Source organism: Caballeronia zhejiangensis (assembly GCF_022879815.1).
Lineage (GTDB): Bacteria > Pseudomonadota > Gammaproteobacteria > Burkholderiales > Burkholderiaceae > Caballeronia > Caballeronia zhejiangensis.
The window spans coordinates 1693085-1750755 of the sequence record NZ_CP084283.1 but is presented as its reverse complement, the minus strand read 5'-3'; the positions used below and the strand labels follow the sequence as shown (position 1 = coordinate 1750755).

Here is a 57671-nt window from a genome sequence, read left to right as displayed (position 1 = left end):
CACCGTGCAGGCGCAAGTGCATCCGGACCGTTTCGCCGCGGCCGGCGATGCGCAGAAGCGTCTCGCGATGCAGTGGGCCACGCACGCGAACGAGGCGTATCAGACGCTGCGCGATCCGCTGAAGCGCGCGCGCTATATGCTCGCGCAGCGCGGCATCGACGTCGGCGCGGAGAACAACACCGCGATGGAGCCGGCGTTCCTGATGCAGCAGATGGAATGGCGCGAAAATATCGAGGATGCGGCGAACGCGAAGAACATCGGTGCGCTCGAAGCGCTGCTCGACGAACTGCGCGACGAAGAGCGCATGCGCTTCACCAAGCTCGAGGCGCTGATCGACAGCAAGTCGGATCAGGCGGCGGGCGAGGCCGTGCGTCAGTTGATGTTCATCGAACGCGTGGCGCATGAAATCGGCGCGCAGATCGAACGGCTCGAACACTAAAGGCAAACGCGCCGCATACAACCCCATAAGACCAACGATGGCTTTACTGCAAATCTCAGAACCCGGCATGGCGCCGGCGCCGCATCAAAGGCGCGTGGCGGTCGGCATCGATCTCGGCACGACGAACTCGCTCGTCGCGGCCGTGCGCAGCAGCGTGCCCGAAGCGCTGCCCGACGAGGACGGCCACGTGCTGCTGCCGTCGGTCGTGCGCTATCTGGAGAAGGGCGGACGGCGCATCGGCCGCGCCGCGAAGGAAGAAGCGGTCATCGATCCGCGCAATACGATCGTCTCGGTCAAGCGTTTCATGGGCCGCGGCAAGAGCGAGGTCGAGGGCGCGGAGAACGCGCCGTACGATTTCATCGACGCGCCGGGCATGGTGCAGATTCGCACCGTCGACGGCGTGAAAAGCCCGGTCGAAGTATCGGCGGAAATTCTCGCGACGCTGCGTTATCGCGCGGAAGACACGCTCGGCGAGGATCTCGTCGGCGCGGTGATCACGGTGCCCGCCTATTTCGACGAAGCCCAGCGTCAGGCGACGAAGGACGCGGCGAAGCTCGCCGGCCTGAACGTGCTGCGCCTGCTCAACGAGCCGACCGCAGCCGCGATCGCTTACGGTCTCGATAACGGCGCGGAAGGCCTCTACGCCGTCTACGACCTCGGCGGCGGCACATTCGATCTGTCGATTCTCAAGCTCACGAAAGGCGTCTTCGAAGTGCTCGCGGCGGGCGGCGATTCCGCGCTCGGCGGCGACGATTTCGATCACGCGCTGTATCGGCACGTCTTGACGGCGGCGGGCGTGTCGGTCGATGCGCCGGAAGACGTGCGCCTGCTGCTCGATCTCGTTCGCAACGCGAAGGAAGCGCTGTCGTCGACGAACGAAACGCGCGTCCAGGCGACGCTCTCGACCGGCCAGCAGATCGATGTCGCCGTGACCGAAGCGGAGTTCGCCGCGCTGACCGAGGCGCTCGTCGCGCGCACGCTCACGCCGACGAAAAAGGCGCTGCGCGATGCGAAGGTCGCCGCGAAGGACATCAAGGGCGTCGTACTGGTTGGCGGCGCCACGCGCATGCCGGTGATCCGCCGCGCGGTCGAAACGTTCTTCGGCCAGCCGCCGCTCATCAATCTCGATCCAGATCAGGTCGTCGCGCTGGGCGCTGCGATTCAGGCCGATCTGCTCGCGGGCAACCGTCGCGGCGAAGGCGACGACTGGCTGCTGCTCGACGTGATTCCGCTGTCGCTCGGCGTCGAAACGATGGGCGGCCTCACCGAGAAAATCATCCCACGCAATTCGACGATCCCGACCGCGCGCGCACAGGATTTCACGACCTTCAAGGACGGCCAGACCGCGATGGCGATCCACGTCGTTCAGGGCGAGCGCGAACTCGTGTCCGATTGCCGGTCGCTCGCGCGCTTCGAGTTGCGCGGCATTCCGCCGATGGCGGCGGGCGCGGCGCGCATTCGTGTGACCTATCAGGTCGACGCGGACGGTCTCTTGTCCGTGTTCGCGCGCGAGCAGATGTCGGGCGTGGAGGCGTCGGTGGTCGTGAAGCCGTCGTACGGACTCGCCGACGACGAAGTCGCCCGCATGCTCGAAGAGAGCTTCAAGACCGCCGAGACGGACATGCGCGCGCGTGCGTTGCGCGAGGCGCAGGTGGAAGCGGAGCGTCTCATCGAAGCGACGCACGTTGCGCTCGAAACCGACGGCGAACTGCTCGACGACGATGAACGCGCGCAAATCGTCGCGCTCGTGACCGAACTGGCGGCGCTCGCGAACGGCGATTCGGTCGAGAAGATCGAAGATGCGACGAAGACGCTCGCCACCGGCACCGATGAATTCGCCGCGCGCCGCATGAACAAGAGCATCCGCCGCGCGCTCGCGGGCCGCAAGCTCGACGACGTCTAAATCATCCTATTCGAGAAATTACGAAACATGCCTCAAATCGTTGTGCTGCCTCACGTGGAGCTTTGCCCGGACGGCGCGGTGATCGACGCCGACATCGGCAAGAGCATCTGCGACAATCTGCTGGATCACGGCATCGAGATCGAGCACGCCTGCGAGAAATCGTGCGCGTGCACGACGTGCCACGTCATCATTCGCGAGGGCTTCAACGCGCTCGAGCCGTCCGAGGAAGACGAGGACGATCTGCTCGATAAAGCGTGGGGTCTCGAACCGACATCGCGGTTATCATGTCAGGCAATGGTGCCTGCCGACGAGGATCTGGTGGTCGAGATCCCGCGGTACTCCATCAATCACGCCAAAGAAAATCACTGACAGGAGGCTCGCCCATGAAGTGGACAGATACCCAGGAGATCGCGATGGCACTCACCGACGCGCATCAGGATGTCGATCCCCAATATGTGCGTTTCACTGACCTGCATCGCTGGATCACCGAACTCGACGGTTTCGACGACGATCCCGAAAAGTCCAACGAGAAGATTCTCGAGGCAATCCAGGCGGCCTGGATCGAGGACGCGGACTACTGACCGGTTCTAATTCGCCATGACGGCGGCTTCGTGAGAAGCCGCCGTTTTGTTTTGCGGGCATTCTTTTGCGCCGATGCTTCGCATTGCAGAAGTTCAGACCTTCGCGCCGCGCTCCGCGAGCTGTCGCTGCAACGTCGGCCACATCTTGGCGACGGCTTCCTCGCCCGCGAGAATCGATGCATTGCGCTGGCTGAAATCGCTGCTGCTCATCGCGTTGAGGTTGGGGCGAACGACCGCGTTCGCGTATTTGTCGAGCTCGTAGGCCTTGATGGTCTGGCCCATGATCGTGAAGGTCTGCATCAGCACGTCGAACGAGCTCGATGTCAGCCCGCTTTCCGGCCGCGCCGAAATATCGACGGCGATCACGAAATCCGCGCCCATCTTGTGCGCGAACGCCGCTGGCACCGGACTCACGAGCCCGCCGTCGACATACTCGCGATCGCCGATCTTCACCGGCTCGAAAATCGACGGCACGCTGCACGACGCCCGCACAGCGACGCCCGTGTTGCCGCGCTGAAAGAGAATCGGCTGGCCGCTCTTCAGATCCGTGGCGACGATGCCGAGCGGCTTCGCCATCTTTTCGATCGGACGGTTGTCGAGCGTCCTGTTCAGGTAGTTCTGCAGCGCGACGCCTTGCAGGATGCCGCGCGCGCGAAAGGGCATCGCCCAGTCGCTGATCGAGGCTTCGTCCATCGTGAGGGCGAGCTTGTTGATCGCGATGCCGCTCATCCCCGATGCGTACAGCGCCGCGATGACCGAGCCGGCGCTCGTGCCCGCGACGAGATCCACGCGCACGTTGCGCGCCTCGAGCGCCTTGATCACGCCGATATGCGCGAAGCCGCGCGCGGCGCCGCCGCCGAGCGCGAGCCCGATACGCATCGGTTGTTGCGGTTCTGCCTTCGGCGGCGCCGGCGGCGTGACGATCGCCGTTTCGCCTGAATTGCCGCCGCTCGTGGTAGTGCAGGCGGCGAGAACGGACGACGCGGCCGCGAGCGAAAACGCGCGGCGCGAAAGACGGGGTGACGATGAACTCAAAGTGTGCTCCAGCGGTGCGGCGGGTTCCGGCAGGCCCGTCGATGCGGGCGTTCGGGGAGATCTTGAAAAGCGCGCACATCATAAAACAAAAGGCGCGCGGACCGGCGCGAAGCGGGCGGCGAGTATAATTTCGTCTCATTTTGCGCGGCATTTCAGCGCCTGGCGCACTGCCATTCATCGAGTAAACAGCAATGACCACCCAAGTCCGCACACGCTTCGCTCCGAGTCCGACCGGCTTCATCCATCTCGGCAACATCCGCTCCGCGCTCTATCCGTGGGCGTTCGCGCGCAAGATGAAGGGCACTTTCGTGCTGCGCATCGAGGACACCGATCTCGAGCGCTCCACCGATGCGTCGGTCGATGCGATTCTCGAAGGCATGGCGTGGCTCGGGCTCGATTTCGACGAAGGCCCGTTCTATCAGATGCAGCGCATGGACCGTTATCGCGAGGTCATCGCGCAGATGATGGAAAAGGGGCTCGCGTATCACTGCTACATGTCGACGGAAGAGCTCGACGCGCTGCGCGAGCGTCAGCGCGCCGCGGGCGAGAAGCCGCGCTACGACGGTACGTGGCGCCCCGAGCCGGGCAAGGTGCTGCCGCCGGTTCCGGAAGGCGTGAAGCCTGTCGTGCGCTTTCGCAATCCGCTCTCGGGCACGGTCGCATGGGACGACGCGGTGAAAGGCCACATCGAAATTTCGAACGAGGAACTCGACGACCTCGTGATCGCGCGCCCCGACGGCACGCCGACGTATAACTTCTGCGTGGTCGTCGACGATCTCGACATGAAGATCACGCATGTGATTCGCGGCGACGATCACGTCAACAACACGCCGCGCCAGATCAACATTCTGCGCGCGCTCGGCGGCGAGGTGCCGGTGTACGCGCATCTGCCGACCGTGCTGAACGAGCAGGGCGAGAAGATGAGCAAGCGCCACGGCGCGATGAGCGTGACGGGCTATCGCGACAACGGCTATCTGCCGGAAGCGGTGGTCAACTATCTGGCGCGCCTAGGCTGGTCGCATGGCGATGCGGAGATTTTCTCGCGCGAGCAGTTCGTCGAATGGTTCGATCTCGAGCATCTCGGTAAGTCGCCCGCGCAGTACGACCACGACAAGCTGAACTGGCTCAACGCGCACTACATCAAGGAAGCGGACAACGCGCGTCTCGCCGAGCTGACGAAGCCGTTCCTGCTGCAGGCCGGTATCGATGCCGCGGCGATCGACGGCGGCGCGCCGCTCGATCAGGTGATCGGGCTCTTGAAGGACCGCGCATCGACGGTGAAGGAAATCGCCGATAACGCCGCCATGTTCTATCGTGAGCCGGTGATCGATGCGGACGCCTTCGCGCAGCACGTCACCGATGCGGTGCGTCCGGCTATCGCGGACCTGCGTGCGGCGCTCGCGAACGTCGAGTGGACCAAGGAAGCGATCGCGGCCGCGCTCAAGGCGACGCTCGCCGCGCACAAGCTGAAAATGCCGCAACTCGCGATGCCGGTGCGCCTGCTGGTCGCGGGCACGACCCACACGCCGTCGATCGATGCCGTCCTGATGCTCTTCGGACGCGATGTCGTGTTGGCGCGTCTGGAAAAGGCGGCGGGTTGAGATCCACGCAATGGATCGCGGGGCGTGATCCATTGCGCGCATCGGCGTCTGTCGAGGCAAAAAGTTTCAATGAAGTCGTCAGAGGGTATTTACAACTTCGAAAACGCCCTATACAATCTCGTTTCTGTTCTGCAAGGGGGTATAGCTCAGCTGGGAGAGCGCTTGCATGGCATGCAAGAGGTCAGCGGTTCGATCCCGCTTACCTCCACCAAGAACAGCAGAAAGCAGTTGAAGTAGTGCGAAGCTTGTTCTCCGGAAACGGAAGTCGCAAAAAATACTTCACAAGTAACACGAAGTTGTATAGAATTTCGGTCTTCGCTGATCGGCGGCAAGTAGATCAGCGGAGCAGTAGTAAAGACAGAATCACAAGTTTCTGTCCCCTTCGTCTAGAGGCCTAGGACATCACCCTTTCACGGTGAGTACAGGGGTTCGAATCCCCTAGGGGACGCCAGAACATCGGCGGCTGCTAGTAGAAAGCGCTGCAAGTTCGCAGGTGACACTGTGAACGGATGAAAAGAAGTGGAGCGGTAGTTCAGTTGGTTAGAATACCGGCCTGTCACGCCGGGGGTCGCGGGTTCGAGCCCCGTCCGCTCCGCCAACACTTGCGAGCAGAAACACTCCGGCTAATGAGAGCCGGTTTTTTTTCGCCGCAGGGTGTGCAGAAGTTGAAGTCCCCTTCGTCTAGAGGCCTAGGACATCACCCTTTCACGGTGAGTACAGGGGTTCGAATCCCCTAGGGGACGCCAGAACATCGGCGGCTGCTAGTCAAAAGCGCTGCAAGTTCACAAGTGACACTGTGAACGATGAAAAGAAGTGGAGCGGTAGTTCAGTTGGTTAGAATACCGGCCTGTCACGCCGGGGGTCGCGGGTTCGAGCCCCGTCCGCTCCGCCAAGCTGTTTTAAGGAAATCCAGCCTTCGGGCTGGATTTTTTTTGCCCGCTTTCCGCCGCTCGCCATATCCGATTCCCTTTCGTACGCGTTCCCTGCGCATTCGACCGTGATAATGGCCATTGCCAGCCCGCGCACACTGTCTTAGTGTTTAGGCACCTGTTTCTCGTGCCCGTGCGATGCTCGACCCGACCGAAGACCTCTCGCTCTATCAACTGCGCCAGGCGAACATGGCGGACTTCGCCTTCGCCGAAGCGCTCACGCACGACAACATGGTGGGCTACTATCGGCGTCACAATCTCGTGTGGCGCGGCGATCTTTTCCTTTCCAGCTGGCGCGAGTCCGAAAATTTCATCCTGCAGGCGGATGGCGTTCCCATTGGCGTCATGCGTGTCACCGAGGAAGACAATTCGCTGCATATTCGCGACGTGCAGATCGCGAAGGGCTATCGTGGACACGGCGCCGGGACCTTTCTGCTTAACACGGCGCATCGATGGGCGAGGGCGCGCGGGCTCGCCGAATGTCAGTTGCGCGTGTTCGTCGATAACCCCGCGGCGCGTCTTTACATTCGGCTCGGATACCGGCCGGCCGGACCGCGGCTCGCGCAGCTCGGCGCAATCCGGCACATGGTGCGGCGCGTCTGAAGAAAGCGCGCACACGCGCTAAGAGCCGTCGATGTCGCGCTCGTCGCGGCCATCGCGGGCGAAAAATGCGCGCGGGCTTTCGCCGAACGCACGGCGAAACATCGCGGAGAATGCGCTCTGGCTCTGATAGCCCAGTTCACGCGCAACTTGCGCGAGCGGACGGCCCTGGCTGAGCAGCGGAATGGCGCGCGCAAGAACGGCCTGCTGACGCCACTGGGAAAAACTCACGCCGAGTTCGCGTCTGAAAAGCCGCGCGATGGTGCGCGAACTCGCGCCGGCCTCCGATGACCACCGCTCCAGATCGGAATGCGACGGATCGGCGAGCACGGCGTTGCACAGGGCGCGCAGGCGCTTCTCGTTCGGCATCGGCACGGAGAGCGGCAGCGGCTGCGAGCGGATGATTTCATCGAGCGCGAGCGTGCCCAGCAGTCGCTCGCGCTGACGCGAAATCGGTTCTTCATCGAGCGCCGCGATGACTTCGCGCAAAAGCGGCGACACCTCGACGACCCGACACGCGCCGAGACCCGCCGGCACGACGCTCGCGTCGACGTAAAGCGTCCGCAGATAAGCGTCCTCGACGATCACGACCTCGTGCGTGACATTGGGCGGCACCCAGATCGCGCGCGAAGGCGGCACCATCCAAGTCGAATCCGCTGTCGCGACACGCAAGACCCCGCGCGACGTATAGGCGACCTGCGCCCACGGATGCGTATGCAGCGCGATCCGCACGCCGTAAGGAACGGGCCGCGAGCGCACGCGAATCGGATGATCGAGCGTCGGCGAATGCTCGACGGGAATGTCGAGATGCTCGACTTCTTCGCCCGACGAGTTCGATTCGACAAACGTGGCCATGTTCGCTCGAGTTGATGGTGGCAGGCGGCCGGATTCATCGACCGCCACGCGCCGATGGTAGCCGAAAGCGCTCGCCCCGGCGCACCGCGAATATTGCCCGGCGCATAATGCCCGTCGTCACCTTTTGCGACAACAGGAGCGTTTTTCCCAATGCAATACGTTTTTGTCTACGGCACGCTGCGCGCGGGCGAGGCCAACGATATCAACCACGCAGCCGCGCGAAACGGCATCGCTACGCCCGAATGGATCGGTGCCGCCCACGTTCGGGGTCAGCTTTTCGACTTCGGCAACTATCCTGGTCTCGTGATCGATGAGAAGGGCGCGCCGATTCGCGGCGATGTCTACCGGATCGAGGACGCGCTCGTGCCCGTGCTCGACGAGATCGAACATGTGTATCCGGGCGTGGAAGGCTTATTCCGCTCGCATCGCCTGCATGTGGAGGTGGAAATCGAGGGGAGAAAGGATCGGGTCGATTGCCTGATCTATCCCGTCGGGGCTGCGTCCGCTGCCGGGCTGCCGTGCATCGAAGGCGGCGACTGGGTGACGCATCGCGCCGAACGCGCCTGAATGCGCGAAGCAGGGAAACTGATTTTGCTCGCGCCGCGGTGAGCCGATGCGTCGACTCACCGCGGCGTGAATGGCCCCGCGCCTTGCAGCGGGAACCGGCTTACTGGCTCGGGGCCGCCGGCTTGCTGTGCGATTTCTTGTGATGCATCGACTTGTGCGAAGAAGGCGTCTGCTCGGTCATCTTTTGGCTTTCCTGACGCGACTGCAGAGCCTGCGCGCGCGACTCGACATCAGCGATTTTGGCGGGATCGGTGCTCATGGTCACGCCTTGATCGCTCTGGGCATACGCGGCCGATGCGACCGCGCTGAGGGACAACAGAACAGCCAGGGACACTTTCTTCATTGTTACCTCCGAGTGGCAGTTGGAACCTGGGAATCGTCTGTCCGATCCGTTGGAACGACACTTGTGTCTGAGCAAAAATCGCTCCCGCTGTGCGGGAAGTCAGCCGCTAACCTCGCGCGTCTGACGATCAGACAACCTGAATCATAAGCCTTGAATCGGGCAAGGGTGTGTCGTGCGTCTGTCCGAAAAGCGGACGCGCATGATCGAGCACAAGCGTCGAATTATTTTCCAGTGCTTATCAATGCGCTTCGCTCCCGAATCACGAGGCGCTAATAGAGATGCAGCCAGCGATACACGTCGAAGCGCGCGAGCCCGACGAGTTCGTGCATCGCGAGCTCGCTGTTCGTGAAGCCCCGCACACGGGGAAAGAACGTCGGGCGAGTGGGCCATACATCCGACACATACGGCACCGGCGCATAGCCGAAAGCCTCGAAAGCACGCAACGCGCGGCGCATGTGATACGCGGATGTGACGACGATCAAACGGTTGTCATGTGCGTGGCCGAGAATACCGGCCACGTTTCGCGCGTTCTGGTAAGTATTGAGGCTTTGATTCTCGCGCACGAGGTCGTCCGCAGCGACGCCTTGCGCAAGCACGTATGGCGCGTAATTGTCGGCTTCGGCCTGCCCGTGATGTTCCGGATCGCCGCCGCTCAGAATCACCTTGCACGACGCGCCGGTTTCGCGGCATTCGCGATACAGCGTTGCCACGGCGTCGATGCGCCGCACCGCGTTGGACTTCGGAACGAGCCCCGCTTCGCTGCGATGCGTGCCGCCGCCCATCAGCACGATCGTCGTCTTCGGTGCGAACGAAGGCACGTCCGTGTGACGATAGCCGTGCTGGGCGAGATCGAGCAAAGGCGTTGCGAACCATCCCGCGCCGATCGCCCATGCGAGCGCCGCCACGATGATCGCAATCTGGATGCGGCGGCGTCGCCATAGTGCGAATAACGCAAAAAAAAGCAGCAATAAAGTGAATAGAACCAATTTGATTGGGGTAACGTATTGGTTTAAGGGCAATTCGTTCCGTCATCGCGTGCTTCGGAACGCATCGGCGGATGTCGCAGCAGAGCGCGTGATTAGCGCGCTGTCAACGGGGGCTTGAATAGAAAGCAGCACCTAACGCAAGCGGTGGCCAAACATTCGGCTGCGAGTCGTTCGTCGCAATCGGAATTCGGCGCGCCGCGTCTAGTCGACGTCGCGGACCGTCTTGCGACCGTCACGAGCGTCGTCATGGCTGCACAGGAAGAAACAACGAGATGACCACGTATTCCAACGAAGTTGTACTCGAAGCACTTCGCCGAGCGCAGTATCGTCAGGTTCCTTGGGCGAAACGCCCCAACGTTTTCGATCTCTTGCGCGCGCTCGGTTTGCTCGAACTCGCCCGGCAGCGCACCGTGGCGCCCGCGCCCGGATTTCACGCACCGGTCGATATCGCGGTCGTGACCGAACGCGGCAAGCACGAATTCACGCGTCTTTCGCGCGACGAACGTGGCAGCGACTGGGACTTGCGCCGCATGGAACCTTATACGTTCGGTGGTCAGGAAGCGGTCCTGGAGGCGCGAGTCTAGCACTGCCGGACACGTCGGCAGCGAGGCCGGCAGCGGTCGACAGTCGACGCATGGGTCGAGGGAGCGTTGTCGTCGGATGAAAGAGCCGACAATCTGCCTGCAGCCAACGGCAATACCCCAAAAAAGTGCCCGTATCGCGAACGACACGGGCATACCGGATCTCACTGTCGCCATGCTGTGCTCATGGCACGAGGTGTGACTGCCGCGCGCCGGAGTGGTTCCGTCAAACGCGCATCGTTCAGACGAACTCAATGATGTTGTGAACGCGCATCGCGTTCGGTATCGGGACGCGCGCGCACGTTGCTCGCGATATCGCCGCGCAGGTCGCCGCGTGGCGCGGGCGGCGTCGCATCGCGATTGCGGCCGGCATTCTGCGGCGCGGCCATCGAAGCCTTCGTGCTGACGTGAAAGTCGGATGCGGGAGGTGGCGGCTGCGCCTGGCTCATCGCCGCAGTGCTCGTCAGCGCGACGAAGGCGCCATGAGCGAGCAGAGTCGATGCCTTCATGGTGAAATCCTCGAAGCCTTCGTGGGGCTTGTTCGATTAATCACCAAGCTATGCTGCGATCCGCCGGGGCGCTGTAAGGAATCGTAAAGAGTTGTTTCGTCGACGACGCAGTGCGCGCGACTGTGCTACGACATCCGAATGCGGCAACGCAAAGAGGAGAAAGATCCGCGCAGGCCGCGGCCCGCGCGAGGGGTGAGATGTCTGGGTGAAGCCAGCGAGCGCCGGCTTCGGTCGATGCAAAGAACCGTTCAGGCCATCTTGGCCGGAGCGCGCCACGATTCCGGGTTCGTCCAGAACGCGCCACGCAGGCGATCGCGGCTCGGCGGCGCGGGCGGTTTGGCGGCGCTGGAACCGATGCGTCCGCGCAGCGACACTTCACGGCCGTTGCTGGACAGGCGCTTCACGATCTCGGCCAGCGTGCCGTCTGCCTGCCACTCGTCGAAGCGGCGGCGGCAGGTCGGCGGGGACGGGTAGCGTCCGGGCAGCTTCGACCAGCCTTCGCCCGTCGACAGCACCCACAAAACCGCGTTGACCACGGCCCGCGCTTCGACGCGCGGACGGCCGCGCCGTTCGCTGCGCGCCGGCTCGGAACAGAACAACGCCTCAACCAGCGCCCACTCGTTATCTCTCAAATCGTCGAACAGCACCATATCTCACCTCAGCGAAGCTAACCCCGGTGCGCTGCCCCGCGCCGCGCACTCTGGTCGGAATCCGATGAACGAATACCTGGAAAGGCTAGAGCGATTGCGGCGGACGATGTTCGATGTAACCGCGAATGGCTCCAACCTCTGTGCGCAATGAAATGCGAGAACCGTGCCATGCATGTTGCTAAATCCGGGAAACCCGCATGGCAGTAGGCTGACGCGATGCCAGCATGGCCCGTATCAGACCCGAAACACACTGATTAAGAAATCGGGACAATCACCAATCAAGTGCAATAGGCCCATCCGCCGTGCGTCGTGAGGATTTGCTGCACCGCAGCGAAACGCGCGTTCGGGCATGAGTTCAGACCAATGCTCGCTATAATTCGTGCATGAATTGTGGATATTGATGAGCATTCTGAATGAACGCGCCATTGAACGTGACGTTGCGGCAACTGCGCGTCTTTATCGAAGTATCGAGGCTGCGCAGCTTCAGCCGCGCAGGCGATGAAATCGGCCTCACGCAGTCGGCGGTCAGCCGGTGCGTGCGCGAGCTGGAAGGGGAAATTGGTCTCAAGCTGATCGACCGGACGACGCGCGAAGTTCAGCTGACCGATGTCGGCGTGAATCTCGTCGGCACGGTGTCGCGCCTGCTGGCCGACCTGGACGAAGCGCTGCGCGAGGTGCGCGATCTCGGCCAGCAGCGCCGCGGACGCGTGATCGTCGCGGCGAGTCCGACGGTCGCCTGCCGGCTGATGCCGCGCGTGATCGCGTCGTGCTTGCGGCAGTTTCCGCTCATCACGCTGAGTCTGCGCGACGACGTCCAGTCCGATGTCCTGCGCAAGGTGAAGTCGGGCGAGGTCGATTTCGGCGTCGTGATCGGCCCGTTTTCCTCCGACGAACTCCATGGCGAACCCGTGATGACCGATTCGTTCTGTCTCGTCGCGCGGCGCGATCATCCGCTCGGGCGCGAGACGGCGGTGCCGTGGGAAGCGCTCGCGGGCGAGCGGCTCGTGATGCTCGACTACGCGTCGGGCAGCCGGCCGATCATCGATGCCGTCATGCAGGAGCACGGCGTCGAGGCGCAAGTGGTGCAGGAACTCGGACACTCGGCGACGGTGTTCGGGCTCGTGGAAGCGGGCGTCGGCGTGAGCGTGCTGCCGTGGCTCGCGCTGCCGCTGCCGGCGGATTCGTCGCTGGTCGCGTTGCCGCTCGAACCGCGCGCCGAACGGACCGTGGAGCTCGTGCGGCGGCGCGATCGCTCGCTGTCGCCCGCGGCGGAATCGGTGTGGTCGCTGATCGCCTCGCTGCCGCCGCGTGCGGAAGACCTCGGATAAGCCTCCGTTCATCGCGAAAATCACGGCGCGCGCGTTAGACTTCTTTTTTAAGACAAGACGACGGGGCGAGCGATGAGTGAATCGGAAGGCGCGGTGGTCAGCGAACTGAGTCAATTGGCGGGCGCGCACGCATCGGGTGCGCCGAATGCGCGCGACGCCGTGCGGGCGTTGAGGCCGTCGCAGATCCGCGAGGTCGCAAACGCGGGTTTCGGCGTCGCCGATGTGCTGCCGTTCTGGTTCGGCGAATCGGATCGCGTGACGCCGCAATTCATCCGCGATGCCGCAAGCCGCGCGCTTGCCGATGGCGCCACGTTCTACACGCACAATCTCGGCATCGCCCCGCTGCGCGAATCGCTCAGCCGCTACGTGAGCGCGCTGCACGGCGCGACGACGCCGGCGCACATCGCCGTGACGAGCGCCGGCGTGAACGCGCTGATGCTCGCGGCGCAACTCGTGGTCGGTGCGGGCGATCGCGTCGTCGCCGTGACGCCGCTATGGCCGAATCTCGTCGAGATTCCGAAAATCCTCGGCGCGAGCGTCGATACCGTTTCGCTGACTTACGGCCCGCGTGGCTGGACGCTCGATCTCGACCGCCTGCTCGCGGCGCTCACGCCCAACACGCGCATGCTGATGATCAACTCGCCGAACAACCCGACCGGCTGGACGATGACGCGCGATCAGCAGCGCGCCGTGCTCGCGCATTGCCGCCGTCACGGAATCTGGATCGTCGCGGACGAAGTCTACGAACGCCTGTACTACGGCGATGACGCTCGCGTCGCGCCGTCCTTTCTCGATCTCGCCGCGCGCGACGAGCGCGTGATCGCGGTGAATTCGTTTTCGAAGGCGTGGCTGATGACCGGCTGGCGCCTCGGCTGGCTCGTCGCCCCGACGCAACTGATGGACGATCTCGGCAAGCTGGTCGAGTACAACACGTCGTGCGCGCCGTCGTTCGTGCAGCAGGCGGGCGTCGTCGCGGTGGAAGAGGGCGAGCGCTTTACTCAGGCGCTCGTCGCGGATCTGCGTGCAAGCCGCGATCATCTCGTGCGGGCGCTTCAGGCGATCGAGGGCGTCGACGTGCGCACGCCCGACGGCGCGATGTACCTGTTTTTCTCGCTACCGGGCGCGCAAAACAGCCTCGAACTGTGCAAATCGCTGGTGCGCGAAGCCCGTCTCGGACTTGCGCCGGGCAGCGCGTTCGGCCCGGAAGGCGAAGGCTTCGTGCGCTGGTGCTACGCGTGCGATCCCGCACGGCTGGACGCGGGCGTCGAACGCCTGCAGCGATTCCTGACGGCGCGCGGCGTCGCCTGAGCCGTGCCGATCGACGTCGGCCGCGCACGACCGGCGTCGAGTGAGTCCGGGCGCCGATCAATCGATCACCTTTACGCGCCGGTTGTTTTTGCGTAATATGGCGCTCAGTCACGCGCTTTCGCCTAGGAAAGCGCCACCTCGTCCGGCTGGATGGCCCGGCGTTCGCTCACCGATCGCCCTTTACGCCTCTCCCCGGTGCGTGCTCCCAATCAATATGACCGATTACAATCGGGCGAGCGCGTCTTGAAACTCCGCGTCCAGCTTTATCGTTCGCACCATTTTGGTGGCGTTCGGTCCTGCGCAAGCTCGATTTGAATTGAATCATTGACCATATAGGGTTGACCCAAGCTGCATGAATACCCAAGAGGCGAAGATCGTCCTCGAGACTGCTTTGATTTGCGCGCAGGAACCGCTGAGGCTGAATGAATTGCGCAAGCTGTTCGCCGACGACATTTCGGCGGATACCGTTCGCACGTTGCTCGAAGCGCTCAAGGCCGACTGGTCGGGACGCGGCGTGGAACTGGTCGCGCTTGCCTCGGGCTGGCGTTTTCAGAGCAAGCCCGCGATGCGGGCCTATCTCGACAGGCTGCACCCGGAAAAGCCGCCCAAGTATTCGCGGGCCGTACTCGAAACGCTGGCGATCATTGCCTATCGGCAACCAGTGACGCGGGGCGATATCGAAGAGATCCGCGGCGTGACGGTGAACACGCAGGTCGTGAAGCAACTGGAGGACCGTGGCTGGATCGAGGTGATCGGTCATCGCGACGTGCCGGGCCGCCCGGCACTGTACGCGACGACCAAGCAGTTTCTCGACGATCTCGGCCTGACCGCGCTCGACGAGTTGCCCGCGCTGGACAATCCGTCGGCGCAGCTCGAAGCATCGCTGCTCGCGCAGCATTCGATCGAATTTCCCGACAGCATCGCCGGGAATGCGCCGCCGGCGGGCATCGAGCCGCCGGCCACGCCACAAGCGTCGAATGACGGGGAACCTGACGCCCCGGCGCAGGTCTTCGCCGTTGAAGCGCTGGAATCGGCGGAATCCGCCGAGCCCGACGCTTCGGCCGATGAGCGCGCGGCCGCCGGGCCGGCGGAGCAAGAACAGACAGAAGAACAGCAGGAAAGACTCGGAACGGAACGTGCGGATGCGCTGGACGAGCGCGCCGCGTCGACAGCCGGGATTCACGCACAGCCTTTGGGCACCGCGCACGATGCGCCCGTTCCGATGCCGCGTGAAGACGAAAGAGATGCGAGTCCATCGAACGAAGCCGAACTGGACGACGACTCCGAAGAACCGAAGGCGCGCCGCGCCTGACGCAATTTGCATGGCCCCTGATCTGGCAATCCGGCTCTCCATAAAGATTATTTCGAGACGACCAGCCGGACCGGTCAGCGGATTTTTTGACGCGCCCGCGACGGGCGCGCGATTCGACATTTGAGGTTGTTTTGACACACTCCCACGACAGCGATTCGCCTGAATCCGCGCGCCCCGTGCACGCCGCGGACGCACCTGAGTCGGCCGATGCCGGCGACAGCACGCGCACCGACCGCGCCGATGAAGGCGGCGAGGGCGATGACCGTCCGCGCCGCGGATTGCGCCGCGGGCCGCGCAGCCTGATCGCACGGCGTCGCGCTGTCGCGAAGACCAAGGGCGCCGACGCTGCGCCAGGCGCGCCGGGCGCCGTCAACGAGACGCCGCCCGATGGCGTCGTGGCGGCACAAGTGCGTACCCCGCGCAAGGATCCGGGCGCGAAGCCGCGCAAGGGCGAAGGGGCGAGTCCGCGCGGCCGCAAGAGCGCGCGCGCGGAAGCGGGCGAAACCGGCGTCGAAGCAGCGGACGAGGCCGGCGTACAGGCCGCCGCGCCCGCGCCGCGCGAAGGCGGCCGGCGCAAGAATCCGCCGCAGCAAAAGCGCGGCAAGCGCAGCGACGCGGGACCGGCGACCGTCGAGAGCGCGGCTGCTGCAGCCGTCGACGACGTGTTCGCCTACGTGACCTCGCCGGCCTTCGACGCCGACAACGGTTCGGCCGGCGTGCGCGCCCCGATGCTGCGACGCGGCCGCAATGCACCGCAAAAGCGCGTGCTGGAACCGGACGAAGACGCGCCGAAGCTGCACAAGGTGCTCGCGGATGCGGGCATGGGTTCGCGGCGCGACATGGAAGAGTTGATCATCGCCGGGCGCGTATCGGTGAACGGCGAGCCGGCGCATATCGGCCAGCGCATCATGCCGACCGATCAGGTGCGCATCAACGGCAAGCCGCTCAAGCGCAAGCTCGCGAGCAAGCCGCCGCGCATCCTGCTGTATCACAAGCCGACGGGCGAGATCGTCAGCCATGCCGACCCGGAAGGGCGTCCGTCCGTGTTCGACAAGCTGCCGTCGATGAAAACCGCCAAATGGCTCGCGGTCGGGCGTCTCGACTTCAATACGGAAGGCCTGCTGTTGCTCACGACGTCCGGCGATCTGGCGAACCGCTTCATGCATCCGCGCTACAGCGTCGAGCGTGAGTACGCGGTGCGCGTGGTCGGACAACTGTCCGAGGCGATGAAGCAGAAGCTGCTGAAAGGCGTCGAGCTCGACGACGGTCCCGCCAACTTCTTGCGCATCCAGGACGGCGGCGGCGAAGGCACGAATCACTGGTATCACGTCGCGCTGGCGGAAGGCCGGAATCGCGAAGTGCGCCGTATGTTCGAGGCGGCCGGCCTGATGGTGAGCCGCCTGATCCGCACGCGTCATGGTCCGATCGCGCTGCCGCGCGGCCTGAAGCGCGGCCGCTGGGAAGAGCTCGAGGACAATCAGGTGCGCAGCCTGATGGCGTCGGTCGGGCTGAAATTGCCGACGGCCGAGAAGGGCGGACGCAGCGCCGCGCCGCGTGTGCAACCCGATCCGATGCAGACGTCGATGGGCTTCATCACGCGCGAGCCGGTGCTGAGCTCGCACTCGCGCATGACGCAGCAGCAGACGCCGGGACGCGGCGGCCGGCGCGGCCAGCCGGGCGGTGTGCCGGGCAGCTTCGGGCTCGGCGGCATGGGCGGATTCGGCGGCAACACGGGCAATGCAGGCAACGGGGGCGGCATGGGCCGTCGCGGCGGCCGGGAGCCGAACGGCAACCGCATCGGCAACGAGCCCAACGGCAATCGCGCTAACGGCGCACGGCCGGGTCCGCGCGGCGCGCGTCCGCAAGGCGGCGGTCCGCAGGGCGCGGGCGGCGCCGGCAAGCGTGCCGCCGGTGGCAACGCACCGCGGGGCAATCGCCAGGGCGGCGGACAGCAGGGCGCTGGCCAGAACAAAGCCGGCGGCGCGGGCCGGGGCGCGCGTAATCGCTCGCGCGGCCGCTGAGCGCGATATGTAAAAAATCGCAAAGACGTCGCCGGGGGAAGTCCAAAAGCGGGATGCGAAGCATCGGTCCGCCCCCGGCGACGAAAATCTCGCGTTTCGCTCTTTCTGATCGTTAGGACAAACCGGCGTGAAACCGGGTCCAACAGGGGCGAAAGTGCGCGTTACGTTTGCGTTTATCCTGAAAAATGGCTAAAATCATGAAGTCGCTGGGCACGTAGTTTTCTTTCGCTGCCCTGAGTGCGACCTCGGTTGAAAAATGTGGGCGTTGCGCCCATTTTTTTTTGGCTATTCGGTTCGGCATCTCGGGAGCAGGGGTGCGCGCCCGCATGAAGGCGCTCGCCCGCAGGTGTTTCGGCGTGGAGCGCGCGAACACCTTGGAGTTACTGTGCAACTGACGGAATTGATTGAAACCACGGTCTCGAGCCTTGGCTACGAGCTTGTCGATCTCGAGCGTTCGGGAGGCGGCATGCTGCGTGTCTACATCGACCAGCCGGCTGGTATCGCGATCGAAGACTGCGAGAAGGTCACCCGTCAGCTCCAATATTTGTTTGAAGTCGAGAACATCGACTACGACCGGCTCGAAGTATCGTCGCCGGGGCTCGACCGCCCGCTCAAGAAACTGGCGGATTTCGAGCGCTTCGCGGGGAGCGAAGTCGCCATTACATTGAAGAAGCCGCTGGACGGGCGCAAGTCGTTCCGCGGCATCCTGCACGCCCCTGACGGCGAAACGATCGGATTGGAATTTGAAGGGAAGGACGGCGCTGCGATGCTCGATTTCACGCTCGCGGACCTCGATAAGGCACGTCTCGTCCCCAAGGTTGACTTTAGGAGCCGCAAACAATGAGTCGCGAAGTATTGATGCTGGCGGATGCGCTGGCACGCGAAAAGAACGTCAACAAGGACGTCGTGTACGCAGCGCTGGAAGCTGCGCTTGCTTCGGCAACGAAGAAGCTCTTCGAGGAAGACGTGGATATTCGTGTCGCCATCGACCGTGAGAGCGGCGAACACGAAACTTTCCGCCGCTGGCGCGTCGTGCCGGACGAGGCCGGCCTGCAAGAGCCGGATCAGGAAATCCTGCTGTTCGAAGCGAAGGAGCAAAAGCCCGACGCGCAAGTTGACGAATTCATCGAGGAGCCGATTCCGTCGATCGAATTCGGCCGTATCGGCGCGCAGGCCGCCAAGCAGGTGATCCTGCAGAAGGTGCGCGACGCCGAGCGCGAACAGATTCTGAACGACTTCCTCGAGCGCGGCGAAAAGATCATGACCGGCTCGGTGAAGCGCCTGGACAAGGGTAATTTCATTGTCGAGTCGGGCCGTGTCGAAGCGCTGCTGCGCCGCGACCAGCTGATTCCGAAGGAAAACCTGCGCGTGGGCGACCGCGTGCGCGCGTACATCGCGAAGGTCGACCGCACCGCGCGCGGCCCGCAGATCGAACTCTCGCGCACCGCGCCCGAGTTCCTGATGAAGCTGTTCGAACTCGAAGTACCGGAAATCGAGCAAGGTCTGCTGGAAATCAAGGCCGCCGCGCGCGATCCCGGCGTGCGTGCGAAAATCGGCGTGATCGCCTACGACAAGCGGATCGATCCTATCGGCACTTGCGTCGGCATCCGCGGTTCGCGCGTGCAGGCCGTGCGTAACGAGCTCGGTGGCGAGAACGTCGACATCGTGCTATGGTCGGAAGATCCCGCGCAGTTCGTGATCGGCGCTCTCGCGCCGGCAGCCGTCCAGTCGATCGTCGTCGATGAAGAAAAGCATTCGATGGACGTCGTCGTGGACGAAAACGAGCTCGCCGTCGCCATCGGCCGCGCCGGCCAGAACGTGAGGCTCGCGAGCGAACTCACCGGCTGGCAAATCAATATCATGACGCCGGACGAGTCCGCGCTGAAGCAGAACGAAGAGCGTGGCAAGTTGCGCGACCTGTTCATGGCGCGTCTGGATGTGGACGAGGAAGTCGCCGACATCCTGATCGACGAAGGCTTCACGAGTCTCGAAGAAATCGCCTACGTGCCGCTCAACGAAATGCTCGAAATCGAAGCGTTCGACGAAGACACCGTGCACGAGCTGCGCAATCGCTCGCGCGACGCGCTCCTCACGATGGCGATCGCCAACGAAGAGAAGGTGGAAGGTGTTGCCCTCGATTTGAAGAGCCTCGACGGCATGGACAACGAGCTTCTCGCAAAGCTCGCCGAGCACCAGATTCAGACCCGCGACGATCTCGCGGAGCTGGCAGTAGATGAACTGGTCGAAATGACCGGAATGCAAGAGGATGCCGCTAAGGCGTTGATCATGAAAGCACGTGAACACTGGTTCCAGTGAGAAATGACCATGGCGCACTGATATTTGGCGGCCTGTCTGGCCGCGTGACCCCGATCTAACCGCAAGGATTGGTCCTTGCATCAAGAGGAATGAATGGCGAGTAACAACGTAGCCCAATTTGCCGCGGAACTCAAAATGCCTGCGGGCGTCCTGCTCGAGCAGTTGCAGGCGGCTGGCGTCCAGAAAGCGAGCGCGAACGACGATCTGTCCGAGACGGACAAGGCGCGTCTGCTCGATCATTTGCGCAAGTCGCACGGTTCCGCCGACGCCGACAAGCGCAAGATCACTTTGACCCGCCGGCATACGTCGGAAATCAAGCAATCCGACGCAACGGGTAAAGCTCGCACCATTCAGGTCGAGGTGCGCAAGAAGCGTGTTTTCGTGAAACGCGACGAAACCGGTGTGGAGCAGGCCGAGGCCGCGCCGAATCACGTCGAAGAGCCGGAAGTCGACGAAGCCGAACTGCAGCGTCGCGAGGAAGAAGCGCGCCGTGCCGCCGAGCAGCTCGAGCGCGAAGAGCGCGAGCTGAAGGAACAGCAGGCGAAGCTGGAGCGCGAAGAAGCCGAGCGCCGCGCTCGCGAGGAAGCGGCGGAAGCCGAGCGCAAGAAGCAGGAAGAGGAAGCGGCGCGCCGCGCGGCGGCTGCGGCTCAGGCTGCCGAAATCTCGCGTGCGGCGCAGGCTGCGCGTCAGGAAGCGCGCACGCAACCGGCCGTCGAAGCGAAGCCGGAACCGAAGCAGGACGACACCGCGCAGCGCGAAGCCGCCGAAAAGGCAGCGGAAGAGAAGGCTGCGAGCGAGCGTGCCGCGCAGCGTGAAGCCGCGAAGAAGGCGGAAGAAGACGCGAAGGCGAAGGCCGAAAAGGCTCGGCTCGAGCAGGAAGCCATCGCGAAGCGCCGTGCGGCGGCGGAAGCCGAAGCCCGCGCGATCCGCGAAATGATGAACACCCCGCGCAAGGCGCAAGTAAAGGCGCCGGAACCCGCGCCTGCACCGAAGCCCGCCGAAGCGGCGAAGGCCGCCGAAGCGAAGGGCACGCTGCACAAGCCCGCGAAGCCGGAAGGCGCGCAGGCGGCACGTCCCGCAGCGGCGAAGAAGCCGGCTGCAGGCGCGCCGGCACCCGCATCGACGGCTCCCGCAGGCGCCGGCGACAAGAAGAAGGCTGGCAAGGGCGGCTGGCAGCAGGACGACGCATCGAAGCGTCGCGGCATGAAGACGCGTGGCGATTCGAGCGGTGGTGTCGATCGCGGCTGGCGCGGCGGTCCGAAGGGTCGCGGCAAGCATCAGGAACAGACGTCATTCCAGGCGCCGACCGAGCCGATCGTCCGTGAAGTGCACGTGCCGGAAACCATTTCCGTCGCGGACCTCGCGCACAAGATGTCGGTGAAGGCTTCGGAAGTCATCAAGGTGATGATGAAGCTCGGCCAGATGGTCACGATCAACCAGGTGCTGGACCAGGAAACGGCGATGATCGTCGTCGAGGAACTGGGCCATCGCGCGGTCGCGGCGAAGCTGGACGACCCGGAAGCGTTGCTGATCGAAGGCGAAACCACCGAGGAAACGGCAGAGAAGCTGCCGCGTCCGCCGGTTGTCACCGTCATGGGTCACGTCGACCACGGCAAGACCTCGCTGCTGGACTACATCCGTCGCGCGAAAGTGGCGGCGGGCGAAGCGGGCGGCATCACGCAGCATATCGGCGCATATCACGTCGATACGCCGCGCGGCGTCATCACCTTCCTCGACACGCCGGGTCACGAGGCCTTCACGGCCATGCGTGCGCGCGGCGCGAAAGCGACCGACATCGTCATTCTGGTGGTCGCAGCCGACGACGGCGTGATGCCGCAGACGAAGGAAGCGATCGCTCACGCGAAGGCGGGCGGCGTGCCGATCGTCGTTGCGATCAACAAGATCGACAAGCCGGAAGCGAACCCCGACCGCGTGAAGCAGGAACTCGTCGCGGAAGGCGTGGTGCCGGAAGAGTACGGCGGCGATTCGCCGTTCATCGAAGTGTCGGCGAAGACCGGCCGGGGCATCGACGATCTGCTCGAAAACGTGTCGCTGCAAGCCGAAGTGCTGGAACTCACCGCGCCGGTGGAAGCCGCTGCGAAGGGTCTCGTCATCGAAGCGAAGCTGGACAAGGGCAAGGGCCCGGTCGCGACCATTCTGGTGCAGTCGGGCACGCTGAACCGCGGCGACGTGGTTCTCGCGGGCAGCGCCTACGGTCGCGTGCGAGCCATGCTCGACGAAACCGGCAAGCCGACGAAGACGGCGGGTCCGTCGATCCCGGTGGAAATCCAGGGTCTGTCGGAAGTGCCGGCGGCGGGCGAGGAAGTCATCGTGCTGCCGGACGAGCGCAAGGCGCGCGAAATTGCGCTGTTCCGTCAGGGCAAGTTCCGCGACGTCAAGCTTGCGAAGCAACAGGCCGCCAAGCTCGAGAACATGCTCGAGCAGATGGGCGAAGGCGAAGTGCAGAACCTGCCGCTCATCGTCAAGGCGGACGTGCAGGGCTCGCAGGAAGCGCTGGTCCAGTCGCTGCAGAAGCTGTCGACCAACGAGGTGCGCGTGCAGATCGTGCACAGCGCGGTTGGCGCGATCAGCGAATCGGACGTCAACCTGGCGACGGCATCGAAGGCGGTCATCATCGGCTTCAACACGCGTGCGGATGCTCAGGCGCGCAAGGTGGCCGAGGCGAACGGCATCGACATCCGCTACTACAACATCATCTATGACGCAGTGGATGAGGTGAAGGCGGCGATGTCCGGCATGCTCGCGCCGGAGAAGCGCGAAACGGTGACGGGCATGGTCGAGGTGCGCCAGGTCATCCGCGTGCCGAAGGTCGGCCTGATCGCGGGTTGTATGGTCACGGACGGCGTGGTCAAGCGTTCCTCGTCGGTGCGCGTGATCCGCAACAACGTCGTGATTCACACCGGCGAGCTCGATTCGCTCAAGCGCTTCAAGGACGACGTCAAGGAAGTGCGTCAGGGCTTCGAGTGCGGTATGTCGATCAAGAACTTCAGCGATATCGTCGAAGGCGATCAGTTCGAAGTCTTCGAAGTGACGGAAGTGGCTCGCACGCTGTAATGCGCTAGCCGCTGAAAAAAGGGCGGGGTGAGCCTTGCGGCTCGCTCCGCCCTTTTTGCTTCAGGCGGCGCGACAAGAATACGGAAACGAAATCATGGCTAAAAAACGGACATCCGCGAACCGCAACGTGCAGATTGCGGATCAGATCCAGCGCGATCTTTCGGAACTGATGCGCGAGGTGAAAGACCCGCGCGTCGGACTCGTGACGATTCAGAGCGTCGAGCTCACGCCTGACTACGCGCACGCGAAGGTCTACTTCACGACGCTGACGGGCGATCCGAAGCAGACGCAGGAAGGGCTCAATCATGCGGCGGGACATCTGCACAATATGCTGTTCAAGCGCCTGCACATCCACACGGTGCCGACGCTGCATTTCCACTATGACCAGACGATCGAGAAGGCCGTCGAGATGTCGCGCCTGATCGACGAGGCAAACGCGACGCGCGCAAAAGATGACGAAGAAGGTGCGTGAGTGAGGGGCGGTCCGAAGATTCCCCGCCGCGCGCTCGACGGCGTGCTCTTGCTGGACAAGCCGCTCGGGCTGTCGAGCAACGATGCGCTCATCAAGGCAAAGCGGATTTATCTGGCGAAGAAGGCGGGCCACACGGGTACGCTCGATCCGCTCGCAACCGGTCTGCTGCCGTTGTGCTTCGGCGAAGCGACGAAGTTCTCGCAAGACCTGCTCGATGCCGACAAGACCTACGAAGCGACGATGCGCCTCGGTATCCGCACGACGACCGGCGATGCCGAAGGCGAGGCGGTGGATACCCGCGACGTGACGTGCGACGAAGCTGCCGTCGTCGAAGCGATGACGCGGTTCATCGGCGAAATCGTGCAAGTCCCGCCGATGTACTCGGCGCTCAAGCGGGACGGCAAGCCGCTCTACGAATACGCGCGCGCCGGTCAGACGGTCGAGCGTGAGGGCAGGCAAGTGACGATTCACGCGCTGCAGTTGATCGCGTGCGCGCTGCCCCTCGTGACGTTTCGCGTGACGTGCAGCAAGGGCACTTACGTACGGACGCTGGCCGAGGACATCGGCGAAGCGCTCGGCTGCGGCGCGCATCTGACGGCGTTGCGGCGCACCGGTGTCGGCGCGCTGACGCTCGAACACGCGGTCACGCTCGATCACCTCGCGAGCCTGAGCGAAGCGGAGCGCGACGAGCGGCTTCAGCCCGTCGATGCACTGCTATCCACGTTTCCCGCGGTTCAGTTGAACGACGAAGCGACGCAGCGCTTCCTGCACGGCCAACGTCTGAAGCTCGCGGACGTCGTGAAAACGCGTCTCGAAGCAGGCCGCGTGCGCGTTTATGCGCAAGAAGGCGGCCGTCTGCTGGGCGTGGCGCGCGCGGGCGAGGGTGTGCTCGCGCCGGAACGGCTCATCGTCACGGCGCAATGAAAAAGAGCCCGGTCGATGTCGACCGGGCTCTGTTCTTTTGGGAGCAGTCAGGCGATCAGTGCGCCGCCGATGCCGCCGCCGCCGAATCTCCACCGCCCGAACGCTCGGGCCGCGTGATCCAGATCAGCACGATCAGCGCGACGAAAATCCCCGCCGAAATATAGAACATGTCGTTCACGCCGAGCTGCGCGGCCTGCTGCGTCGCCATGCTGTTATAGAGGCCGACGGTCTGCTCGTGCGTCAGACCGAGCGCGCCCATCTGCTGCATCGAATTCGCGAACACCGGGTTGTACGAATTGGCGCTTTCGACGAGTTGCGCGTGATGCACGATCGAACGATGCTCCCACGCCGTCGAGAAGATCGACGTGCCGATGCCGCCGCACATGATCCGCACGAAGTTCGACAGCCCCGACGCCGCCGGAATTCGATGTCCCGGCAAGCCCGACAGCGTGATCGACACGAGCGGAATGAAGAAGCCCGCCATGCCGATGCCCTGAATCAGCGTCGGTATCGTGAGCGCCCAAGTGTCGACGCCGGTCGTGTAGCGTGAACGCATCCAGAAACACAGCGCGAAGACGAGGAACGCGGCGGTCGCGATGTAACGCGGATCGGTGCGCGGCAGGAATTTGCCGGTGATCGGAGAAAGCAGGATCGCGAACACGCCGACGGGCGCCATCACGAGACCGGCGTTCGTCGCCGTGTAGCCGATATCCGTCTGCAGCCACAGCGGGAGCAGAACGAGATTGCCGAAGTAGAGCCCGTATCCGATCGACAGCGCGATCGTTCCGCCGGTGAAGTTGCGCAGCTCGAAGAGCGACAAATCCACGACCGGATGCTCCGCCGTCAGCTCCCACACGATGAAGAACGCGAACGCGATCACGGCGATGAGCGCGAGCACGACGATCGTCGTCGAGTTGAACCAGTCGAGATCCTTGCCTTTGTCGAGCATGATCTGCAGCGAGCCGACCCAGACGACGAGCAGCCCGAGCCCGACCGTGTCGATCGGCGCCTTGCGGATCGCGGAATCGCGGTCGCGGAAGATCGCGAACGTAGCGAGCGCCGCCGCGATGCCGACCGGAATGTTCACATAGAAGATCCACGGCCACGAGATGTTGTCCGAGATCCATCCGCCGAGGACTGGCCCCGCGACCGGCGCGATCAGCGTGGTCATCGACCACATCGATAGCGCCATCGGCGCTTTTTCGCGCGGATAGCTCGCGAGCAGCAGCGTTTGCGACAGCGGGATCATCGGGCCGGCGACGGCGCCCTGGAATACGCGCGCGGCGAGCAGGAAGGGGAGCGTCGGCGCGAGACCGCAGAGCCACGACGCGATCACGAACAGGATGATCGAGCCGAGAAAGAGCCGCACCTGCCCGAGACGCTGCGTGAGCCAGCCGGTCAACGGCACCGAGATCGCGTTGGCGACCGCGAACGACGTGATGACCCACGTGCCCTGATCCGACGACACGCCGAGATCGCCGGAGATCGACGGAATCGAGACGTTCGCGATCGACGTGTCGAGCACGTTCATGAACACCGCGAGCGATACGGCGATCGTCCCGATGACGAGCTTTCCGCCCGACAGCGGCGGATGTACGACGTTTTGCGAAGACATGTGGCGAGTCCGCTTACATCAGCTTGGCGGCCGACGCCGACTTCGTCGCGCGCCCGTGCGCCGGCGACGCGCTCTGCGCCGACGACCCTGCGCCCGCACCCGTACCCGCGTTCTGCTGGATGATGCGCGCGATCTCCTGATCGGCCTGCGCGCCGTAGTTGTCGAACACATTCGTCTGGTAGACCGTGTTCTGCGCGTTGCCGAGCTGGCCGCCTTGCTCGTCCTTGATGGTGACGTCGACGTTCATCGACAGGCCGATACGCAGCGGATGCGCTTCCAGTTCCTTCGGATCGAGCTGGATGCGCACCGGCAGGCGCTGCACGACCTTGATCCAGTTGCCGGTCGCATTCTGCGCGGGCAGCAGCGAGAAAGCCGAGCCCGTGCCGGCCGAGAAACCGACCACCTTGCCGTGATACACGACGCCCGAACCGTACAGATCGGCCGTCAGCTCGACCGGCTGGCCGATCCGCATGTGCTTGAGCTGCACTTCCTTGAAGTTCGCATCGACCCACACGGCGTTGAGCGGCACGATCGCCATCAGCGGATTGCCCGGCGACACGCGCTGGCCGACTTGCACCGAGCGCTTGGCGACATAGCCCGTGACCGGCGCGGGCAGCGTGTTGCGCGCGTAGTTGATGTAGGAATCGCGGACCTTCGCGGCGGCGGCGAGCACGTTCGGGTGATCGGCGATCGTCGTGTTGGCCGTGAGCGAGCGGTTCGACGCGAGCTCCTGCTCGGCGGCGTCGAGCGCAGCCTGCGCGCTGCGCACCGCGTCGCGGGCATGCGAGATTTCTTCCTGCGAGACTGCACCCGTCTGCGCGACCTGCATGCGGCGCTTCAAATCGTCCTGCGCGCGCGACAGATCGGACCGGCGCAACGCGATCTGCGCTTCGTACTGGTTGTTGTTGACGAAGAACGTGCGTACCTGGCGCACAGTCTGCGCGAGATTTGCCTCGGCCTGATCGAGCGCGACCTTGGAGTCGGCCGGATCGAGCGCGACGAGCGGATCGCCGATCTTCACGGTCTGCGTGTCGTCGGCGTTCACCGAGATCACCGTGCCCACGACCTGCGGCGTGATCTGCACGACGTTGCCATTCACGTAGGCGTCGTCGGTGGCTTCGTGGAAGCGCGCGACGAGGAAGTAGTACAGCCCGTACGCGATAGCCGCGATGATGATGACGAGCACGATCAGCGTCATCAGCGCTCGGCGTTTGCCGTTGCTCTGTTTCGGCGCGGGCGCGGCGGCCGCGGCTGCGTTTTGTTGAGGGTCGCTCATGAAAGACTCCGAAAATTCCGTTTTTGGTCCGATGCGTGTTCTTGTGGGCGCTTAGTTCGACGGCGTGGCCTGATTGGCCGCCTGCGTCGTCGTCTGACTTTGTCCGCTGCGGTCGATCGCGAGATTGCTGCTCGTCGCGTCGAATCCGCCGCCGAGCGACTTGATCAGCGCGATCTGCAGATCGGTGCGCTTCAGGCGCAGATTCGTCACGGCCTGCTCGTTGGCGAGGCGGTTTTCGTCGGCGTTGAGCACCTGCAATTGCGGCGACAGGCCGGCCTTGTAGCGGATCACGGCGAGCTGATACGCGCTCGACGCCGCCGCGAGCGCGCGCTGGGCGTCGGCCATTTGCTTGTCGAGCGAGCGGATTGCGGAGATGTTGGTCGCGACATCGTTCATCGCGTTGATGAGCGTCTGGTTGTAGTTCGCGACGTCGCCTTCGAAGTCCGCGTAACGGCCTTTCAACTGCGCGCGCAAGGCGCCGGCGTCGAAGATCGGCAGATGGATCGCCGGACCGGCCTGGATCTGGCGGCTGCTCGCCTGCAGGAAGCGGCTCCAGCCGAACGCGTCGAAACCGAAGGCCGCCGCGAGGTTGATGTCCGGGAAGAACTCGGCCTTCGCTTCCTTGATGTTGTGGGTCGCGGCTTCGACCTGCCAGCGCGCGGCGACGATATCCGGGCGGCGCGCGACGAGATCGGCGGGCACGTTGTCGGGCAGCGTCACGTTAACGTTCGGGTCGATCACGGGTTTCGCGATCTTGAGGCCGCGATCCGGGCCTTTGCCGAGCAGCGCCGCGAGCTGATAGCGGACGGTTTCGATCTGGCCGTCGAGTTCCGTCGAGTTCGTCTGACTGGTCGCGACGTTGCCTTCCGCCGTTCGGCGCTCGACGTTGGTGTCGAGCCCGGCCGCGACGCGCCCGTTCGTGATGCGTCCGACGTCCTGACGGTTCGCGATTTCGCGTTGCGCCACGTCACGCAGCGCGTAGAGCAGCGCGAGCTGGTTGTACGTGCGCGCGACCGACGCCGCAAGCGTCACGCGCGCCTGCTGCATGTCGGCTTCGGCGGCTTTCTGCTGCGATACCGCCATGTTGAGGCGCGAGCGGTTCTTGCCCCACAGATCCAGTTCCCACGACGCGCTCGCGAGCACGTTGTTCTCGCTGAACCACGTCCCGCCATAAGGCGGCGGGAAGAGGGCGTTGGCGGAATAGAGTTCGCGCGTCCACGAATACGAGCCGGTGACCTTCGGATAAAGCGCCGAGCGCGACGTCTCGATATACGACGACGCCTTCGCGATGCGCGCCTGCGCCTGCGCGATGCTCGGATTGTCGGCGAGCGCTTCGTCGATCAGTTGCGGCAGTTGCGGATCGCCGAACTGCTTCGCCCAGTCGAGCGTGGGCCATTGGCCGCCTTGGCCCGGCACGCTTTGCGTGGCCTCGAAGTTTTCCGGCGCGGCGATCTGCTTGTCGCTCGAAATGCCCGAATAGTTCGCGCAGCCGGCGAGCGCGAGCGCGGCCACCGCGGCGGCGACGGCGCGCTTCGCACGGCTTTCGCCGCGCATGGCGGACAGGAAGTGCTGGTTCATATCTCGTCTCTCGAGATGCAAATTAAAGGTGGACGTTGCAATCTTTTTGTAGGGTTGCGATGACGAATTTGCTTGTCATCGCAATGACGTACCAGGCTTATCGTTGCCGCCCAGCAGTGGCGCGACGGATGGATCGCACGAGTTCGCGAGAATCCGCCGCAGCATGCTTTTCAGGAAGCCGACTTCCTCCGGCGTGAAACCGGCGAGCAGGTTGTCCAGTACGCGCGTGAAGATGGCGGGTATCTTTTCCGCGGTCGCGTGACCTTCGTCCGTCAGCGCGAGGCGCACGACGCGCCGGTCTTCCTCGCTGCGCACGCGCGAAAGCAGGCCGCGCTTTTCCAGTCTGTCGATGAGACGCGTGACCGCGCTCGCATCGATGCCGTATTCGCGGGCAATATCCGCCGCCGTCAGGCATTTGCCGACCGCCAGCATGAACAGGATGCTTGCCTGCGTGCTCGTGATGCCCAGTTCGGACGTCGTGTGTTGCGTGACCATGTTCCACATGGTCGAGCGGACCCGGCTGATCAGATAGCCGACGCTCTCGGCGAGCACGTAGTCGCCGATCGCCGCGGATTTCGGAGCGTCGCTCATAAGAATATTTGTGCGATTGCAATAGTTGACTAGGCAGGATTATAGGGAGGCGTTTCGCGGCGTGCAAGGATCTTTTCTGAATATGCTTAACAATCCGCCCGCGCCCGGCCTGCGGTTCGTCGCGACCCGACGCCGCGGACATGCGGCAGTTGCTGGCCCGATTTACGGGTTGAGTCCTATTGCCAGGTTTAGCCATCCGTGCGTGCTATACTCTTCGGTTCTCACCGCGCCGGGCCCGCGTAGTCATGCTTGCATGACGCTTTCCAGAGGGGGCTTGCCGAGCCACGGAGTCTCGCAACAGAAGGGACTCGCTCTTACGGCGCACAACCAAGACACTTTCTATGACTCGCGCCCTCCGCAATATCGCCATCATTGCCCACGTCGACCACGGCAAGACCACGCTCGTCGACCAGTTGCTCCGCCAGTCGGGCACCTTCCGGGAAAACCAACAGGTCGCCGAGCGGGTCATGGACTCGAACGACATCGAAAAGGAACGTGGCATCACGATCCTGGCGAAGAACTGCGCCGTCGAATACGAAGGCACGCACATCAACATCGTCGATACGCCGGGACACGCGGACTTCGGCGGTGAAGTGGAGCGCGTGCTGTCGATGGTCGATTCCGTGCTGCTGCTCGTCGACGCCGTCGAAGGCCCGATGCCGCAAACGCGCTTCGTCACGAAGAAGGCGCTCGCGCTCGGCCTGAAGCCGATCGTCGTCGTCAACAAGGTGGACCGTCCGGGCGCGCGTATCGACTGGGTGATCAACCAGACCTTCGATCTGTTCGACAAGCTCGGCGCGACCGAAGAGCAGCTCGACTTCCCGATCGTCTACGCGTCGGGTCTCAACGGCTTCGCCGGCCTCGAACCCGATGTCCGCGAAGGCACGATGCGCCCGCTGTTCGAAGCCATTCTCGAACACGTTCCCGTGCGTCCGGCCGATCCGGACGGTCCTTTGCAGCTTCAGATCACGTCGCTCGACTACAACTCGTACGTCGGCCGTATCGGCGTGGGCCGTGTCGCGCGTGGCCGTATCCGCCCGGGCATGCAGGTGGCCGTGCGCTCGGGTCCGGACGGCGCGATCCTGAATCGCAAGATCAATCAGGTGCTGTCGTTCCACGGCCTCGAGCGCGTGCAGGTGGAAGAGGCGCAGGCCGGCGATATCGTGCTCATCAACGGTATCGAGGAAATCGGCATCGGCGTGACCATCTGCTCGCCGGACAATCCCGAAGCGCTGCCGATGATCACCGTTGACGAGCCGACGCTCACGATGAACTTCCTCGTGAACTCGTCGCCGCTCGCAGGCAAGGAAGGCAAGTTCGTGACGAGCCGCCAGATCCGCGATCGTCTGACGAAGGAACTGAATCACAACGTCGCGCTGCGCGTGAAAGACACCGGCGACGAAACGACGTTCGAAGTGTCGGGCCGCGGCGAACTGCATCTGACGATTCTCGTCGAGAACATGCGCCGTGAAGGTTACGAGTTGGCCGTGTCGCGTCCGCGCGTGGTGCTGCAGGAAATCGACGGCGTGAAGTGCGAGCCGTATGAAAACCTGACGGTCGATATCGAAGACCAGCATCAGGGCGGCGTGATGGAAGAGCTCGGCCGCCGCAAGGGGGAAATGCTCGACATGACCTCGGATGGCCGTGGCCGCACGCGTCTCGAGTACAAGATTTCGGCGCGCGGGCTGATCGGCTTCCAGAGCGAGTTCCTGACGCTCACGCGCGGCACGGGCCTGATGAGCCACACCTTCGATTCGTACGCGCCGGTGAAGGAAGGCTCGGTCGGCGAGCGCCGTAACGGCGTGCTGATCTCGCAGGACGATGGCGCTGCCGTCGCCTATGCGCTGTGGAAGCTGCAGGATCGCGGCCGCATGTTCGTGTCGCCGGGCGATGCGCTCTATGAAGGCATGATCATCGGCATTCACAGCCGTGACAACGACCTGGTCGTGAATCCGATCAAAGGCAAGCAGCTGACGAACGTGCGCGCATCGGGCACTGACGAAGCCGTGCGTCTTGTTCCGCCGATCCAGCTTTCGCTCGAATACGCGGTCGAGTTCATCGACGACGATGAGCTCGTCGAAGTCACGCCGCAGTCGATTCGTCTGCGCAAGCGTCATCTGAAAGAACACGAGCGTCGCCGCGCAAGCCGCGAAGCCAACGCCGAATAAGCTGCGCATGCATCTGTGAGCAACGTCGGAACAAAAGCCGCCTTCGGGCGGCTTTTGTCATTCTTCGATGCCTCGCAACGCACCCTTGCTTATCTCAGAATAGCCCGCACATCCTTGTTGCGTAAAGGATGGCGAGGCGACGACGAGGCGAGGGCACATGCGGCGATACGTCATATGACTATTCGTTCTGTGCTATGCTTCTCGGATTAGCTGTCGCTTTTTAGGTCCTTCCAAGCAGACTTGATTCGCGCAATCCGCTAAACGGTCAGGCCGTGGCGCGGAAGGTTTCGTAACCCGCACTTCCTCGAGAAACTCGAAGAAAGGTGAGCGTAAAATGATGAAGCAATTCCAGTCGAACTCTTATCTGTTCGGCGGTAATGCTCCGTACGTCGAAGAGTTGTACGAGCAATATCTCGATAATCCCGCGTCAGTGCCCGAGACCTGGCGCGCCTACTTCGACGCGTTGCAGAACGTGCCCGCTTCGGACGGCACGGCTCACAACGACGTGGCTCACGGCCCCATCGTCGAATCTTTCGCTCAGCGCGCGAAGGCGAACGCCTTTCTGCCGCGCGAAAGCACCGGTGATCTGACCACCGCGCGAAAGCAAGTCTACGTCCAATCGCTGATCGGCGCGTATCGCTTCCTTGGCACGCAATGGGCCAATCTCGATCCGCTCAAGCGCCGCGAGCGTCCCCCCATTCCCGAACTCGAACCCGGCTTCTACGACTTCACCGAAGCCGACATGGATCAGGTGTTCAACGCGAACAACCTGTACTTCGGTTTCGAGCAGGCATCGCTGCGCGACATCGTCAAGGCGCTGCGCGACACGTACTGCGGCACGATCGGCGCCGAGTTCATGTACATCAGCGATCCGGAACAGAAGCGCTGGTGGAAGGAGCAGCTCGAGTCGATTCGCTCGACGCCGAATTTCTCGAACGACAAGAAGAAGCACATCCTGAATCGCCTGACGGCCGCCGAAGGCCTCGAGCGTTTCCTGCACACCAAGTATGTCGGCCAGAAGCGCTTCTCACTGGAAGGCGGCGAGAGCTTCATCGCGTCGATGGACGAAGTCGTGCGTCACGCGGGCAAGAACGGCGTGCAGGAAATCGTCATCGGCATGGCGCACCGCGGGCGTCTGAACGTGCTCGTCAATACGCTCGGCAAGATGCCGGCGGACCTTTTCGCCGAATTCGAAGGCAAGCACGTCGATGACCTGCCGGCCGGCGACGTGAAGTACCACAAGGGCTTCTCGTCGGACGTCGCCACGGAAGGCGGCCCGGTTCACCTGTCGCTCGCATTCAACCCGTCGCACCTCGAAATCGTGAATCCGGTGGTCGAAGGCTCGGCCAAGGCGCGTATGGATCGTCGCGGCGACGAAGAAGGCCTGCAAGTGCTGCCGGTGCAAGTGCACGGCGACGCGGCCTTCGCGGGCCAGGGCGTCGTGATGGAAACGTTGAACCTCGCGCAGACGCGCGGTTACGGCACGCACGGCACGCTGCACATCGTCATCAACAACCAGATCGGCTTCACGACGTCGGATCCGCGCGATGCGCGCTCGACGCTGTATTGCTCGGACGTCGTCAAGATGATCGAGGCGCCGGTGCTGCACGTGAACGGCGACGATCCCGAAGCCGTCGTGCTGGCGACGCAGCTCGCCATCGACTTCCGCATGAAGTTCCACAAGGACGTGGTCGTCGACATCATCTGCTTCCGCAAGCTCGGTCACAACGAGCAGGACACGCCGGCGGTCACGCAGCCGCTGATGTACAAGACGATTGCGAAGCATCCGGGCACGCGCGCCGTCTACGCCGAAAAGCTGGTGCAACAGGGCGTCATCACGGCCGAGGAAGCGGACAACTTCGTCAAGGAATATCGTCAGGCGATGGACGAAGGCCATCACACGATCGATCCGGTGCTCTCGAACTACAAGAGCAAGTACGCGGTCGACTGGGTGCCGTTCCTGAACCGCAAGTGGACCGACGCGGCCGACACGGCGGTGCCGCTCGCGGAACTCAAGCGTCTGGCCGAGCGCATCACGACCATTCCGGAAAACTTCAAGGTTCACCCGCTCGTCGAGCGCGTCATCAACGACCGCCGCGCGATGGGTCTCGGCGAAGCCAAGCTCGACTGGGGCATGGGCGAGCACCTCGCGTTCGCATCGCTGGTCGCATCGGGCTATGCCGTGCGTCTGACGGGCCAGGACTCGGGCCGCGGCACGTTCACGCACCGCCACGCCGTTCTGCACGATCAGAACCGCGAGCGCTGGAACGACGGCACGTACATTCCGCTGCAGAACATCGCGGAAGGCCAGGCCAAGTTCACGGTGATCGACTCGGTGCTGTCGGAAGAAGCGGTGCTCGGTTTCGAGTACGGTTATTCGACCGCTGAACCGAACACGTTCGTCGCGTGGGAAGCGCAGTTCGGCGACTTCGTGAACGGCGCGCAGGTCGTGATCGACCAGTTCATCTCGTCGGGCGAAGTGAAGTGGGGCCGTGTCTCCGGTCTCACGATGATGCTCCCGCACGGCTACGAAGGTCAGGGTCCGGAGCACTCGTCGGCGCGTATCGAGCGTTTCCTGCAACTGTGCGCGGATCACAACATGCAAGTGGTCCAGCCGACGACGCCGGCGCAGGTTTTCCACCTGCTGCGCCGTCAGATGATCCGCCTGTTCCGCAAGCCGCTCATCATCTTCACGCCGAAGTCGCTGCTGCGTCACAAGGAAGCCGTGTCCGATCTGTCGGAACTGGCGAAGGGCTCGTTCCAGCCGGTCATCGGCGAAACGGACGAAGCCATCGAGGCGAAGAAGGTCAAGCGCGTGATCGTGTGCTCGGGCCGTGTCTATTACGACCTCATCGCGCATCGCCGCGAAGCGAAGAGCAACGATGTCGCGATCGTGCGTATCGAGCAGCTGTACCCGTTCGCGCACAAGCAGTTCGACGCGGAACTCAAGAAGTACGAGAACGCGACCGAAGTCGTGTGGGTGCAGGACGAGCCGCAGAACCAGGGCGCCTGGTTCTACGTCGAGCACCATCTGCGCGAAGGCATGCGCGAAGGCATGAAGCTGGCCTACAGCGGCCGTCCTGCATCGGCATCGCCGGCGGTCGGCTACTACGCGAAGCACTACGAGCAGCAGAAGGTGCTCGTGGAAGGCGCGTTCGGCCGCCTCAAGGGCGCGCAGGTCATCGCCAAGTAAGCATTGCTTGATCGAAACCGGGCGAACGGACGTTCCCCGGTTTCGCTGCTCGTACACACAGACACGCATCAGGAAAATACAGAAATGGCTATCGTAGAAGTCAAGGTTCCCCAGCTTTCCGAGTCGGTCTCGGAAGCGACCATGCTGCAGTGGAAGAAGAAGCCGGGTGAGGCTGTCGCCCAGGACGAAATCCTCATCGAAATCGAGACCGACAAGGTCGTGCTCGAAGTGCCGGCTCCGTCGGCCGGCGTGCTGGCGCAAGTCATCAAGCACGACGGCGATATCGTCACCGCCGACGAACTCATCGCCAAGATCGACACCGAAGCGAAAGCGGGCGAAGCGCCTGCCGCCGTCGCCGCTGCCGGCGACGCCGAAGTGAAGCCCGCGCCGGTCGCGGAAACCGCCGCTGCCACGTCGGCTCCGGCTGCTGCGCAAGCATCGGCGGGCGGCGCCGCATCGCCGGCCGCGACGAAGATCCTCGCCGAGAAGGGCGTGTCGGCGGATCAGGTGTCGGGCTCGGGCCGCGACGGCCGCATCACGAAGGGCGACGCGCTCGCCGCTCAAGCCGGCGCACCGGCTGCCGCACCGGCCAAGCCCGCCGCCGCACCGGCTCCGGCCGCCGCGCGCGCCGCGAAGCCGTCGCTGCCGCAAGTCAGCGCACCGGCATCGGCCGATCAGTGGCTGAAGGACCGCCCGGAACAGCGCGTGCCGATGTCGCGTCTGCGTGCGCGTATCGCCGAGCGTCTGCTCGAATCGCAGCAAACCAACGCCATCCTGACGACGTTCAACGAAGTCAACATGGCGCCGGTCATGGATCTGCGCAACAAGTACAAGGACCGCTTCGAGAAGGAACACGGCGTGAAGCTCGGCTTCATGTCGTTCTTCGTGAAGGCCGCCGTCCACGCGCTGAAGAAGTTCCCGCTCGTGAACGCATCGATCGACGGTAACGACATCGTCTATCACGGCTACTTCGACATCGGTATCGCGGTCGGTTCGCCGCGCGGTCTCGTCGTGCCGATCCTGCGCAATGCGGATCAGATGAGCCTCGCCGACATCGAGAAGAAGATCGCCGAATTCGGCCAGAAGGCGAAGGACGGCAAGCTGTCGATCGAAGAAATGACCGGCGGCACGTTCTCGATCTCGAACGGCGGCGTTTTCGGCTCGATGCTCTCGACGCCGATCATCAACCCGCCGCAATCCGCGATTCTCGGCGTGCACGCGACGAAGGAACGCGCGGTCGTCGAAAACGGCCAGATCGTGATCCGTCCGATGAACTACCTCGCGCTGTCGTACGACCACCGCATCATCGACGGCCGCGAAGCCGTGCTGTCGCTGGTCGCGATGAAGGACGCGCTGGAAGATCCGGCTCGTCTGCTGCTGGACCTGTAATACAAGCTTAGTTGCCTCGATGCGCGCGATAGGCTCGCGCGCATCGCAAGAGGCTGCTCCGCAAAAGCGGAGACACACCAAGGAAAGTCATGTCCAAAGAATTTGATGTCGTCGTGATCGGCGCGGGCCCTGGCGGCTATATCGCGGCGATTCGCGCAGCGCAGCTCGGCAAGTCGGTTGCGTGTATCGAGAAGTGGAAGAACCCGGCAGGCGCATTGAAGCTCGGCGGCACGTGCCTGAATGTAGGCTGCATTCCGTCGAAGGCGCTGCTGGCGTCGTCGGAAGAATTCGAGAATGCGTCGAAGCATCTGGCCGATCACGGCATCAGCGTGTCGGACGTGAAGCTCGATGTGTCGAAGATGCTCGCGCGTAAAGACGGCATCGTCGAAAAGATGACGAAGGGCATCGAGTTCCTGTTCCGCAAGAACAAGATCACGTGGCTCAAGGGTCATGGCAAGTTCACCGGGAAGAACGCGGCCGGCGTGCAGATCGAAGTGTCGGGCGAAGGCGAGACGGAAGTCGTCACGGCGAAGAACGTGATCATCGCGACGGGTTCGAAGGCGCGCCATCTGCCGAACATTCCGGTCGACAACGAGCTGATCGCCGACAACGAAGGCGCGCTGTCGTTCGATTCCGTGCCGAAGAAGCTCGCCGTGATCGGCGCGGGCGTGATCGGTCTGGAGCTCGGCTCGGTGTGGCGTCGTCTCGGCGCGGAAGTGACCGTGCTCGAAGCGCTGCCGCAATTCCTCGGCGCGGCGGACGAGTCGCTCGCGAAGGAAGCCGCGAAGCAGTTCAAGAAGCAGGGTCTCGACATTCACCTCGGCGTGAAGATCGGCGAAGTGAAGACGAGCGCCAACGGCGTTTCGATCGCTTACACGGACAACGCAGGCAACGCGCAGACGCTGGAAGCGGATCGTTTGATCGTGTCGATCGGCCGCGTGCCGAACACCGATAACCTCGGTCTGGAAAGCATCGGCCTGAAGGCGAACGAGCGCGGTTTCATCGACGTGGACGATCATTGCGCGACGAGCGTGCCGGGCGTGTACGCGATCGGCGACGTGGTGCGCGGCCCGATGCTCGCGCACAAGGCGGAAGACGAAGGCGTGGCGGTGGCGGAGATCATCGACGGTCAGAAGCCGCACATCGATTACAACTGCGTGCCGTGGGTCATCTACACGGAACCGGAAATCGCGTGGGTCGGCAAGACCGAGCAGCAGCTCAAGGCCGAAGGCCGCGAGATCAAGACCGGCCAGTTCCCGATGATGGCCAACGGCCGCGCGCTCGGCATCGGCCGTGCCGAAGGCTTCGTCAAGATGATCGCGGACGCGAAGACCGACGAAATCCTCGGCGTGCACGTCATTGCTGCGGACGCGTCGGATCTGATCGCGGAAGCGGTCGTGGCGATGGAGTTCAAGGCGGCGTCGGAAGATATCGGCCGCATCTGCCATCCGCATCCGTCGCTGTCGGAAGTGATGCGCGAAGCGGCGCTCGCCGTCGACAAGCGCGCGTTGAACATGTAATACCGTTTGCCTTGGCAGTAAGGCAGCACAACAAAGGCGAGCGGGTTGATCCGCTCGCCTTTGTCACATCGAACGGCCGAAGATGAACGTCACCGAATACTACGAAAACGAACTGCGCACGCGGGGTTATCAATCGGACGAGGCGCAGCTCGCGGCGGTCGCGCGTCTTCAACAGTGCTATGAAGAGTGGGTCGCGTACAAGGCGCGCCGCTCGAATGCGCTCAAGAAGTTTCTCGTGCGTCCCGAGTTGCCGCGCGGCGTCTACATGTGGGGCGGCGTCGGGCGCGGCAAGAGCTTCCTGATGGACAGCTTCTATGCGGTCGTGCCGGTGCAGCGCAAGACGCGTCTGCATTTTCACGAATTCATGCGCGAGGTGCATCGCGAACTGGAGGAGCTGAAAGGGCAGTCGGATCCGCTGGACGAACTCGCCAAACGCATCGCGAAGCGTTATCGGCTGATCTGTTTCGACGAGTTTCACGTCTCCGATATTGCCGACGCGATGATCCTGTATCGCCTGCTCGACCGTCTTTTCAAGGCTGGCGTGCAGTTCGTGATGACGTCCAATTACCAGCCCGACACGCTGTATCCGGAAGGGCTGCATCGCGATCGTCTTCTGCCCGCGATCGAGCTCATCAAAGAGCATCTCGACGTGCTCAACGTCGATGCCGGCACCGATTACCGCAGGCAAACGCTCTCGACGGTGAAGGCGTATCACACGCCGCTTGGTGCGTCGGCGAGCGAGGCGTTGCGTGCGGATTTCGCGAAACTCGCGGCCGTGCCCGACGAAAGCCCGATCCTGCACATCGAGAAGCGCGAGATCAAGGCATTGCGCAAAGCCGACGGTGTCGTTTGGTTCGACTTTGCGACGCTATGCGGCGGCCCGCGCTCGCAGAACGACTATCTCGAACTGGCGAACCGCTTTCACGCGGTCATCTTGTCGGACGTGCCGCAAATGACGCCGCGCATGGCATCGGAAGCGCGCCGCTTCACCTGGCTCATCGACGTGTTCTACGACCACAAGGTCAAGCTGCTGATGTCGGCGGCCGTGCCCGCGGAAGAACTGTACGTCGAAGGGCCGATGGCCAACGAGTTCACGCGCACGGTGTCGCGTATCGTCGAGATGCAGTCGAAGGAATATCTGGAGGCGCCGCGCCGCGTCACCGATATTTCGCTGACCTAATACGAGTATCAAAAATCTGCGGTAGGCCAATCGGCATAAGGTTTTGCGAGCAATTTCAAGATTCGGACCACTCCGATTTGCTGGCTTTCGGGTACTCGGTATCGTCGATACCGGTTATCAGTCAGTGAATTGGAGAAACTACCGTGAAGCCCTATCGCGACATGTCCGACGAAGAATGGCAGATGGTTGCACCGCTGCTTCCCGAACTGCGTCCGCGTTCGGAGTTGCGGGGCCGGCCGCTCGCCAATACCCGCGCCGTGCTCAACGGTGTGCTCTGGGTCATGTACAGCGGGGCGTCATGGTCCACGCTGCCGCGCAAATATCCGTCGTATCAGACGTGCCATCGGCGCTTCAAGGCGTGGCACGAATCGGGCGTCCTGCTGCGCGTCATGACGCAGTTGTTCGGGCCGGCCGGCGAATCGCTCTATGCGTTGATGACATCGCGCATGCGTGTGCCGGGGGAATTCAAGCCGGAAGAGCCGAACCTGCCCGCCGAAGCACAAGCGGAAGAGGCGCAACATCGTCACGCCGCATGATTGCTCGAAGCGTGCTCGCGAGATGAGCAAAGCCGGTCGAAGATCGACGTCTTCGACCGGCTTTGTCTTTGTATAAAGCTATTGCTGGCGCACCCAGGTTTGCGAGCGCCCCAGCAGCGAAACGCCGATATACCCGCGCACGACGAGCTTCTTGCCACCGTCTTCGAGTTTCATCTTGCACTTGTAGAGCTTGCCGCTGTCCGGGTCGAGAATCTGGCCGCCTTCCCACTCGTCGCCGTCCTGACGCATGCCGGTGATGATCGTCATGCCCTTGATCAACTGATCCTTGCGTTCGTCCGTGCAGGCCGTGCAGCGCCGTTCCGGATGATCGAATTCGCCGATGCCACGCACGACCTTGCCCGACAACTGCCCGTTGCCGTCGTCGGCGATCTGGATGATCGCTTTCGCTTTGCCGGTCTGATCGTCGATGGTCTGCCAGGTGCCGACGGGCGTCGCCTGCGCGAAAACGCTCGCGGCGAAAGTGGCGCACAGCGCGCCGAGCGTCACGCGTGCACCGCGCGAGCCGATGAAACGGGTCATGTCGTCTCCTTGTCGTGAACGGCCGAGCATACGAGAAAGCGACCGTTCCCGTCTGAGAAGAATCGTTCTAGACGCGCGCGGACCGAAAACTCAGACGGCGCGTTTAAGACCCGCTTCGAGCGTGGCGAACGTGCGCTCGTCGGTGCGATCGAAATGGAGCGGCGTGACCGACACGCTGCCTGCCGCCACCACCGCCGTTTCGCTATCGGGCGAATTCGGGCGCGGGCCACGCTGAAAGCGCAGCCAGTGATAGTCGATGCCGCGCGGATCGACGAGCGGCAACACGTCGATGCCTTCCACGAGCCCGATGCCTTGCCGCGTCACGGTGAGCGGACCCGCGGCAGACGCGTCGCAATCGGGGAAGTTGACGTTCAGGCACGTCGGCGCGTCGTGGGAAATCGAGAGCAATTGGCGGATCACGCCCGGCGCCAGCGCGCGCGCCGTGTCCCAGCGCACGTTCTCGCGGTCCGTGAAAGCCTGACTGAGCGCGATCGACGGCAAGCCGAGCAAGAGGCCCGTCATCGCCGCGCCGACGGTGCCGGAGAACATCGTTTCGACGCCGAGATTCGCCCCGCGGTTGATGCCGGACAGGACAAGTGTGGGCGGCGCGTCTTTCATGATGTGGCGCACGCCCATCACGACGCAGTCGCCTGGCGTGCCCTGTACGCCGAAGCGCCGTTCGCCCTGACGCGAGATGCGCAGCGGCGAATGCAGGCTGATGGAATGCGAAGTGCCGCTCTGATCGTGCTCGGGCGCGATGACCCAAACTTCGTGCGCGAGTTCGGCGGCGACCGCTTCGAGCACGGCGAGGCCGGGCGCGTCGATGCCGTCGTCGTTGGTGATGAGCACACGCTGCACGATGGGTGAGAGGGCGGACATCGCGAATCACTCCTTGGTCGGTGATGAAAAAGTATCGACCGATTATTACAGAGTTCGCGTTCCCGGGCGTCCGCGGCCCGTATCGAAATGAAGCCTTACTTGACGCCGAGCCCGCGCAGCACGGCGTTGCCGTCTTCGGTCAGGCGCACTTTCGGGGTGCCGGCGTCCGGCGACACGATCTCGACATAGCCGTATTCCTGCAGCGAGGCGACATCGGGCGTGGCGGCCATCACATCGATCGGCGCGTGCATCAGCAGGAGCAGCGTGGCGATTTCGTGATGGCTCAGAAGCTTTTTGATGGCTCGCACGGGTGCGGAAGCCGGACGGCGGAGGTTCATGAACGATGTCCTCAGGTTTGCATGACGATGTGCGGCGCTTTCGGCTTGACGCTTCGCGCGGACCTTGATGTCGATGGAGTGCGGGCAGGTTATCGGCCGACTCTTAGGCGAAACTTAAAACGCGCGCCGCGCGGTGCGACGAGTTGTTACACGGGATGTCACGAAGTCAGCGCGCGCTTCAAATCAGAAGGAAATCAGAAGCGATAGTCGGGATTTTTCGGGTCGAACGTCAGGTCGTCGAAGGGTTTCGTCTCGATGCGCTCGAACACGACGCTTTCGAAAATCTCGCCGTCGTTGTCGTACGACTCCAGCGTGCGGAAAAGCGGCCGTTCGAGGTCGAGTCCGAGCACTTCCTTTTTCGCATAGAAGGTGGGTTGGCCTTCGACCGTTTCGTAGGTGAGCGCGATCACGCGCAGTCCGTCGACGCTCTTCACTTCGATGTTCGTTGGTTTCGTGATGCCCGCTTCGGCGAACTTGCGCCCTTCGTCGATGAAGCGTTGCGTGATCGCGTCGATGCCGAGCTCGCGGATCGAATGATTCGACTGCGCGCGGGCGAGCGCGCCGTTCACCGATGCCCACATCGGCACGACGCCCAGAAAGCCGCCGAGATGACCGTAAAGCTGATCGGGACGCTTCGAATCGTCGTAGATGACTTCCTGCCCCGCGTGCCCGCCATCCGGCAGCCATTTCGCATAGATGCGCAGCGGCTCGCGCGTGACGCGCACGAGCATGTGATCCGCGCGCTTCGGCCATTTGCCTTTGATGCGCTCGCGGCGGCGCATCGTGAACTCGCACGAATCGAAATCGCGTAAGCCGTCTTGCAGATAGCGCGGCAGCGTGCGCGCGTCGAGCGAGCGGAAGAGGGCGACGAGTTGCGCATCGTCGAGACTGGCGAGCGCGCCGCTTCCCGCCGATCGCGACAGCCATTGCACCTGCTGCTCGACGCCGAGATCGCCGATGCGCCCAACGTCATCGGATGGATCGGCGCGTGCCGCGAAAGACGCGAGCGCGAGACACAACAGGCTCGCACAAGCGAACCGGAAGCCGGAAGCCGAGCGCGGCATGGGTATCTCCGTGAGGGCTAGCCCTGCGATGTGGATCCGGCGTCGCGCAGTTCGCGCCTGAGCACCTTGCCGATCGGCGTGAGCGGCAGCGCGTCGCGGAACTCGACATAAGCAGGCACCTTGTAGCCGGTCAGGTGTAAACGCGCGAACTTCAGCAGTTCTTCCACCGTGAGCGTGTCGTCGCGACGCACGACGAATGCCTTCACGCGCTCGCCCGTCACCGGATCGGGCACGCCGACGGCCGCGACCGCGCGCACTTTCGGATGCGCCGCGAGCACGTCCTCGATTTCGTTCGGATACACGTTGAAGCCCGAGACGATCATCATGTCCTTCTTGCGGTCGATGAGCCGGATGATGCCGCGCGCATCCATCACGCCGATGTCCCCGGTCGCGAGCCAGCCGTTCGCGTCGATGGCTTTCGCCGTGTCTTCCGGACGGTTCCAGTAGCCCTTCATCACTTGCGGACCCTGGACGCAAAGCTCGCCCGGTTCGCCGACGTTCGCCCACGCGCCATCTTCGCGGCGCAGGCGCACGAGCGTGGACGGCACCGGCACGCCGATGGTTCCATCGAAAGCGCTGTCGCCGTGCGTATCGAGCGGCGTCGCGGCGACGAGCGGCGAACACTCGGTCAGGCCGTAACCTTCGACGAGCGTTGTGCCCGTCAGCGCCCTGAAGCGCTCGGCGATCACCCGCTGGGTCGCCATGCCGCCCGCCATCGCGAGCTTGAGCGACGAGAAGTCGCGCTGACGGAAGGCTTCGTTGTCCATCAGCGCGCTGTAAAGCGTGTTGAGCGCGGTGATCGCCGTGAAATTCTCGTGACGCAGCGCGCGCACGAGGCTGCCGATATCGCGCGGATTGACGATCAGCACGTTGCGCGCGCCGATCGCAAGAAACGCGAGCGCATTCACCGTGAGCGAATAGATGTGATACAGCGGCAACGGCGTGACGACGGTCTCTTCGCCCTCGACGAGCCGCGCGCCCGCCCATGCAAGCGCCTGCATCAGATTGGCGATCACGTTGCGATGCGTGAGCATCGCGCCTTTGGCGATGCCTGTGGTGCCGCCGGTGTACTGAATGAACGCGATATCGCCGTGACCGACGCGCACCGGTTCGAACTTGCGCCGCGCGCCGAGCGCGAGCGCTTGCGGCAGGCGCACGGCATCGGGCAGCGCGTAGGCGGGCACCTGCTTTTTCACATAGCGCAGGATCAGATCGATCGCGCGGCCTTTCACGTTGAGACCGCCGCCGAGCAGATCGCCGAGCCCGGTCACGACGATGTTCCTTACGCGCGATCCCGGCCGCGCGTCCTGCACGGTCTTGGCGAAGTTCTCGAATACGACGATCGTCTGCGCGCCGCTGTCCTTCAACTGAAGGCCGAGCTCGCGCACCGTATAGAGCGGATTCACGTTGACGACGATCGCGCCCGCGAGCAGCGTGCCGAAGAGCGTCACCGGATAGACGAGCGTGTTCGGCATCATCAGCGCGACGCGATCGCCGGGCTTCACGCCGATGCCCTGCAGATACCCCGCGAACGCATGCGCCTTTTCGCCGAGCGTCGCGAACTTCAGTTCCGAGCCGAGGCTCACGAACGCGACATGATCGGCAAAACGCGCGACGCATTCGTCGAAGAAATGCGCGAGCGAGCGATAGCGCGAAGGATCGATCTCATGCGCGACATCCGGCGGATACGACGCATACCAGATGCCGTCCGTCGCGTGCGGCTCGGAAGTCCCGCGCGGCGCTGCCTGTCCCGGGCTCATGTGGTGTCTCCGTCGGCTTGTATTTTTTTGGCCGATATTTCCGGCTACCGCTCCAGTATCGCGACGACGCCTTGTCCGCCCGCCGCGCAGATCGAGATCAGTCCGCGCAACGGCTTGCCGTCGCTGCGCGCGGGCGCGTTCGCGAGCATCTTCGCCAGCGTACCGATAATGCGCCCGCCCGTCGCCGCGAACGGATGCCCCGTCGCGAGCGAGCTGCCGTTCACGTTCAGACGCGCGCGGTCGATCGAACCGGGCGGCGCGTCGAGTCCGAGCGCGGTGCGGCAGTATTCGTCGTCTTCCCACGCGGCGAGCGTGCACAGCACCTGCGCCGCGAATGCTTCGTGGATCTCGTAGAAATCGAAGTCCTGCAATGCGATTCCGGCGCGCGCGAGCATCGGCGGGACCGCGTAGACGGGCGCCATCAGGAGGCCTTCGCGCTTGTCGAAGAAATCGACGGCGGCGGTCGCGGAAAACGTCAAGAACGCCTGCACCGGCAAGCCACGCTCGGCGGCCCATTGCTCGGACGCGAGCAGCACCGCCGATGCGCCGTCGGTGAGCGGCGTCGAGTTGCCCGCGGTGAGCGTGCCCGCGTCGCGATCGAAGACGGGCTTGAGCGCCGACAACTGATCGAGCGATACGTCGGGCCGCAGCGTGCTGTCGCGCGCGAGGCCTTTGTACGGCGTCATCAGATCGTTGAAAAAGCCGCGCCCGTACGCCGCCGCGAGCTTGCGATGACTCTCCTGCGCGAGCGCATCCTGCGCCTCGCGCGAAATCTTCCAGCGCTTGGCCATCAGTTCGCAGTGCTCGCCCATCGAAAGGCCCGTGCGCGGTTCCGCATTGCGCGGCAGGAGCGGCCTGAAGAACATGCCGGGCCGCAGTTTAGCGAGCGCGCCCACGCGCTGTCCCGCCGAGCGCGAGCGATTCGCTTCGAGCAGGATTCTGCGCATGCGCTCGTTCACCGCGATGGGCGCGTCCGACGCCGTATCGACGCCGCCCGCGATGCCCACGTCGATCTGTCCGAGCGCGATCTTGTTCGCGACCAGAATCGCCGTTTCAAGGCCGGTGCCGCAGGCTTGCTGCACGTCGTAGGCGGGCGTTTCCTTCGCGAGCGTCGTCGACAATGCGGCTTCGCGCGTCAGATTGAAATCGCGCGAATGCTTGACGACCGCGCCCGCCGCCACTTCGCCGAGGCGCATGCCGTGCAGGTCGAAGCGATCGACGAGTCCTTGCAGCGTGAAGCTCAGCATGTCCTGATTCGACGCGCTCGCGTACGCCGTGTTCGAGCGCGCGAACGGAATGCGATTGCTGCCGATTACCGCGACACGACGCGCTTCGCTCATGGCAGCTCCCATTCGAAATGGCCACGCAGATGCGGCCGGTCGCCGGCGAGATCGCGCACTTCGAAATCGCGCGCGACGGGCGAGGGCGCGGCGGTCCACAGCGTCGCATCGCCGGGAATGTATAGCGGCGTCTTGAAATCGCCGTGCGCGTAACCGGAAGCCAGCGCCTTGACCGGATGCAACGCGGCGAGCGTGCGCGCGAGCGTCCACATGCCATGCGCGATGGCGCGTGGAAAACCGAACGCTTTCGCGCTCAGCATGTGCAGATGGATCGGATTGAAGTCGCCCGACGCCTTCGCGTAGTCGCGTCCGAGTTGCGGCGGAAGCTGCCAGCGCGCTTCGCGCGCGAGCAGCGGCACGCGTACGTCGGCGGCATCGGCGATCTCGATCGACGGCGCCGCGCGCTCGCTGCGCGCGCCGCGCTTCAGATACACGCTGTCGCCGTCCCACACCGCCTCGCCGCGCCGATAGATGCGCGTATGCAGCGTGAACGCCTGGCCCTTGTGATGCGGCACGAGCGGCCCGCATTCCACTTCGATGCGCAACGCCTGACCGGCCGCGAGCGGACGCCGCAGCCGCACGCTGTTCGACAGATGCACGACGCCGAGCGCGGACCATGGAAACGACGGATCGGTGAGCATCATCAGATGCAAGGGAAAAGCGAGAACGTGCGGAAACGTGAGCGGCACGCCGTGCTCGGGAATGAAGCCGCACACGCGCGCGTATCGGCCGACCTGTTCGGCGTCGATCCTCACATTCGGGCGCACGAGCCGCAACGCGGGCAGCTCCGGCGCACGCGCGCGCCGGAAAAGCGCGGGCAGCGCGCGGCCGTAGAGCTTCGCGGGCGGCGGCAGCGTTTCGACGACGACGGTGCGGGCGCGCGGCATGGTCGGTGCGTGCATCGCGTTCTGCCTCCTCACGCGCCGATCAGGCTCTGGCCGCACACGCGCACCACGTTGCCCGTGATGCCCGCGCTGCCCGGACTCGCGAGCCACGCGACGGTCTCGGCGACATCGACGGGCAAGCCGCCTTGTCCCATCGAATTGAGGCGTCTGCCGGCCTCGCGCACGCCGAAGGGCATACGCGCGGTCATATGCGTTTCGATGAAGCCCGGCGCGACCGCGTTGATCGTGATGCCGCGCTCGCGCAGCAACGGCGCCATCGCGTGCACGCGGCCGATCACGCCGGCTTTCGACGTCGCGTAATTGGTCTGCCCGCGATTGCCCGCGATGCCGCTGATCGACGACACCGCGACGATGCGCCCGCCCGCGCGCAACACGTTCTGCGCGAGCAGCACGTCGTCGATGCGTTCCTGCGCGAGCAGATTGATGTCGATGACGCTGTCCCACATGTCGGCGGTCATGCGCGCGATGGTCTTGTCGCGCGTGATGCCCGCGTTATGCACGACGATATCGATGCCGCCCGACGCAGCCAGCGCCGCCGCGATTTCGGCGGGCGTTTCGGGCGCGGCGATATCCGCGACGAGCGCCGCGTGCGCGCCCGATGACGGCGACGCGTCTTCGATCGCGAGCATGGTCTGATCGAGCGCATCGCGGGCGGCGTCGATATCGAGCCCGGTGACGATCGCGCCGTGCTCGGCCAGCACCGCCGCGATCGACGCGCCGATGCCGCGCGCCGCGCCCGTCACGAGCGCGCGTTTGCCGGCGAGCGGCTTGGCCCAGCTTGGCGGCGCGTCGGCGGGCGCATCGATGGTCACGACTTGGCCCGAGACATAGGCCGAGCGTGGCGAAAGGAAAAAGCGCAGCGCCGACTCGACATCCGCGCCATCGGCTGCGCGCAGCAGATTCGACGTAATGCCGTTGCGCGCTTCCTTGCCGAGCGAGCGGACCATGCCTTCGAGCGCATGCTGCGCGGTCGCGGCGCGGACGCTCGAGCGCGTGGCGGGCGGACGCCCGAGCACGACGATGCGCCCGTTCTTCGCGAGCGAACGCAGCGCATCGTGGAAGAACGCGTAGAGCGAATGGAGTTGCGCGCTTTCGCCGATGCCGGTCGCATCGAAAATCAGCGCCTCGACGCGGTCGGTCGCGGAAGCGTCGCGCGAGCGCGGCTCGAAGCGGCCGCTCATCGCGCCGTGCCGCGCGGCGACCGGCAGCCAGCCGGACGCGCTTTCGTGCGCGATGCCCGTCATGCCGATCGCCGACAGCACGGCCATCAGATCGTCGAAGAGCGCGGGCGACGGCCCCGCGCCGATGGCGGCCATGCCGCCGAATTCGGCCTGATCCGCGCGATGGCGGCGCAAAACCTCGGGACGCGGAAGGCCGAGCGAGCGTGCAATGCTCGTGCCGAAGGGCGAATTGACGAAGTCGAGATAGCGGTCTTTCATCGATTGTCGATCGGTCGTCGGGCGCGCGGGGCGGTGCCTTTGGTCCTGAATGCTTCAGGCAATGGCTTCGGGCAAGTGCCGCTCGAGCGCCGCGCTGCGCTTTTGCAATGCTTCGAGGATACCGAAGTCTGCGGAAAAATCATCGACTTTCACCGCTTCCTTCGCATGAGCGGCCCATTCGGCGAGCAGCGCGCGTTCGTTTTCGTCGATGAGACCGCGCGCCGCCGCCGTCTGCGACCAGGCTTCGATGTCGTGCGGGCTTTGCGGCAGCGGGGCGGCGGCGCCCGCCTTGACGGCGTCCCGCAGACGCGCCTCTAGCGCCGCGACGGCAGGCGTGAGCGCGAGCAGCTTTTCGCCGCGCGCGATCGGATCGTCTTCGAGCGCCGAAACGTGCGAGCCTGCGACGAGGCGCTCGCGCGCGTCGCCGGGTGCTTGCATCAGCATCGCGACGTCGTTGCCGAGCGCATCGACGCTAGGGGCGTGCGGCAAGCCGAACGGGAACGCGACGATGCGCAGAAACGCCGCCGCCGCGCGGTTCGGATAGTTCGCGAGCAAGCCCTCGAACGCGGCGCGCGCCTGATAAAGCGCGTCTTCGGCGCCCCAGCGCACGAGCGGCAGATCGCTTTCAGGGCGGCCATCGTCCTCGAAACGCTTGAGCGTCGCGGAGAGCAGATACAACTGCGAGAGGATGTCGCCGAGACGCGCCGAAAGACGTTCGCGGCGTTTCAGCTCGCCGCCGAGCGTGAGCATCGACACATCGGCGAACAACGCGAACGCGCTCGACAGACGCGTGGCCGCACGATAGTACGGCACGAGACGCGCATCGGCGCGCGCGGGCTTCGCGACGAACACGCCGCCGCCGCATGCGTACACGAAGGCGCGCATCGCGTTCGATGCCAGAAACGCCGCATGTCCGAAGAACGCGGCGTCGAACGCGCGCAGATCGTTGTCGCGCGTCGCTGCCATTTCCTTCAGCACGTAGGGGTGACACCGGATCGCGCCCTGTCCGAAGATGATGAGACAGCGCGTCAGGATATTCGCGCCTTCGACGGTGATCGAGATCGGCATCTGCTGATACGCCCGCGCCAGAAAATTCGACGGTCCCATGCAGATGCCCTTGCCCGCGACGACATCCATGCCGTCGTTGATGACCTTGCGCGCGCGTTCGGTGATGTGATACTTGGCGATCGCCGAGATGACGGACGGCTTCTCGCCGAGATCGACGGCCTGCGCGGAAAGACGCCGCGCCGCGTCCATCACATAGAGATTGCCGCCCATGCGCCCGAGCGCTTCCTGTATGCCTTCGAAGCGGCCGATCGGCGTGCGGAACTGACGGCGCGCGGCGGCATACGCGCCGGTGCCGCGCACCGCGAGCTTCGCCATGCCGACGTTCGACGAAGGCAGCGAGATCGCGCGGCCGGCGGCGAGGCATTCCATCAGCATGCGCCAGCCGTTACCCACTTGCGCGCGTCCGCCGATGACCCAGTCCATCGGGATGAACACGTCCTTACCCCAGTTCGGGCCGTTCTGGAACACGGCGTTGAGCGGCCAGTGCCGCCGTCCGATGTTCACGCCGGGATGGTTCGTCGGAATGAGCGCGCAGGTGATGCCGGGCGCGTCGTCGTCGCCGAGCAGGTGATCGGGATCGAGCGCGCGAAAGGCGAGGCCGAGCACGGTCGCGATCGGACCGAGCGTGATGTAGCGCTTTTCCCACGTGACGCGAAATCCGAGCGTCTCGCGGCCCTCATGCACGCCGCGACACACGATGCCGATATCCGGGATCGCCGCGGCATCCGATCCGGCGTATGGGCTGGTCAGCGCGAAGCACGGAATTTCATCGCCGCGCGCGAGCCGCGGCAGATAGTGATCTTTTTGTTCCTCGGTGCCGTAGTGCAGAAGCAGCTCGGCGGGACCGAGCGAATTGGGCACCATCACCGATACGGCCGCCGCCGACGAATGCGTCGCGAGCTTCATGATGACCTGCGAGTGCGCGTACGCGGAGAAAGCCTTTCCGCCATAGCGCTTCGGAATGATCATGCCCAGAAAGCCGTGTTCCTTGAGGTAAGCCCACGCTTCTGGCGACAAGTCTTGCCAGATGGCGGTCGTATCCCAGTCGTTCGACAGGTCGCACAGACGCGCGCATTCGTTGTCGATGAAGCTTTGCTCTTCCTGCGTGAGCTTCGGCGTGCCGTGTACGAGCAGGCGGTCCCATCGCGGGCGGCCCGAGAAAAGCTCGGCGTCCCACCAGACCGTGCCGGCTTCGATGGCGTCACGCTCCGTCGACGACATCTCCGGCAGGATCTTGCGAAACACGGCGATTACACGGCGGCTGACGAGCGCGCGACGCATCGGTGTCAGCGTGAGCGCGAGCGCCGGAAGCACGAAGACGATCGCGAGCAGCGTCGCGCCGAGCGGGCCCGTCAAACCGGTCAGCGCGCCGGCGGCGACCCAGACCGCGAACCCGGTGAGCCATGCGAGCGCCGGCGCCTGCAGGAAGGCGAGCGTGCCGGCGAGCAGGAGGAAAGCGATGACATACAGGGCAGGCATCACGAATCTCCGGTATTTGAACACTCGGAGCACACACCATGCCACAGAATAAACAAGAGCATAACGACCGATTAGAACTCTAATTCGGAAGTCTCATTCTTTAGGATGTGTCCACTTCAAGGATTCGAGATTCGGGCGTTATGCTTTTGTTTCGCATTAGCACCGACAAAATCGAATGATTAGTTCGATTTACTAAACAAAATTAAAGCGATTGGATTCTTGACACCCCGCAGTACGCGGGGCGTCAAAGGGGCTGTGGGTCGTTCTTCGCGGGATGCGCCACAGCAGGTCACATCGGAGGGCTTCTAGTGTGACCACCTGCCACGCGTACGGTGGCCATAGGAGCATATTTGGAAATGGAGACGAGAGATCACTTAGTCAGGCTAAGCATGGGCGCCGTTCCTGATGACATCGGTGTTTCTGACTGGATGCTGCTTACGGGGGATGTGCTGTATTTGCTGGCCCGTTGCAGTGGAGAGGTCAGTTATCTGCGTGTGCCGCTGGATCTGGAACTGCTCAATAACGTGCGGAAGTCGACCATGCGAAAGGGAGATGGCGTTTATCGGAATAGTCGAGGTGAGCCGACACTGCTTGCCACGTTTCTGGCCTTCGTTTTTCTGCAGCGGGACGTGCCGATTCAGGCTATCAGGTGCGAACTCGGCCTGTCCGAAGCGATGATGAATCTATTGCTCGTTGTCTGGCATTTTGCCGTCGGCGTCATCGATTGCGGTAGCCGATTGCAACTGATTCCCCCGCTGCCGTTCGAGGGAAACGGAGATGCCTAGCTCGTGGGAACGTCGGCAGCGCCAATTCGGAAACATCTGGTGGGGATGGCGGTGAAACGAGCTAAAAATATCGAGAACTCGCACCGCGATTGCCCTGGTCGAGGGGTGCGAGCGAGTATCGGTCCTGACTCCGCTCAGGCGAAGCCAGGACGCGTAGGAATGCCGTGATCGGGTTTGCAGACCCGCGCACGACGATCGCAAACTACAGTCGTCTCCTGTAGGCAGCAATCACCTGCCGTTAACAATCGGCAACAGGAGAGTAAGTGTTCCTAAATAAATGTGTTTACCGAGTCGAGCTAAAAATAAACTCGCTGTACAGAGAGACCGCGCCGATCGATCGGAGCTACGTTTTCGACAGCAAGCTCTATCTCTTCAGCAACGGCACGGACGGCTATAGCTATCGGTCCATATCGCTGGACTGCTCGGCGCCCAGGAAATTGCGCAAGGAGTTTCGGGTCGTCGAGGCGTCGCCGGGCGGCGGCGTCCGAGGACGCGTCGACTTCAAGAGGAAATTCCAGGCGCTGGCATTGCTGCACGATGGCGCGCCGGTCGTCGAGGTTTCGCGCGAGGTCAACTTGTCGGTGACGACGGCTTATCGCTATCGGAGGGAACTGCACGGCCTCGTCGCATTGCGCCCGCAGAACACGAATTCGCTGCTGCGGATGCTTGCCTTTCGGGGCGACGAAGCGCGATAAGCGAGGCGCGTCGGACGCGAGCCGGGTGGCGGAGAAACGCAGTTGTCCGTCGCGTCGGCTTGCGCGCGGAGCGGGGCATCGATGCTGCTGCACTTGCGGCTGAAGAAAACCAGCGCCGCGGGGACTGGCGCGCGGCCGCGTCCGCACGAAGGTGAATCGGCGAACGCAGATTCGTTTCGATTTCAATTCGACATCCGGGGACCGAATGGGAAACGGAATTGCGAACCGAAAGCGAAGGCGGAAAACAAAAAACCCCGCGACGATGCGCGGGGTTTTTGCGTGCGATGCGCTCGAACGAGCGTCTCGCGAAAGAGGGACCTTGGTGCCCAGGAGAGGACTCGAACCTCCACGGTGTTGCCACCGCTAGGACCTGAACCTAGTGCGTCTACCAATTCCGCCACCTGGGCCAAGGGGTACAGCAAGCCCGCTATTCTAGCGGGAACGGGCGCCGTGTCAATCGAAAAGTCATACGACTCGTCTACGACAAAAACACGGTCTCCGCATAAAAAGAAAAAGCCACCCGAAGGTGGCTTTTTCAAACATCTGGTGCCCAAGAGAGGACTCGAACCTCCACGGTGTTGCCACCGCTAGGACCTGAACCTAGTGCGTCTACCAATTCCGCCACCTGGGCAAGGGTGCGTGTTACTTCAAATCTGCTGCGCTTTACTGATCGTTCGACTGAGTGTTCAGCAGCAGAGAACGCAATTATAGCGAGCCTGACGCATCTGTCAAGCGTTTCGATGCGATGCCTGTAACGAGCCGCGAAGCGCGCCGCGTCGGCGTCTCGCGCCCGTGGCGCTTAAAAGACGGGTGTTAGAATGACCCGCAACGATGACCGCATTATTGGTTGCAAAGCACCGCAAAAGTCCCGTCCAACGAGAAAAAACACGACTACGCCCTTGAGCAAATATCCGTATCCGATTCCGAGCCGCGAAGAAATTCTCGGCGTGCTGCGCACGAGCGAGACACCGCATGCCGCGAACGACATCGCCGAAGCGTTGTCGATCAAGCGCCAGGAGCGCGAAGGATTTTTCAAGCGACTGGCGGCCATGGAACGCGACGGGCAAATCCGCCTCGACAAGCGCGGCCACTATCAACTCACGCATCCGTCGAATTTTGTTGCGGGGCGCGTGCAGGGGCATCGCGACGGCTTCGGCTTTCTGATCCGCGATGACGGCCAGGACGATCTCTTCCTCCCCAATGGCGAAATGCAGAAGGTCATGCACAACGATCGCGTGCTCGCGCGCATCGTCGGCTATGACCGGCGCGGACGGCCGGAAGGGCACATCGTCGAGGTCACGGATCGCGCCAACAAGCGCGTCATCGGGCGCCTCGTCAACGAGAACGGCGCGCTGATTCTCGTGCCCGAAGACAAGCGCATCGGGCATGACATCCTCATCACGCAAAATCCGAAGAAGGCGAAGGTCGGGCAGGTCGTGTCCGTCGATCTGACGGATTTCCCGAGCCGCCATTCGCAGCCGCTCGGACGCGTGGTCGAAGTGATCGGCGATATCGACGATCCCGGCATGGAAATCGAAATCGCGGTGCGCAAGTACGGCGTGCCGCACGAATTCAGCGACGCCGCGCTCGCCGCCGCCGCCAAGCTGCCCGACGAAGTGCGCGCGGCGGATATCCGTCATCGCGTCGATCTGCGCGACGTGCCGCTCGTCACCATCGACGGCGAAGATGCGCGCGATTTCGACGACGCCGTGTATTGCGAGCCGGTCGCCGTGGGACGTGGTCAGGGTTTTCGTCTGCTGGTCGCGATCGCGGACGTATCGCATTACGTGCGTCCGAACGAAGCGCTCGATATCGATGCGCTCGATCGCAGCACGTCGGTGTATTTCCCGCGCCGCGTGATTCCGATGCTGCCGGAGAAGCTGTCGAACGGCCTGTGCTCGCTAAACCCCGATGTCGATCGCTGCGTGCTCGTGTGCGACATGGTCATTACCGCGCGCGGCGAGATCAAGGCGTATCAGTTTTATCCCGGCGTGATGCACTCGGCGGCGCGCCTGACATACACCGAAGTCGCGGCCGTGCTCACCAACACGAAGGGTCCGGAAGCGGCGAAGCGCGCCGATATCCTGCCGCAGCTGCAGAACCTCTACGGCGTCTACAAGTCGCTGCATGCCGCGCGCCAGAAGCGCGGCGCCATCGACTTCGATACGACCGAGACGTATATCGTCGTGAACTCGCAGGGCAAGATCGAGCAGATCGTGCCGCGTCATCGCAACGACGCGCATCGGCTGATCGAGGAATGCATGCTGGCCGCGAACGTCTGCGCGGCCGACTTTCTGAAGCGCAACAAGCATCCCGGTTTGTATCGCGTGCACGCGGGGCCGACGGAAGAGAAGCTCGAAAACCTGCGCGCGTTCCTGCGCGGCGTCGGCTTGACGCTCACCGGCGGCGACAAGCCGCACGCGAGCGATTACGCCGCCCTCATCGCCCAGATTCGCGACCGGCCCGACGCGCAGATGCTGCAATCGATGGTGCTGCGTTCGATGCAGCAGGCTGTCTATAGCCCGGACAACATCGGCCATTTCGGCCTCGCTTATGAGGCGTACGCGCACTTCACGAGTCCGATCAGGCGCTATCCCGACTTGCTCACGCATCGCGCGATCTACGCGATCTTGCAGGGCAAGAAGTATCTGCCGGACGTCGGTCACGATGTTTTCCTGAGCACGGGCCTCACGAAAGCCGCGCGCGAACTGCAGAAGGCCGACGACTCCGCGCGTGGCCGCGCTCGCAACAGCGTCGCGATCTGGGAAGAGCTCGGGCTGCATTGCTCGTCGAACGAGCGTCGCGCCGACGAAGCCTCGCGCGACGTCGAAGCGTGGCTCAAGTGCTACTTCATGCGCGACAAGCTCGGCGAGGAATACGGCGGCATGGTGAACGGCGTGACGTCGTTCGGCATTTTCGTGCAACTGGATTCGCTCTTCATCGAAGGACTCGTGCATGTGACCGAGCTCGGCTCGGACTATTTCCAGTACGACGAGATCAAGAACGAACTGCGCGGCGAGCGCACGGGCATTCGCTACCGGATGTCCGATCGCGTGCGCGTGCAGGTGAGCCGCGTCGATCTCGATGCGCGCAAGATCGATTTCCGGCTGGTTCGCGATACGCCGGTGAAGCCGCCGTCGCCGCGTCCGTCGACCGGTGCGAGCGATGCAGCGGCTGCCGGCATCGGCGCGGGACCGCGTATCCGTCCGTTCGGCGACGACGACGCCCCGAGCACGCGCGCGCGCGGCGGCACGAAGAAGGGCGCGTCGCTTGCGGCGAGTCCGCGCGGCGGCGCGGCGAAGAAGCGCGGAGCGGCGTCGAAGTCGGCATCGCAGGGACGGCCGGCGCGCAAGAAACGTTAGGGCGGCGCGTCAATACAGCCGCCATCGAATACGCGCGGTCCGATGCTTCGTGCTTCGGACCGCGTCGTGCTTTTCAAGTTTTCACCGAAGGTTCGAATCAGTCATGTCACGTCTCAAGGTTCTATACGGATTTCACGCAGTGACCGCACGTTTGCGCGCGGATGCATCGTCGATCGAGGAGGTGCTGTACGACCCCACGCGCAAGGATCGGCGCATGCAGGACTTTCTGCGGACCGCGAAGGAAGCGGGCGTGCGGCTGATCGCGGCCGATGAAGCGCGTCTCTGGGGGCTGTCGGGCAACGTCCAGCATCAGGGCGTGGTGGCGCGCGCGCACGATCTGCCGCTCGCGCAGAATCTGGCCGAACTGCTCGATGGCATTTCGGGCACGCCTTTGCTGCTGGCGCTCGACGGCGTCACCGATCCGCATAATCTCGGCGCGTGTCTGCGCGTCGCGGATGCGGCCGGCGCGCATGCGGTGATCGCGCCGCGCGATCGCTCGGCGGGCCTGAACGCGACGGCGGCGAAGGTGGCGAGCGGCGCGGCGGAGAGCGTGCCGTATATCACCGTGACGAATCTGGCGCGCGCGCTGCGCGAACTCAAGGAGGCGGGCGTCTGGGTGATCGGCACGGCGGGCGAGGCGACGGCATCGCTTTACGAGACCAAGCTGGATGGTCCGGTGGCGATCGTCGTCGGTGCGGAGGGCGAGGGCATGCGTCGCCTGACCCGCGAGACGTGCGACGAAATCATGAATATCCCGATGGCGGGGACGGTCGAGAGTTTGAATGTGTCGGTGGCGTCGGGGGTTTGTTTGTTTGAGGCGGTGAGGCAGCGGGCGGTGAAGAAGTAAGGGTCAGCGTCCAACGTCATTCATGGCTTTGAAGCGACTTAGTGATCTGATCGCGGTCGGAAGCGTGTACACCCGCGAGCAGTTGAAGGGCATCCTCGATACGCAGGACGCGACGATCAACACAGGCGTATTTCGTCCTGCAGGCTTCGATTCGGTTCTGCTGTTCGTCACGGGATCCAAAACGCCGGACCGAGTTCAATATGTCGATGCACTCGAGGGCGACATCTTGCACTGGCAAGGACAGAACGCCGGGCGCACCGACGCTTTGATCGCTGAACATCGAGCGCGCGATTTGGAACTGCTGCTGTTCTATCGCACAAAAAAGTACGAGTTCGCGGGCGCCGGGTTCAAATTCGAAGGCTTGTTCGACTACGTCTCGCATGAGGGCGCGTTGCCGGCGAGTTTCACGCTTCGACGCGCGGACCGAACTCAGGTTCAAGCCGAACTGGAAGCCGAATCCGAAGCGGAAGCGCGACTCGAAGCAAGCGGTGTTTTCGATCCCGCGAGCATCGAAGATGCGCGCAAGAAGACGTTCGCCGCCATTGTCATGCGCCAGGGCCAACCTGCGTTCCGTAGGAGACTGCTTGAAGCATATGAACGCCGTTGTGTACTGAGCGGCTGTCCGGTCGAGGAAGTTCTCGAGGCCGCCCACATCTGCCGCTATATGGGCGAAGACACGAACGTCGTGGAAAACGGGCTGCTGCTGCGCGCCGATCTGCACACGCTCTATGACCGTGCGCTGATCGCGATCCATCCCGCGACTCATGCCGTGTCAGTTGCACCGGAACTCGCGGATAGCGAGTATGGCTGGTTGGCGGGACGTGTGCTTCGCCTGCCGAAGGATCCCAAACACCGGCCGAGTAGCGAAGCGCTTCACACGCACTGGATGTTAGTGCGCTCCCTATGGGAAAAGCGATCATGACGAGCACGAAGTTTTTGGGCATGGTCGCAGCAATCTCCGCATGCCTGCTCACCGCCTGCACCGCGATGCAAGACCGCACCACCTACATCGCCGACACGCAGTACCACGCGAAGAACGCCGATTCCCGCATCCGTTTCCTCGTGATGCACTACACGGAGATCGACGAAGCGGGATCGCTCGCCGTCCTGACCGGCGATGAAGTCAGCGTGCACTACGTCGTCCCCGACGCCCCGCGCATCGAGAAAGGCGAGCCGGTCGTCTATCAACTGGTGCCGGAAGACAAGCGCGCCTGGCACGCCGGCGTGAGCTCGTGGCAGGGCGCGACGGAGCTGAACGCGTCGTCTATCGGCATCGAGAACGTGAATCTCGGTCCGATCGGCCCGTCGAGCGATGGAAAATGGCAGCCGTATCCGCCCGCGCAAGTCGATGCGCTCATCAAGCTCTCCCGCGATATCGTCGCGCGCTACCACATCCCGCCGACGCGCGTCGTCGGCCATAGCGACATCGCGCCGCAACGCAAGATCGATCCGGGTCCGCTTTTCCCGTGGCATGCGCTATACGACGCCGGCGTGGGCGCATGGCCCGACGACGCGGCTGTTGCCACGCATCTCGCGGGCCGCGATCCGAAGGCGCCATCGGACGTGCGCGCGCTGCAGGAAAAGCTGAAGCGCTACGGCTACGAAGTCGCGACCGACGGCGTGCTCGACGCCAAAACCCGCCGCGTCTTCAGCGCGTTTCAGATGCACTTTCGCCCGTCGGATTACGCGGGCAACGCGGATGCAGAAAGCGACGCGATCGCCCAGGCCCTGCTCGATAAATACTTCCCACAATGAACGACTGGTTTCCGACACTGCGCGCGATCCACAT

49 protein-coding genes and 7 tRNA genes (2 of these 56 running past the window's edge) are annotated in these 57671 nt (G+C 63.7%); 35 read left to right on the top strand and 21 right to left on the bottom strand.

Annotation, left to right across the window (positions count from 1 at the left end; all coding sequences use genetic code 11):
• The 4 genes in view from hscB to iscX are tightly spaced (at most 37 nt apart) and all read left to right on the top strand, a layout consistent with a single transcriptional unit that may run on beyond the window.
• Positions 1-439, top strand: the 3' portion of a protein-coding gene (gene hscB, locus LDZ23_RS08380; RefSeq protein WP_008349209.1) for a Fe-S protein assembly co-chaperone HscB. 89 nt of this gene lie to the left of the window's left edge; only the last 439 of its 528 coding nucleotides appear in the window; its start codon lies beyond the left edge, outside the window; the stop codon is at positions 437-439.
• Positions 440-476: 37 nt separating this feature from the next.
• Complete coding sequence (hscA, locus tag LDZ23_RS08375; protein WP_034473214.1) at positions 477-2342, top strand: Fe-S protein assembly chaperone HscA; 1866 nt, start codon at positions 477-479, stop codon at positions 2340-2342.
• A gap of 27 nt (positions 2343-2369) precedes the next feature.
• Entirely contained in the window at positions 2370-2711 is a 342-nt protein-coding gene (fdx, locus tag LDZ23_RS08370; protein WP_008349211.1) for an ISC system 2Fe-2S type ferredoxin, read from the top strand.
• A 14-nt stretch (positions 2712-2725) separates the two neighbouring features.
• Complete coding sequence (iscX, locus tag LDZ23_RS08365; RefSeq protein WP_008349212.1) at positions 2726-2923, top strand: Fe-S cluster assembly protein IscX; 198 nt, start codon at positions 2726-2728, stop codon at positions 2921-2923.
• 93 nt (positions 2924-3016) lie between these two features.
• On the opposite strand, the gene LDZ23_RS08360 is transcribed toward iscX, so the two are convergent.
• Positions 3017-3991 carry a patatin-like phospholipase family protein gene (locus LDZ23_RS08360; protein WP_250439922.1) on the bottom strand — a complete coding sequence of 325 codons (975 nt, stop codon included), beginning with the start codon at positions 3989-3991 and terminating at the stop codon, positions 3017-3019.
• A gap of 158 nt (positions 3992-4149) precedes the next feature.
• On the opposite strand from LDZ23_RS08360, the gene gltX reads away from it, so the two are divergent.
• From gltX to LDZ23_RS08325, 7 genes are all read left to right on the top strand, one after another.
• Complete coding sequence (gene gltX, locus LDZ23_RS08355; protein WP_244807395.1) at positions 4150-5559, top strand: glutamate--tRNA ligase; 1410 nt, start codon at positions 4150-4152, stop codon at positions 5557-5559.
• A 135-nt stretch (positions 5560-5694) separates the two neighbouring features.
• Positions 5695-5770, top strand: a tRNA-Ala gene (locus LDZ23_RS08350).
• Positions 5771-5934: 164 nt separating this feature from the next.
• A tRNA-Glu gene (locus LDZ23_RS08345) sits at positions 5935-6010 on the top strand.
• Between the two features lie 70 nt (positions 6011-6080).
• Positions 6081-6157 (top strand) — tRNA-Asp (locus LDZ23_RS08340).
• Between the two features lie 72 nt (positions 6158-6229).
• Positions 6230-6305 (top strand) — tRNA-Glu (locus LDZ23_RS08335).
• Between the two features lie 69 nt (positions 6306-6374).
• Positions 6375-6451 (top strand) — tRNA-Asp (locus LDZ23_RS08330).
• Between the two features lie 175 nt (positions 6452-6626).
• Entirely contained in the window at positions 6627-7091 is a 465-nt protein-coding gene (locus LDZ23_RS08325) for a GNAT family N-acetyltransferase (RefSeq protein ID WP_008349215.1), read from the top strand.
• A gap of 18 nt (positions 7092-7109) precedes the next feature.
• Here LDZ23_RS08325 and LDZ23_RS08320 read toward each other — a convergent pair whose 3' ends face one another.
• Positions 7110-7943 (bottom strand): AraC family transcriptional regulator, encoded by an 834-nt coding sequence (locus LDZ23_RS08320; protein ID WP_008349217.1) that lies wholly within the window; start codon positions 7941-7943, stop codon positions 7110-7112.
• A gap of 150 nt (positions 7944-8093) precedes the next feature.
• On the opposite strand from LDZ23_RS08320, the gene LDZ23_RS08315 reads away from it, so the two are divergent.
• The gene (locus tag LDZ23_RS08315; protein ID WP_034473211.1) at positions 8094-8510 is read left to right on the top strand and encodes a gamma-glutamylcyclotransferase family protein; all 417 of its coding nucleotides are present in this window, start codon (positions 8094-8096) and stop codon (positions 8508-8510) included.
• A 100-nt stretch (positions 8511-8610) separates the two neighbouring features.
• Here LDZ23_RS08315 and LDZ23_RS08310 read toward each other — a convergent pair whose 3' ends face one another.
• A complete protein-coding gene (locus LDZ23_RS08310) occupies positions 8611-8853 on the bottom strand; it encodes a hypothetical protein (RefSeq protein ID WP_008349220.1) in 243 nt (80 codons plus the stop codon).
• A gap of 269 nt (positions 8854-9122) precedes the next feature.
• Entirely contained in the window at positions 9123-9758 is a 636-nt protein-coding gene (locus tag LDZ23_RS08305; protein WP_235366243.1) for a YdcF family protein, read from the bottom strand.
• A gap of 353 nt (positions 9759-10111) precedes the next feature.
• On the opposite strand from LDZ23_RS08305, the gene LDZ23_RS08300 reads away from it, so the two are divergent.
• Positions 10112-10423 (top strand): hypothetical protein, encoded by a 312-nt coding sequence (locus tag LDZ23_RS08300; protein WP_008349222.1) that lies wholly within the window; start codon positions 10112-10114, stop codon positions 10421-10423.
• Between the two features lie 248 nt (positions 10424-10671).
• Here the strand turns inward: LDZ23_RS08300 and LDZ23_RS08295 are convergent, their stop codons facing one another.
• Positions 10672-10929 carry a hypothetical protein gene (locus LDZ23_RS08295; RefSeq protein WP_008349223.1) on the bottom strand — a complete coding sequence of 86 codons (258 nt, stop codon included), beginning with the start codon at positions 10927-10929 and terminating at the stop codon, positions 10672-10674.
• 248 nt (positions 10930-11177) lie between these two features.
• Positions 11178-11579, bottom strand: coding sequence for a transposase (locus LDZ23_RS08290; RefSeq protein ID WP_008349224.1), 402 nt, complete (start codon positions 11577-11579; stop codon positions 11178-11180).
• A 425-nt stretch (positions 11580-12004) separates the two neighbouring features.
• Between LDZ23_RS08290 and LDZ23_RS08285 the strand changes: the two genes are divergently transcribed.
• The 9 genes from LDZ23_RS08285 (at position 12005) to truB (ending at position 24335) form a co-directional block, all read left to right on the top strand.
• The gene (locus LDZ23_RS08285; protein WP_008349225.1) at positions 12005-12907 is read left to right on the top strand and encodes a LysR family transcriptional regulator; all 903 of its coding nucleotides are present in this window, start codon (positions 12005-12007) and stop codon (positions 12905-12907) included.
• Between the two features lie 72 nt (positions 12908-12979).
• Positions 12980-14215 carry a pyridoxal phosphate-dependent aminotransferase gene (locus tag LDZ23_RS08280; protein ID WP_008349226.1) on the top strand — a complete coding sequence of 412 codons (1236 nt, stop codon included), beginning with the start codon at positions 12980-12982 and terminating at the stop codon, positions 14213-14215.
• Between the two features lie 352 nt (positions 14216-14567).
• Complete coding sequence (scpB, locus tag LDZ23_RS35110; RefSeq protein WP_008349227.1) at positions 14568-15527, top strand: SMC-Scp complex subunit ScpB; 960 nt, start codon at positions 14568-14570, stop codon at positions 15525-15527.
• A 131-nt stretch (positions 15528-15658) separates the two neighbouring features.
• Positions 15659-17548 carry a 23S rRNA pseudouridine(2605) synthase RluB gene (gene rluB, locus LDZ23_RS08270; protein WP_034473207.1) on the top strand — a complete coding sequence of 630 codons (1890 nt, stop codon included), beginning with the start codon at positions 15659-15661 and terminating at the stop codon, positions 17546-17548.
• A gap of 385 nt (positions 17549-17933) precedes the next feature.
• Complete coding sequence (rimP, locus tag LDZ23_RS08265; protein ID WP_008349230.1) at positions 17934-18392, top strand: ribosome maturation factor RimP; 459 nt, start codon at positions 17934-17936, stop codon at positions 18390-18392.
• Entirely contained in the window at positions 18389-19864 is a 1476-nt protein-coding gene (gene nusA, locus LDZ23_RS08260) for a transcription termination factor NusA (protein ID WP_008349231.1), read from the top strand. Before rimP ends, nusA begins: the two co-directional genes overlap by 4 nt.
• A 93-nt stretch (positions 19865-19957) precedes the next feature.
• Complete coding sequence (gene infB / locus LDZ23_RS08255; RefSeq protein WP_033536385.1) at positions 19958-22939, top strand: translation initiation factor IF-2; 2982 nt, start codon at positions 19958-19960, stop codon at positions 22937-22939.
• 94 nt (positions 22940-23033) lie between these two features.
• Positions 23034-23411, top strand: a complete 378-nt coding sequence (gene rbfA, locus LDZ23_RS08250; RefSeq protein ID WP_008349233.1) for a 30S ribosome-binding factor RbfA — start codon at positions 23034-23036, stop codon at positions 23409-23411.
• On the top strand, positions 23412-24335 hold the full coding sequence (gene truB, locus LDZ23_RS08245) for a tRNA pseudouridine(55) synthase TruB (RefSeq protein WP_034473205.1): 924 nt from the start codon (positions 23412-23414) through the stop codon (positions 24333-24335).
• A 55-nt stretch (positions 24336-24390) separates the two neighbouring features.
• On the opposite strand, the gene LDZ23_RS08240 is transcribed toward truB, so the two are convergent.
• From LDZ23_RS08240 to LDZ23_RS08225, 4 genes are all read right to left on the bottom strand, one after another.
• Complete coding sequence (locus LDZ23_RS08240; RefSeq protein ID WP_034473204.1) at positions 24391-25950, bottom strand: DHA2 family efflux MFS transporter permease subunit; 1560 nt, start codon at positions 25948-25950, stop codon at positions 24391-24393.
• Between the two features lie 13 nt (positions 25951-25963).
• Positions 25964-27226: an HlyD family secretion protein gene (locus tag LDZ23_RS08235; RefSeq protein ID WP_008349236.1), complete on the bottom strand. Its 1263-nt coding sequence runs from the start codon at positions 27224-27226 to the stop codon at positions 25964-25966.
• Positions 27227-27277: 51 nt separating this feature from the next.
• A complete protein-coding gene (locus tag LDZ23_RS08230) occupies positions 27278-28804 on the bottom strand; it encodes an efflux transporter outer membrane subunit (protein ID WP_051996634.1) in 1527 nt (508 codons plus the stop codon).
• Positions 28805-28879: 75 nt separating this feature from the next.
• Positions 28880-29395, bottom strand: a complete 516-nt coding sequence (locus tag LDZ23_RS08225) for a MarR family winged helix-turn-helix transcriptional regulator (protein ID WP_008349239.1) — start codon at positions 29393-29395, stop codon at positions 28880-28882.
• A 341-nt stretch (positions 29396-29736) separates the two neighbouring features.
• Here LDZ23_RS08225 and typA point away from each other — a divergent pair, with 341 nt between their 5' ends.
• The 6 genes from typA to LDZ23_RS08195 all read left to right on the top strand — a co-directional run bounded on the left by typA (position 29737) and on the right by LDZ23_RS08195 (position 39381).
• A complete protein-coding gene (gene typA, locus LDZ23_RS08220) occupies positions 29737-31563 on the top strand; it encodes a translational GTPase TypA (protein WP_008349240.1) in 1827 nt (608 codons plus the stop codon).
• Between the two features lie 334 nt (positions 31564-31897).
• The gene (locus LDZ23_RS08215; protein ID WP_008349241.1) at positions 31898-34756 is read left to right on the top strand and encodes a 2-oxoglutarate dehydrogenase E1 component; all 2859 of its coding nucleotides are present in this window, start codon (positions 31898-31900) and stop codon (positions 34754-34756) included.
• Positions 34757-34840: 84 nt separating this feature from the next.
• Positions 34841-36145 (top strand): 2-oxoglutarate dehydrogenase complex dihydrolipoyllysine-residue succinyltransferase, encoded by a 1305-nt coding sequence (odhB, locus tag LDZ23_RS08210; protein WP_008349242.1) that lies wholly within the window; start codon positions 34841-34843, stop codon positions 36143-36145.
• A gap of 89 nt (positions 36146-36234) precedes the next feature.
• On the top strand, positions 36235-37665 hold the full coding sequence (gene lpdA, locus LDZ23_RS08205) for a dihydrolipoyl dehydrogenase (protein WP_034473203.1): 1431 nt from the start codon (positions 36235-36237) through the stop codon (positions 37663-37665).
• A gap of 82 nt (positions 37666-37747) precedes the next feature.
• On the top strand, positions 37748-38845 hold the full coding sequence (gene zapE / locus LDZ23_RS08200) for a cell division protein ZapE (protein ID WP_034473201.1): 1098 nt from the start codon (positions 37748-37750) through the stop codon (positions 38843-38845).
• Between the two features lie 143 nt (positions 38846-38988).
• A complete protein-coding gene (locus tag LDZ23_RS08195) occupies positions 38989-39381 on the top strand; it encodes a transposase (RefSeq protein WP_008349245.1) in 393 nt (130 codons plus the stop codon).
• A 78-nt stretch (positions 39382-39459) separates the two neighbouring features.
• Here LDZ23_RS08195 and LDZ23_RS08190 read toward each other — a convergent pair whose 3' ends face one another.
• The 9 genes from LDZ23_RS08190 to LDZ23_RS08150 all read right to left on the bottom strand — a co-directional run bounded on the left by LDZ23_RS08190 (position 39460) and on the right by LDZ23_RS08150 (position 50193).
• The gene (locus LDZ23_RS08190; protein WP_034473199.1) at positions 39460-39921 is read right to left on the bottom strand and encodes a DUF2147 domain-containing protein; all 462 of its coding nucleotides are present in this window, start codon (positions 39919-39921) and stop codon (positions 39460-39462) included.
• 90 nt (positions 39922-40011) lie between these two features.
• Complete coding sequence (gene surE, locus LDZ23_RS08185; RefSeq protein WP_034473198.1) at positions 40012-40800, bottom strand: 5'/3'-nucleotidase SurE; 789 nt, start codon at positions 40798-40800, stop codon at positions 40012-40014.
• 95 nt (positions 40801-40895) lie between these two features.
• Positions 40896-41138 carry a hypothetical protein gene (locus LDZ23_RS08180; protein ID WP_008349248.1) on the bottom strand — a complete coding sequence of 81 codons (243 nt, stop codon included), beginning with the start codon at positions 41136-41138 and terminating at the stop codon, positions 40896-40898.
• A 194-nt stretch (positions 41139-41332) separates the two neighbouring features.
• On the bottom strand, positions 41333-42202 hold the full coding sequence (locus LDZ23_RS08175) for a DUF1571 domain-containing protein (RefSeq protein WP_244807394.1): 870 nt from the start codon (positions 42200-42202) through the stop codon (positions 41333-41335).
• Between the two features lie 17 nt (positions 42203-42219).
• Positions 42220-43962: an AMP-binding protein gene (locus tag LDZ23_RS08170; RefSeq protein WP_244807393.1), complete on the bottom strand. Its 1743-nt coding sequence runs from the start codon at positions 43960-43962 to the stop codon at positions 42220-42222.
• Positions 43963-44006: 44 nt separating this feature from the next.
• Complete coding sequence (locus LDZ23_RS08165) at positions 44007-45302, bottom strand: acetyl-CoA C-acetyltransferase (RefSeq protein ID WP_241484885.1); 1296 nt, start codon at positions 45300-45302, stop codon at positions 44007-44009.
• Entirely contained in the window at positions 45299-46204 is a 906-nt protein-coding gene (locus LDZ23_RS08160; RefSeq protein WP_034473192.1) for a MaoC/PaaZ C-terminal domain-containing protein, read from the bottom strand. The genes LDZ23_RS08165 and LDZ23_RS08160 overlap by 4 nt, the downstream gene beginning before the upstream one ends.
• Before the next feature lie 14 nt (positions 46205-46218).
• Positions 46219-47646, bottom strand: coding sequence for a 3-oxoacyl-ACP reductase (locus LDZ23_RS08155; RefSeq protein ID WP_034473190.1), 1428 nt, complete (start codon positions 47644-47646; stop codon positions 46219-46221).
• 54 nt (positions 47647-47700) lie between these two features.
• Positions 47701-50193, bottom strand: a complete 2493-nt coding sequence (locus LDZ23_RS08150) for an acyl-CoA dehydrogenase (RefSeq protein ID WP_244807392.1) — start codon at positions 50191-50193, stop codon at positions 47701-47703.
• Between the two features lie 356 nt (positions 50194-50549).
• Between LDZ23_RS08150 and LDZ23_RS08145 the strand changes: the two genes are divergently transcribed.
• Both LDZ23_RS08145 and LDZ23_RS08140 read left to right on the top strand, forming a co-directional pair.
• The gene (locus LDZ23_RS08145; RefSeq protein WP_244807391.1) at positions 50550-50978 is read left to right on the top strand and encodes a hypothetical protein; all 429 of its coding nucleotides are present in this window, start codon (positions 50550-50552) and stop codon (positions 50976-50978) included.
• Positions 50979-51415: 437 nt separating this feature from the next.
• The gene (locus LDZ23_RS08140) at positions 51416-51673 is read left to right on the top strand and encodes a helix-turn-helix domain-containing protein (protein WP_008349260.1); all 258 of its coding nucleotides are present in this window, start codon (positions 51416-51418) and stop codon (positions 51671-51673) included.
• Between the two features lie 320 nt (positions 51674-51993).
• On the opposite strand, the gene LDZ23_RS08135 is transcribed toward LDZ23_RS08140, so the two are convergent.
• A tRNA-Leu gene (locus LDZ23_RS08135) sits at positions 51994-52080 on the bottom strand.
• Between the two features lie 137 nt (positions 52081-52217).
• Positions 52218-52304, bottom strand: a tRNA-Leu gene (locus LDZ23_RS08130).
• A gap of 268 nt (positions 52305-52572) precedes the next feature.
• On the opposite strand from LDZ23_RS08130, the gene rnr reads away from it, so the two are divergent.
• From rnr to LDZ23_RS08105, 5 genes are all read left to right on the top strand, one after another.
• Positions 52573-55035, top strand: a complete 2463-nt coding sequence (rnr, locus tag LDZ23_RS08125) for a ribonuclease R (RefSeq protein WP_008349262.1) — start codon at positions 52573-52575, stop codon at positions 55033-55035.
• A 103-nt stretch (positions 55036-55138) separates the two neighbouring features.
• Positions 55139-55882: a 23S rRNA (guanosine(2251)-2'-O)-methyltransferase RlmB gene (gene rlmB, locus LDZ23_RS08120; RefSeq protein WP_244807390.1), complete on the top strand. Its 744-nt coding sequence runs from the start codon at positions 55139-55141 to the stop codon at positions 55880-55882.
• Between the two features lie 22 nt (positions 55883-55904).
• On the top strand, positions 55905-56804 hold the full coding sequence (locus LDZ23_RS08115; protein WP_081851883.1) for an HNH endonuclease: 900 nt from the start codon (positions 55905-55907) through the stop codon (positions 56802-56804).
• The gene (locus LDZ23_RS08110) at positions 56801-57637 is read left to right on the top strand and encodes an N-acetylmuramoyl-L-alanine amidase (RefSeq protein ID WP_034473221.1); all 837 of its coding nucleotides are present in this window, start codon (positions 56801-56803) and stop codon (positions 57635-57637) included. The genes LDZ23_RS08115 and LDZ23_RS08110 overlap by 4 nt, the downstream gene beginning before the upstream one ends.
• A protein-coding gene (locus LDZ23_RS08105) for a SirB2 family protein (RefSeq protein ID WP_008349269.1) crosses the window boundary here: on the top strand, positions 57634-57671 show its 5' end (the start). 358 nt of this gene lie beyond the right edge of the window; 38 of the gene's 396 nt are visible here — the first part of the coding sequence; the start codon lies at positions 57634-57636; its stop codon lies off the right edge, out of view. The genes LDZ23_RS08110 and LDZ23_RS08105 overlap by 4 nt, the downstream gene beginning before the upstream one ends.

Coding starts and splice junctions, on each gene's coding strand:
- LDZ23_RS08325 (WP_008349215.1), top strand. CDS start 6,627: ATGCTCGACCCGACCGAAGACCTCTCGCTCTATCAACTGCGCCAGGCG.
- LDZ23_RS08150 (WP_244807392.1), bottom strand. CDS start 50,193: ATGCCTGCCCTGTATGTCATCGCTTTCCTCCTGCTCGCCGGCACGCTC.
- gltX (WP_244807395.1), top strand. CDS start 4,150: ATGACCACCCAAGTCCGCACACGCTTCGCTCCGAGTCCGACCGGCTTC.
- hscA (WP_034473214.1), top strand. CDS start 477: ATGGCTTTACTGCAAATCTCAGAACCCGGCATGGCGCCGGCGCCGCAT.
- LDZ23_RS08315 (WP_034473211.1), top strand. CDS start 8,094: ATGCAATACGTTTTTGTCTACGGCACGCTGCGCGCGGGCGAGGCCAAC.
- rbfA (WP_008349233.1), top strand. CDS start 23,034: ATGGCTAAAAAACGGACATCCGCGAACCGCAACGTGCAGATTGCGGAT.
- iscX (WP_008349212.1), top strand. CDS start 2,726: ATGAAGTGGACAGATACCCAGGAGATCGCGATGGCACTCACCGACGCG.
- LDZ23_RS08175 (WP_244807394.1), bottom strand. CDS start 42,202: ATGCCGCGCTCGGCTTCCGGCTTCCGGTTCGCTTGTGCGAGCCTGTTG.
- LDZ23_RS08295 (WP_008349223.1), bottom strand. CDS start 10,929: ATGAAGGCATCGACTCTGCTCGCTCATGGCGCCTTCGTCGCGCTGACG.
- LDZ23_RS08225 (WP_008349239.1), bottom strand. CDS start 29,395: ATGAGCGACGCTCCGAAATCCGCGGCGATCGGCGACTACGTGCTCGCC.
- scpB (WP_008349227.1), top strand. CDS start 14,568: ATGAATACCCAAGAGGCGAAGATCGTCCTCGAGACTGCTTTGATTTGC.
- LDZ23_RS08290 (WP_008349224.1), bottom strand. CDS start 11,579: ATGGTGCTGTTCGACGATTTGAGAGATAACGAGTGGGCGCTGGTTGAG.
- LDZ23_RS08215 (WP_008349241.1), top strand. CDS start 31,898: ATGATGAAGCAATTCCAGTCGAACTCTTATCTGTTCGGCGGTAATGCT.
- LDZ23_RS08145 (WP_244807391.1), top strand. CDS start 50,550: ATGGAGACGAGAGATCACTTAGTCAGGCTAAGCATGGGCGCCGTTCCT.
- LDZ23_RS08160 (WP_034473192.1), bottom strand. CDS start 46,204: ATGCACGCACCGACCATGCCGCGCGCCCGCACCGTCGTCGTCGAAACG.
- typA (WP_008349240.1), top strand. CDS start 29,737: ATGACTCGCGCCCTCCGCAATATCGCCATCATTGCCCACGTCGACCAC.
- LDZ23_RS08170 (WP_244807393.1), bottom strand. CDS start 43,962: ATGAGCCCGGGACAGGCAGCGCCGCGCGGGACTTCCGAGCCGCACGCG.
- LDZ23_RS08280 (WP_008349226.1), top strand. CDS start 12,980: ATGAGTGAATCGGAAGGCGCGGTGGTCAGCGAACTGAGTCAATTGGCG.
- rlmB (WP_244807390.1), top strand. CDS start 55,139: ATGTCACGTCTCAAGGTTCTATACGGATTTCACGCAGTGACCGCACGT.
- lpdA (WP_034473203.1), top strand. CDS start 36,235: ATGTCCAAAGAATTTGATGTCGTCGTGATCGGCGCGGGCCCTGGCGGC.
- LDZ23_RS08110 (WP_034473221.1), top strand. CDS start 56,801: ATGACGAGCACGAAGTTTTTGGGCATGGTCGCAGCAATCTCCGCATGC.
- LDZ23_RS08180 (WP_008349248.1), bottom strand. CDS start 41,138: ATGAACCTCCGCCGTCCGGCTTCCGCACCCGTGCGAGCCATCAAAAAG.
- infB (WP_033536385.1), top strand. CDS start 19,958: ATGGCGAGTAACAACGTAGCCCAATTTGCCGCGGAACTCAAAATGCCT.
- LDZ23_RS08320 (WP_008349217.1), bottom strand. CDS start 7,943: ATGGCCACGTTTGTCGAATCGAACTCGTCGGGCGAAGAAGTCGAGCAT.
- LDZ23_RS08165 (WP_241484885.1), bottom strand. CDS start 45,302: ATGAGCGAAGCGCGTCGTGTCGCGGTAATCGGCAGCAATCGCATTCCG.
- LDZ23_RS08240 (WP_034473204.1), bottom strand. CDS start 25,950: ATGTCTTCGCAAAACGTCGTACATCCGCCGCTGTCGGGCGGAAAGCTC.
- LDZ23_RS08300 (WP_008349222.1), top strand. CDS start 10,112: ATGACCACGTATTCCAACGAAGTTGTACTCGAAGCACTTCGCCGAGCG.
- surE (WP_034473198.1), bottom strand. CDS start 40,800: ATGTCCGCCCTCTCACCCATCGTGCAGCGTGTGCTCATCACCAACGAC.
- LDZ23_RS08190 (WP_034473199.1), bottom strand. CDS start 39,921: ATGACCCGTTTCATCGGCTCGCGCGGTGCACGCGTGACGCTCGGCGCG.
- odhB (WP_008349242.1), top strand. CDS start 34,841: ATGGCTATCGTAGAAGTCAAGGTTCCCCAGCTTTCCGAGTCGGTCTCG.
- LDZ23_RS08155 (WP_034473190.1), bottom strand. CDS start 47,646: ATGAAAGACCGCTATCTCGACTTCGTCAATTCGCCCTTCGGCACGAGC.
- LDZ23_RS08310 (WP_008349220.1), bottom strand. CDS start 8,853: ATGAAGAAAGTGTCCCTGGCTGTTCTGTTGTCCCTCAGCGCGGTCGCA.
- LDZ23_RS08230 (WP_051996634.1), bottom strand. CDS start 28,804: ATGAACCAGCACTTCCTGTCCGCCATGCGCGGCGAAAGCCGTGCGAAG.
- LDZ23_RS08235 (WP_008349236.1), bottom strand. CDS start 27,226: ATGAGCGACCCTCAACAAAACGCAGCCGCGGCCGCCGCGCCCGCGCCG.
- zapE (WP_034473201.1), top strand. CDS start 37,748: ATGAACGTCACCGAATACTACGAAAACGAACTGCGCACGCGGGGTTAT.
- fdx (WP_008349211.1), top strand. CDS start 2,370: ATGCCTCAAATCGTTGTGCTGCCTCACGTGGAGCTTTGCCCGGACGGC.
- nusA (WP_008349231.1), top strand. CDS start 18,389: ATGAGTCGCGAAGTATTGATGCTGGCGGATGCGCTGGCACGCGAAAAG.
- LDZ23_RS08115 (WP_081851883.1), top strand. CDS start 55,905: ATGGCTTTGAAGCGACTTAGTGATCTGATCGCGGTCGGAAGCGTGTAC.